The sequence below is a fragment of the Lentzea sp. NPDC004782 genome (assembly GCF_040609115.1).
GTDB lineage: Bacteria > Actinomycetota > Actinomycetes > Mycobacteriales > Pseudonocardiaceae > Lentzea.
The window spans coordinates 1-55,340 of record NZ_JBEXJN010000062.1; the positions used below are offsets into that span (position 1 = coordinate 1).

Consider the following 55,340-nt stretch of genomic DNA (forward strand, 5'->3'; position numbering starts at 1 on the left):
GGCGCCTTCATCCACCTGGGGTGGATGAAGGCGCCCATCATCCACGACGTAAGCGCTCCTACCGGCCACAGAGTCGGCGGGGAGCGGGTGCAACGCCCGCAGCCTGCTCAGGGCAGCAGCGTGTCCGGCGAGATCTGCAGGGCGATGGTGATCAACGAGTGCACCCTCGTGGCGATGACCGCGAGCAGGCCCTGCATCTCCGGCGAGGCGGCGTCCGCGGCGGCCTGGAGGGACTGCAGGTCGGTGTCGACGCGGTCGAGGATCGCCGCGACGTCGGCCTGCCGGGCGTTCAGCGCGGTCGTGATCTCCTCGAGGGGAACTCCGTGGACCTCCAGACGTTGAACCAGGTGAATCCGGTCCACGTCGGCGGGGGAGTAGAGGCGGTAGTTCGACGCGGTGCGCTGCGCCGGGCTGATCAGCCCCAGCGTCGTGTAGTAGTCGACGGTGCGGATGCTGACGCCGGCTCGCGCGGCCAGTTCGCCGATCTTGAGCAACGCTTCAGTCACGTGCACCTCCTCCGGAAACCATACAGTGCTACGTGCTACTGTTGGGACATGCCTGACAAAGCCGACATAGACGGCTGCAGTAGTACGCCGGGGCGAGCCCGGCTGAACGTTCTCACCGCCGTTCCCGCGGGCGCGGCATGTTGATCTTTTCCGGCCTGCTGGCGATCGTGGCCCTGACGCTGGCCACCGGTTATTTCGTGGCCCAGGAGTTCGCCTACATGGCGGTCGACCGGGGTCGTCTGAGGCAGCTGGCCGAGTCCGGTGACAAGGCCGCCGACCGGGCGCTGCTGGTGACGCGGAAGCTGTCCTTCATGCTGTCCGGCGCGCAGTTCGGCATCACGGTGACGGCGCTGCTGGCCGGTTACGTCGCCGAACCGCTGCTGGGCACGGGTCTGGTGAACCTGCTCGGGTTGCCCGCGCCGGTCGGTGTGCCGCTGTCGATGGCCGTGGCGCTGGTCTTCGCGACGGTCGTGCAGATGGTGCTGGGCGAGCTGCTGCCGAAGAACCTCGCGATCGCGAAGCCGGAACCGCTCGCGAAGTGGCTGGCCTCGTCGACACTGGTCTACCTCAAGATCGCCGGCCCGGTGATCCGCCTGTTCGACGCGGCGGCCAACAAGCTGTTGCGCGCCATCGGTATCGAGCCGGTGGAGGAGCTGCCGCAGGGCGCGACGCCGGAGGACCTCCGGCAGATCGTCGGCGACGCGGGGGAGCGGGGCCACCTGGATCCCGAACTGGCGCGGTTGCTCGACCGCGGCCTCGACTTCCGCGAGCTGGTGGCCGAGCAGGCGATGACGCCGCGGGTCAACGTGCACTCGGTGCGGTTCGACGAGCCCGCGTCGCGTGTGGTGGAGCTGCTGGACACCGGTCACTCGCGCTTTCCCGTGGCGGGCCGGGACCTCGACGACCTCCGGGGTGTCGTGGGCCTCGCCGAGGTGCTGACCCTGACCCCGGAACAGCGGCCGGTCACGCCGATCGGCGACATCGCCTCCTCCGCGCTCGTCGTGCCGGCGACGTTGCCGTTGCCGGCGGTGCTGGAACGGCTGCGCGCCGAGCGGCGTCAGCTCGCGTGCGTGCTGGACGAGTTCGGCGGGTTCGCCGGGATCATCTCGCTGGAGGACCTCGCGGAGGAGCTCGTCGGCGAGATCCACGACGAGGACGACCTGGTCGAGGACGCGATCGAACGCGTCGACGACACGAAGTGGCAGGTGCCGGGCCGGATGCGGCTCGACGAGGTCGAGGACGCGACCGGTGTCGCGCTGCCCGGGGACGACGCCTACGACACCGTTTCGGGCCTGGTGCTGCACCGGCTCGGCCGCACCGCCGAGGTGGGCGACGAGGTGGAGGCCGGCGACGTCACGCTGCTCGTCGCCGCGGTGACGCGCAACGTGCCGGACACCGTCGTGCTGACGGCACGGGTGCGGGAGGAGGTCCGATGAGCACCGGAACGTCTCTCGCGATCTCGCTGGTCCTGTTGGCGCTCAACGCCTTCTTCGTCGCCGCGGAGTTCGCGCTGATCGCGGCCAAGCGGCACCGCCTGGAACAGGACGCGGAGAGCTCACGTGCGGCGCGCGCGGCCGTCGCGGGTGTCCGCGAGCTGTCGTTGATGCTCGCGGGTGCCCAGCTCGGCATCACGCTGTGCACGCTGGGACTCGGCGCACTGGCGAAACCGGCGGTGGCGGATGTGTTCGAGCCGCTGCTGAGGCTGACCGGCTTGCCCGACGCGGTGGCGTACGGCATCGCGTTCACGATCAGCCTGGTGCTGGTGGTGTTCCTGCACATGGTGGTCGGCGAGATGGCGCCGAAGTCGTGGGCGATCTCGCACCCCGAACGCTCCGCGCTGCTGCTGGCGCTGCCGTTCCGCGCGTTCGCGCACTCGGTCCGCCGGCTCCTCAGCGGACTGAACCGGACCACGAACGGCCTGCTGCGGTTGATGAAGGTCGAGCCGCAGGACGAGCTGGCGCAGGCGCACCGGCCGGACGACCTGCGGATGCTCGTGCGCCAGTCCGGCGAGCACGGGCTCATCCCGGAGAACCAGCAGCGCCTGCTCACCCGCATGCTGCAGGTCCAGAAGACCACGCTGCGCGAGGTGCTGGTGCCGATCGCGCAGGTCTCGACGATCACCGAGCACACGACCGCCCGGGCGATCGAGCGGCGCAGCCTCCACTGTGGACGGTCCCGCTTCCCGGTCACGAACCTGCGCGGCGAGTTCGTCGGCCTCGTGCACATCCGCGAGGCCATGCGTGCCACCGCAGCGGGAACCGATCCGGCGGCACGGGAACTCATGGGCCCCGTGCTGACGTTGCCCGCCTCGATGCCGGTGGCCGCCGCGGTCACGGCGATGCGCGCCGACCGCGCGCAGCTCGCCCTCGTGTCCGGCGAGGACGGCCGGGTGATCGGCATCGCCGCACTGGAAGACCTGCTCGAAGAGCTCATCGGCGACTTCGACGACGAGACCGACGCACCGCGCGTTGCGGTGCGCCAGAACTAACTCACACCCAGTCCCCGCAGGAGGAGACTTGTTCAAGCGGATGCTCAGCGCGTTCGGTGTCGGCGGACCGTCCGTCGACACCGTGCTGGACTCGCCGCACGCCGTGCCCGGCCAGGTGATCACCGGCCAGGTGCGCATCCAGGGCGGTACCGCGGATGCTGAGATCGGCCAGGTCGTGCTGTCGCTGGTGACGCGCGTCGAGGTGGAGCACGGAGACCACGAGTACGGCGGTGTCTCCGAGTTCTTCCGGATGATCGTGCAGCAGGGTGTGCGCGTCCCGGCGGGCCGGCTCCTCGCGATCCCGTTCCAGCTGTCGATCCCGTGGGAGACCCCGATCACCGCGGTCGGTGGCGGCCAGCTGCCCGGCATGACCGTCGGTGTGCGCACCGAGCTGGTCATCGCCGGCGCTCCGGACAAGGGCGACCTCGACCCCGTCCTGGTGCACCCGCTGCCCTCGCAGGACGCGGTGCTCAACGCCTTCGGGCAGCTCGGTTTCTCGTTCCGCAGGGCGGACGTCGAGGCGGGCCGCCTGCACGGCGTGCCCCAGGAGCTCGGCTTCTACCAGGAGATCGAGTTCTTCCCGCCGGCGCAGTTCGCGGGACAGATCAACGAGGTCGAGCTGACGTTCGTGGCGAACCCGCACGAGCTGTACGTGATCCTGGAGGCCGACAAGCGCGGCGGGATGTTCTCCTCGGGCGGTGACGCGTTCGGGCACTTCCGCGTGTCGCACCAGGAGGCTCCGGTCACCGACTGGGCGTCGGCGATCAACGGCTGGCTCGCGCAGGTCGCCCAGCGCGGCCACGCGGGCTACAACCCGGCGTTCGGCGGCCAGCCGGGCTACGGTCACCACGGCTACGACCAGCACGGCCACCACGGCGGTCACCACCGCAGCGGCCCCGGCGTCGGCGGCATGATCGCCGCGGGCGCGGCCGGTGTGGTCGGCGGCATGGTGCTCGGCGAGGTCGTCGAGGAGTTCTTCGAGGACGACGGCGGAGACTTCGCCTTCGACGAGTGAGGTGACGCGAGGTCCGGCTCGGGGGTCACGTCCTGAGCCGGGCGCTCACCCGGTGCGGAGCGCTTCGTCGGCTTTCGCCCAGTTCGTCCGCAATCTGTCCACATAGGACTTCGCTTGGCCGTTCGGTGCGGCGCCCCGCGTGACCGCGAGCATCGTGCTCGCACCCGCGTTGTACCCGAGCGCCAGCAGCTCCTCACGGGTGTAGGCCTCGGTTTTCGCCCGCGCCAGCTGCGCGGCCAGGTCGTGCACGTGCCAGGCCGCCGCGGCGACGGCGAGGGACGGATCGTCGGGCAGCTCCTGCCAGTCGCGGGAGGCGAAGTCGCGGCCCTGCTTGGCCTCGTCGAACGCGGCCTTGTGCATGTTCGCCACGCCGAACGCCGCGTCCGGGTCCATCTTCTGCCAGGCCCGTTCCAGCGCCGGGTCGTGGGGCTTGTACGACTCGTTGTAGAGGATCGCCATCAGCAGCTGCGGGTTCACCCCTGCGGCCGCGGCGTGTTGCCGGACTTGTGGCGCGTAACGCCGTGGGTCCTGTTTGTCCGGTGCGGCCGATGTCGAGGTGACCGGAGCCGGTGCCGACGTGGTGGTCACCGGTGGAGCCGGGGGCGTCGGACTCGCCGTGCAGGCGCTCAGGGCCGCGGCGGCGAAGAACATCGCGAACAGTCCGGCGCGAGCGGTCATGCCGACGCGGGACCGTCCGGCCGGCGGGGAGCCTGCTCGTCGCGCAGATCGCTGGTCTCGGCCTTGAGGATCTTCACCGAGCGTCCCACGGACCTGGCCATCTCCGGCAGCTTCTTGCTGCCGAAGAGCAGGACCACCACGACGGCGATGATCAACAGCTCGGGTGCACCCAGGTTGCCCATCACGCACTCCTGACGTTCGACGTTCCGGCGCCATCGTACGGAGGCGCCCCGTGTGGTTCGCGTAGCGCCCGCGACTTCCGCGAAGCGACTCTGCCGAACGTGTGACGCGCACCTCAAGCCTTGCCCAACCCGGGGGAAAATGCGTTGGTGCGGCTCGTAACCTCAGGACATGAGGTTACTGCTGTGGTTGACGCTGGTGTGCCTGTGCGCCATCGGCGGCGACCACGTGCTCGCCCTGCTGGCCGCCACCGTGCTCATCGGCTGCGCCAACGACCACCTGGCCGCCCGGCGCGGTGCGCTGCTGCGCCGGTTCACCCGGTCACGCTGACGGCCAGCGGATCTCGTCCCACGGGATCTCGCGGGTGCCGCGGTGCAGCCACCGGGCGAGCCGTTCGAGCAGCCACGGTCCCTGCACGCCGGGGCGTTCGTAGCCGAGCAGGCGGCCGCGCCACCGCGGAGTGACCAGGACCGCGGTCACGCGCGGCACGCCGTCCTGACCGACACGCGCGATCAGGTCGGCGACCCGGCCGAGCTCGCGGCCGGAGCGGTCGTGCACGACCCGGCCGAGGTAGTCACTCGCCAGCATGGTTCGCTCCGGGGATCCGGCCGATGACGTTGTCCCGCAACCACAGCTCCAGGGACGGAGTGTCGAGCAGCTCGTGGCGGACCGACAGCTCGACGGCGCTGCCGACGTTCTTGACCACCTCGTACGGGATCCGCAACGGCTGCGGGTCGCCGGTGGTGTGCAGGCGGCGTGCGACGGCCGCCATCGTGCGCCCGACAACGCCACCGATCCGCAGGCCGAGCGCGTGGTGTCCTATGTGGATCGCGACGACGCGCAGCGCACCGTCGTCGCCCACGGCCAGTTCGAGGTCGTCGACCTTGCCGACCTGGCGGCCGTCGAGGTCGACCACCTGCCGGTCCAGCAGGTGGAACTCGACGCGCAGCGGGTCCGGGGTCATCCGCCCATCCCCGTCACGATCATGAGCGGGATCGCGGCCACCGCGGCCACGAGGATGATCACGAGGTAGGTCACGCCCAGCGCGTTGGTCACCCTGCCGTTGACCTGGTCGCCGAGGTAGTCGCGGTCGTTGGCGACCACCAGGATCGGCAGGTAGGTCAACGGCAGCGCCACGGCGCTGAACACCAGCGAGATCTCCGTGACCGTGACCGGATCGGCGGTCGTCAGCAGGATCGCGACGCCGAGCAGGATGCTGACGAGCACGACCGTGTGGAACCGGGCGGCTTCGCGCGGGCGCACCAGCTTGCCCCACTGCCAGCCGAAGTACTGCGCGATCGTGTACCCGGCCGACAGCCCGGTTTCCAGCGCCGCGCCGAACGTGGCGGCGAAGATGCCGAGGATGACGACCGCGAGACCGAGCTTGCCGAGCGCGACCGCGACCGGCAGCGCGGTCTGGCTGATGCTGTCGACGCGGATCCCGACCGGTTCGAACAGCACCGCCGCACATGCCATGAGCGCCAGCGACAGCAGACCGCCCAACGGGAACCCGACGAACACGTTGAGCCGTGACGTGATGAGGTCGCGCCTTGTCCACTTCTCCTCGACACCGCCGCTGGAGAAGAAGAACACCTCGTAGGGCGTCAACGCGGCGGCGAACAACGAGACGGCGAAGAACCCGTACGTCGCCCAGGTCTCGCCGCCGGGCGGGCTCAGCTCGGTGAGCTGGCGGCCGAGGTCGCCCCACGGTGGGTTCAGGCTGATCAACGCGACCACGAACACCACCAGCGCGAGCCCCGCGAGCCCGAACACGCGCTCCATGATCTCGAACTTGACGCGCCACAACACGACCCACAGCACAAAGGCGGCAATCGGCACCCACAGGAGATAGTGGACACTCGTCGCGAGCTCGACCGCGAGCGCGACGCCGCCGATCTCCGCGCTCAGCGTGAGCAGCGTGACCAGATACGAGCCGATGAGGTTCACCAGGGCGATGCGCGGTCCCAGCCGTTCGCGCACGAGGTCGAACACCGGCCGCCTGCTGACCGCCGCCACCCGCCCGCACATCTCGGCGTAGACGCAGATCCCGATCACGCCGACGACCACGACCCAGGCCAGCCGCATGCCGAACCGCGCCCCGGTCTCGGAGTTCGCCACCAGGTCGCCGATGTCGACGAACCCGCCGATCGCGGTGAGGATGCCGAGCGTGATGGAGAACAGTCGCTTCACGACACACCGCCGAGCGCGTCCGCCAGCCGCCGCAGGTCGTTCGTGGCGGCGGCGAGAGCGTCGTGGTCGTCTCCGGCCGTCGCCACGTCCTTGATCCGGGCGGAGGACTCCGTCAGCAGCGGCAGGACCCGGTTCCGCAGCTCCTGCGAGCCCGGTCCGGGCACGTCCGCGTCGACGAGGTCGCTGATCGCCGTCGACACCTCGTCACGGGCGTCCTCGACGGCGGCGTCGACGAAGAGCGTGGTGACGCGGCCGTGTTGCGCGGCGTCACCGACCTGTGCCGCGGTGAGCACGGCGGAGCGGGCGTCGCGGGCGCTGGTGAGCACCGTCGACCGATATCCGTCCTCTGTGGGCGGCACGAGATCGGCGACCACCGCGGTGATCGCCGCTACCGCCACCAGCCCTGCCACGACCCAGCCACGCACGATCACGCCATACCCGGTGCGGGCGCGCTCAAAACCGGTGAGGTGCGGGGTGCGCCCGCGTCCAGTCGTCCACGTGGAACGGCGACACTCCGTCGACGCCCGCCGTGACGCTCGACGCGTGCGCCACCACCTCCGCCGGCAGCTGCCCGTCCGTCAGCCCGAGCCGGTGCCGGTAGTCCGACGCCAGCGCCGCGGCGACCTCACCGGCGGTCAGCCCGGGGGCGTGGTCGGCCAGTCCGGCGATGGAACTCCGCCGCAGGTCGTAGCCGAGCGCCTCGGACACCTCCGTGAGCACCGCGCGCACCCGGTCCGAGACGACGACCTGCACCACCGTGCTGAACAGGGAACCGGTGGCGGTGACCCGTTGCGCCGAACCCACGACCTTCGCGGTGCCCCCGACGTTGATGCTGTACTCGCCGGGGCAGTACTCGCCGTCCACCTCGCCGACGCGTGCGTCGATGTCACCGAGTGCGCGCAGCACGCGCACGTGGCTCTCGGCGTTCGCGGCGAAGGTGGCGCTGCCCGCGTGCCGGATGTCCGTGGTGCGGTCGAGGTGGTCGATGACGACGGCACCGCTGTCGTAGGCGACCATCCGTCCACCGGGCGACCGGACCACCGGCTCGAACCCCGCCGCACGGGCCACCTCGGTGGCCCCGGCGATGCCGGGCGAGCGGAGGTCCCGGCCGCTGAAGGCGACCGTGGGACCGGACGGCACGTAGACGTGGACCAGCTCCGACCACTCCGCCTCGGGTGCGCGCAGCAGCAGGGCCGGGATCACCAGGTCGGTGACCGCGTCGGTGGTGTTTCCGGAGACCAGCAACCGGTCGAGGTTCCTCGCGTTGGGCACACCGGGATTGTCCGTCACCCCTTCAGCCGCAGCACGGCACCGTTGCCGGACACGTGCAGCGCGGTCTGGTGAGGTGGATGAAGGGCGCCTTCCTCCACCTGGTGTGGATGAAGGCGCCCTTCATCCACGTGACTGCCCCGGAAGGAGGTCACCGCGCCATCACCATGACGTCGTCCATGCCGCCGTTCTCCCGCCACTCCGCGAGCAGAGCGTGGAAAGCGGTCGCACCCTGGGCGAAACCGCGGCGCGGCATGGGTTTGCCCTCGTTGTTGTAGTAGCCGGGCGTGCATTCGAGGTGGAACCGGTAGAGCTCGTCGGAGTTCTGGCCGAGAGCCGACGCCCAGGCCTCCACCGCCTCCGCGCTGGGTTCGACCCACCGGGCACCTCGCTTGCCCGCCTCGGCGACGACGGCCGCGAGGTGGCGCGCCTGCTCGTCCAGGACGTGCGTGAAGTTCACCGAGGAGGCGTTCTGCACCGCTCCCATGACGAGCAGGTTGGGGAAGCCGTCGCTGTAGAAGCCGTGCAGCGTGCGCGGCCCGTTGCTCCAGTGCTGCAACAGGTTCGTGCCGCCACGTCCGTACACGGGCAGCCGGCCGGTCATCATGTCCGACCTGCCCACCTGGAAGCCGGTCGCGAAGATGATGCAGTCCACCTCGTACTCGCGGTCGCCGACCACGATCGCGTGCTCGGTGACGCGTTCGACACCGCCGTGGTCCGCGGTGTCGACGAGAGTCACGTTGGGACGGTTGAAGGTCTGGAGGTACTCGTCGCTGAACGTCGGCCGCTTGCACGCGTAGCGGTACCAGGGCTTGAGCAGCTCGGCGGTGTCCGGGTCCCGCACGATGCTCTCGACGCGGGCACGGACCTGGTTCATCTTGCGGAAGTCGAGGATCTCCTCGGCGCGCTCGCGTTCCTCCGGCGTCAGCGAGTCCTGGGTTCCGCCCGCGGTCAGCTTGCGCAGCAGCCGGGCGCTGTCCGTCCACGCGCCGCCCACCAGGTCCTCGTCGGCCTGGTCGCCGCTCACGATGCCGAGGAAGTTCTCCATCCGCTGCCGCTGCCACCCCGGCCGCAGGGACGCGGCCCACCCGGGATCGGTCGGCCGGTTGCCCCGGTAGTCCACAGTGGAGGGTGTGCGCTGGAAGACGTGCAGGTGCCGCGCGTCGCGGCCGAGGTGCGGCACGACCTGGATCGCCGTGGCACCGGTGCCGACGAGGGCCACGCGCTTGTCGGCGAGCCCGTGCAGGCCGCCGCTCGCGTCGCCGCCGGTGTAGCCGTAGTTCCACCGGCTGGTGTGGAACGTGTGTCCCGCGAAGGTCTCGATGCCGGGGATGCCGGGCAGCTTGGGGCGGTCGAGCGTTCCGTTGGACACCACCACGTACCGCGCCCGCATCTCGTCGCCGCGGTCGGTGGACACGATCCACTCGGCCGCGTCTTCGTCCCAGCGCAGCTCGGTGACCGCGGTCTGGAAGCACGCGTCGCGGTAGAGGTCGAAGTGCCTGCCGATCTCGCGGGCGTGCCGACGGATCTCCTCGCCCGGCGAGTACTTCCACTCCGGGACGCGGCCGAGCTCGTCCAGCAGCGGCAGGTAGACGTACGACTCGATGTCGCAGTGGATTCCGGGGTAGCGGTTCCAGTACCACGTCCCGCCGAAGTCCCCGCCCTTCTCCACCACCCGGATGGACCCGGCGCCCGCCTGCCGCAGCCGTGCGCCGGCGAGCAGACCGCCGAGTCCGCCGCCGATCACGACGACGTCCACCTCGTCGTGCAACGGTTCGCGCGTGAAGCCGGGATCGGCGTGCGGGTCGGCGGCGTAGTAGCCGAACTCGCCCGCGGCGTCGCGGTACTGCGTGGCACCGTCGGGGCGCAGCCGGCGGTCCCGCTCGGCCCGGTACCTGGCGCGCAGCTCGTCGGGGTCGAAGCCGAGGTCTTCCGGAACCGCGTCGGAAACGGACAGCACAGAACAGCCTTTCGTGGAAAGGGGGTGGTCAGACCGCGGACCAGCCGTTGTCGACCGGGAGGACGACGCCGGTGATGTTCGAGGCCGCGTCCGAGGCGAGGAAGACGATGGCGTTCGCCTGCTCCTCGGCTTCGGCGGCGCAGCCGATGTTGGACAGGTAGCGGCCGATGACCTGCGGTCCGTGCCCGGCGGGGTCGGGGGTGACGGAGATGCCGGTCTTCGTCGCGCCGGGAGCGATGGCGTTGGCGCGGACACCGGAGTCGCGGTACATCGCCGCGACCGAGCGCGTCAGTCCGATGAGGCCTGTCTTGGATGCCGTGTAGGCGGCTCCGGCCGCGCTGCCGCGCAGTGCCGCCTCCGAGGCGGTGTAGACGATGGCGCCCTTGCCCTTGGCCAGCAGGTGCGGCAACGCGGCGCGGGTGAGCCGGAACGGCGCGGTCAGGTTGACGGCGATCACGCGCTCCCACTCCGCGTCCGAGACGTCCGCCGCCGCGGTCATCGAGTCCATGATCCCGGCGTTGCACACCAGGACGTCCAGGCCGCCGAACGCGTCCACGGCCGCCGCGACCACCTCGTCGACCACGGCGGGATCGGTCAGGTCGCCCGCCGCGGTCACCGCCGTGCCGCCGGCCGCGGTGATCTCGTCGGCGACGGCCTTGGCGGCGTCGCCGTTGACGTCGGCCACCACCACTTTTGCGCCCGCCTGAGCGAACTGGAGGGCCGCGGCTCTCCCGATTCCCGATCCGGCGCCGGTCACGACGACGCTGCTGCCGTCCAGGTTGCTGTGTGAGGTCATGGACGCACCGTACCAACTTTTTGGCAGACAGTGCCACAATGTCAGCTGAAGACAAAAAGTAGGATGTGGCGAGACCCTGGACGGAGGTGACATGCCCGGCCGCGAGCAGAACGGTGCGTCAGGCAGGACCGGACGACCGCCGTTGACCGAACGGCGCAAGGCGGAGACCCGGCTGGAGGTGGCGCGCGCGGCCGTGCGCCTGTTCCTGGCCAAGGGCATCGCGGACACCTCGGCCGAGGACATCGCGGCGGAGGCGGGCATCTCCGCGCGCACCCTGTGGCGCTACTTCCCGAACAAGGAGAGCTGCGTCATGCCGCTGCTGACCAGGGGAATCGAGCAGACGGCGGCCCAGCTGCGGTCGTGGCGCCACGACCAGGACGTGTCCGACCTCGTCGGCATGCTCACCGCAGGTCACGTCCAGCAGCCGGAGGAGACGGCGGCGATGCTGAACCTGGTCCGGCTGACCCGGACCGAACCCGGTCTGCGCGCGGTCTGGCTGGAGGCGCACCGGGAGGCCGAGCCCGCGTTCGCCGAAGCGCTCGCCCACCGCGCCGGTCTGCCCGAGCCCGACCTCACCACCGCGATCCAGGCGGCCATGATCAACGGCGCGCTGCGGGTGGCCGTGGAGCACTATGCGTGCGACACGGACACGCCGCGGTCCCTCGGGTCGGCGACCGCGGACGCCCTGCTGATCGCCGCGCGCGGCCTCCCGGCTTAGTCCTGGCTCACGGGTTGTGGAAGATGCTGGTGTACGCGCGGTCGAAGCGCCGCGCCGCCAGGTCCGCGCGCGGGATCACCCAGTGGACGGTGGCGCTCTCCCAGCCCTCCACGTCCCACCCGGCGTGCCAGTCGGCCAGCAGCACCCAGTCCGCGGCGGCCTCCGGGACCGGCTCGTCCGACTCCGCCCGCACGGCTTTCACGGCCCACGGCACAGCACCGGCGACGGGGTCGTGGTCGATCGCTTCCTCGTCGGCGTAGCCACCGAGCTGCAGCGTTCCCGCGGCGCCGGGGCTGGGACGGACGCTCTCCCAGACCTCGACCAGGTCCTCGGCGCGCGGATGCTCGCCGGGTAGCTCGACCGACTCGTGGCACGGCAGCGACACCGCGGCCGTCGCCCGCAGCGGCCCCTGCGGGTACGACTCGAACATCGCGTCGGCGTCGGGCCAGTCGAAGTCGTTCCACGCGTGCCGGTCCCGTTCGACGACGGCCGTGCCGGCGGGGACGTACACCACGTCGCCGGTGCCCTCGTAGTCCGTCTCCGGGTAGGCGAAGAACAACAGCCGGCCGTCGGGCGGCAGGGGCAGGTCCGTCGCGCCGGCGGGGAGGGCCGCGAGGTCGATGGAGGCGACGTGGGGGTGGGCGGGGTCCTCGGCGTCGGCCGGCAGCAGGAGCGGCCCGCCGAACTCGCCCACGACCGGTCCGTCCCCGCCTGGCCGGAGCATCGTGCAGGGACGCGCGGCCGTCACCAGCCACCGCTCCACGTCCTCGGCCGGGATGCCCCGCGCGTTCGCTTCGGCGCGGAACCGGTCCCACAGCTCAGAAGTCATGGGCCGAACCGTATCGGCGAGGTGATTGGAGTTGGCCTCCAGGAAGAACCAGCGGCACCGGTCGCCGACGACGTGGGTCCGTACGTCGGGTCCGGTGATCCGCTCAATGCCGCAGACCCGTGGTTCAGTTGCCGTTGAGAGCTTCGGCCGCCTCGGTGATGATCTCGCGCATCGCGCTCTCCGCGGCGGCCGCGTCGCCGGTTCGGACCGCCTGGGCGACGTCGGCGTGCAGCCGGATCGCGACCGGGTTCGGAATGTGCGGCATCAGGCCGTGGTGGGTGCGCGCGATGAGCACCTCGCAGGTCACGCCGGTGAGGGCGGCGAGCATCTCGTTGCCGGAGGCGGCGAGGAGGGTCCGGTGGAACAGCAGGTCGGCCTGCAGGTAGGCCTCCAGGTCGCCGGACTTGCCGTGCACGGCCAGGTCCATCACCGCGCCGGTCAGGACGCCGCACTGTCCGGGGGTGGCGCGGCGGGCGGCCAGGGCGGCGGCCACCGGTTCGACACCGGCGCGCAGCTCGCCCAGGGAGGCCAGCTGCGCCTGGCGGTCCGGGCCGTCGAGTCGCCAGCGGATGACGCGCGGGTCGAGGACGTTCCAGGCGGCGCGGTCGGCGACGGTCACGCCGACGCGGCGACGGGTGGTCAGCATGCCCATGGACTCCAGCACGCGCACGGCCTCGCGGATCACCGAGCGGCCCACCTCGTAGTGCTGGGCCAGCTCCTCGATGCGCAGCACCTCGCCGGGCGGGATCTCGCCCGAGCTGATCCGCGTGCCCAGGTGATCGAGGACTGTCTCGTGCAGACCGCGTTTGAGCTGCTCTTCGGCGACCACGGCTGCGAATCATCCCATGATTGCCCTCGTGCGACCACAGGACCGGCTAAGAGCTGATCAATAAGGACTTGGTCTTGTAAAAAGCAGATTATTAACTCAGGATGTTGCGCACACCGCAGCGCTAGCACCCCAACGGAGGGGCCGTGTCGCAACTCATCGCCGTCATGGGCGTGTCCGGGTCCGGCAAGACGACCGTGGGCGCCGCGCTCGCCCGCAGGCTGCGCGTCCCGTTCGCCGACGCCGACGACTTCCACCCGCAGGCCAACATCGACAAGATGGCCGCGGGCGTCCCGCTCGGCGACGCCGACCGGACGCCATGGCTGGCCGCGGTCGGCGCGTGGCTGGCCACGCACGCCGCGACCGGTGCGGTGATCAGCTGCTCGGCGCTCAAGCGCGACTACCGCGACACGTTGCGCGCCGCCGCGCCCGCCACGCGGTTCCTGCACCTGACCGGCGACCAGGACGTGGTGCGCAGGCGCGTCGCCGGACGCCCCGGGCACTTCATGCCCGTCAGCCTGGTCGCCACCCAGTTCGCCGCGCTCGAACCCCTCGAACCCGGCGAGAACGGCATCGCACTCGACCTGGACCAGCCCGTGGACCGGATCGTCGAGGCGTACCTGTGCACCACCGTGGAGGCACTGTGACCACCGCACTCGCCGGGTTTCGGCGACACCGCCGCCGGCGTGGGCACCCTCGTCGCGCTCGGCGCCATGTTCGGCAAGCTGCTGGCCGACTCCGGTGGCGCCGACACCGTCGTCGACACGATCATCGGCCGCTCCGGCAGGCGTTCGCTGCCGTGGGCCATGGCCGCGGTCGGCGCGCTGATCGGCCTGCCGATGTTCTTCGAGATCGGCCTGGTGCTGATCATGCCGGTGATCCTGCTGGTGTCACGCCGGACCGGGACGTCGTTGATGCGCCTGGGGATTCCGGCGCTGGCCGGCCTGTCCGCGATGCACGGCCTGGTGCCGCCCCACCCCGGTCCGCTGGTCGCGGTCACCGCGCTCAAGGCCGACCTCGGGCTCACCCTCGGCCTGGGCGTGCTGGTCGCCCTGCCGACCGTCGCCATCGCGGGACCGCTGTTCGGCCGGGTCGCCGCGCGCTGGGTCGACGTGCCCGCCCCGGTGCTGTTCGACGCCGAACCGCGCGAGGACGGCGAACGGCCGCGCCCGAGTTTCGCCGTCACGCTCACCACGGTGCTGCTGCCGGTGGTGCTGATGATGGGCAAGGCGCTGGCCGACATCTTCACGGCCAAGGGCAACACGGCGCGGACCGTGCTGGACTTCCTGGGCACACCGCTGATCGCGTTGCTGATCGCGGTGATCGTCGCGATGTTCACCCTCGGCCGCGGCGCGCGGATGGACACCAGGGCCGTGGCCAGGTCCGTCGAGGACGGCCTGCCGCCGATCGCCGGCATCCTGCTCATCGTCGCCGCGGGCGGTGGGTTCAAGCAGACGCTGATCGACACCGGCATCGGCGAGCTGATCGCGGACCGGGTCGCCGGCAGCGGCCTGTCGGTCCTGCTGCTGGCCTGGCTCGTCGCCGTGCTGATCCGGCTCGCGACGGGCTCGGCGACCGTCGCCACCGTCACCGCGTCCGGCATCCTCGCGCCGCTGGTGTCGACCCTGTCGCCCGGTGAGACCTCGTTGCTCGTCCTGGCGATCGGCGCGGGTTCGCTGTTCTTCTCCCACGTCAACGACGCCGGGTTCTGGTTGGTGAAGGGCTACTTCGGGCTCACCGTCGGGCAGAACGTCAAGACGTGGTCGGCCATGGAGACGATCCTGTCCGTGACCGGTCTGGTGTTCACCCTGCTCATCGGCCTGGTGATCTGACGGACCTCACAGCTCGGCGATCGGTACCGGCTTGCCCAGGTGGAACCCCTGCGCCTGGTCGCACCCCAGTGCCCGCAGGATCTCCTGCTGCTCCACGCGTTCCACCCCCTCGGCGATCACGGTCAGGTCGACCGCGTGGGCCATGGCGATGATGCTCGTGACGATCGCTTCGGCCTCGTCGGAGACGCCCAGTCCCGCGATGAAGGAACGGTCGATCTTGAGCGTGTCCAGCGGCAGGGTGAGCAGCTGGGCGAGCGAGGAGTGGCCGGTGCCGAAGTCGTCGATCGCGAGCCGCACCCCCAGGTCGCGCAACGCCGCCAGGGTGCGCGCTGCGAGGTCCGGGTCGCGCATCAGGGCGCTCTCGGTGATCTCCAGGCACAGCGAGCTCGGTGTCAGGCCCGCCTTGTGGGTGGCGTTGCGGACCGCGGACACGAGCCACGGGTCGTCGAGCTGGCGGGCCGACAGGTTCACGGTCAGCTGCAGGTCCGGCGCCCGGGTGGCGATCTCGCGGGTGGCGGTGTGCAGCATGTGCGCGCCGACGATGTTGATCAGGTCGCTCTCCTCGGCGAGCGTGATGAACTCGCCGGGGACGATGTGGCCGTAGCGGGGGTGCGTCCAGCGCAGCAGGCCCTCGACGGCCGTGCGCCGGTCCGTGCGGAGGTCCACGATCGGCTGGTAGGCGAGCCACAGCTGGCCGCCCAGCGGGGCCGTGCGCAGGTCCTGCTCCAGCTGCAGCCGGCGCTGGATGCGTTCGCGCAGCTCGACGTCGAAGAACGCGACGCGGCCCCGGCCCCTGGTCTTGGCCTGGTACATCGCGAGGTCGGCGTCGCGCAGCAGGTCGGCGCCGTCGCGGGGGTCGCCGGGTTCGGCGATCACGATGCCCACGCTCGCGTCGACGTGGAGCTGCCGTCCCCGCACCGGGATCGGCCGGGTGAGCTCGGCGCGGATGTGGTCGGCGAGCGCCGTCGCCTCCTCCGCGTCGGCCACTCCGTAGGCGATGACGGTGAACTCGTCGCCGCCGAGCCTGCCGACGACGTCGCCGCGGCGGGTGCTGCGGCTCAGCCGTGAGCCGACGACCCGCAGCACCTCGTCGCCGGTGCTGTGGCCCAGCGAGTCGTTGATGACCTTGAACTTGTCCAGGTCGATGAACAGCACCGCGGTGAGGCCCGACCGGTGCGCCCGCGCGGCCGGGCTGAGCCGGTTGATGGTCACCGTGCGGTTGCACAGGCCCGTCAGCGCGTCGTGCGTCGCGTCGTGCTCCAAACGGCTGTCGATCATGCGCCGCTCGGTGATGTCGGTGAACGACACGACCGTCGCCGACGGCAGCTTCCCGTCCGAGGTGAGCGCGCGGGCGCTCAACGACAGCCAGACCCGGCTGCCGTCCGGCCGGCGCGCGCCGACGATCCGCCCGTGCTGCGGCCGGCCGGTGGTCCTGGTGATCGCCGACGGGAACTGCCCGGGCGGCACCGGCTGGCCTGCCTCGTCGTGCAGCTGCGCCACCGACGTCGGCTTGCCGATCACGTCCCGTGCGCGCACGCCGAGGATCCGCTCGGCCGCCGGGTTGACGGACTCGATGAGGCCCGTGGTGCCGACGACGAGCACACCCTCCTCGATCGCGGCGACCACCGCGGTGAAGTGGTGCTCGGCCCGCCTGCGCGCGGTCTCGTCCGCGCAGATCAGCACGTACCCGCCGGCCATCGGGGCGACCGACACCCGCACCACCAGCGCTTCGCCGTCGGACCTGCGGTGCTCCGCCTGCACCACGCCACCCGCCTCCAGCGCCGCCGCCGGGTCCAGCGGCGCCCCCACGACCCGGCCGATGGGCTGCCCGATCGCCTCGGCCGCGCGGCGGCGGTAGATGTGCTCGGCGCTGGGGTTCCAGCTCGTCACGACACCGTCGGACGTGGTCGCGATGAGCGCGTCGCTGACGTGCGCGACGAGCGCCGCCTGGTACGACAGCGCCGCCGCGGACGCCTTCTGCTCCGTGACGTCCCGCATGATCACCTGGAACGCCGGTCTGCCTTCCCACGTCGTGCGCACCGAGACCGACTCGATGTCGGTGGTGCCGCCGTCGAACCGGACCAGCACGGCGTCCGCCGGGTCGCTCGTCGCGCCCGGCTCGGTCAGTTTCGCGATCCGCTGCAGCATGTCCTGCTGCGAGTCCGGGTGGACGAAGTCGGTGATCGGCCGGCCGAGGAGCTCCGCGTCGGAACCGGCGCGCACGAACTGGACCGCCGCCGGGTTCGCGTACACCAGCCGACCGGCCTCGTGCACCACGATCGCGTCGGGTGAGAGCTCGACCAGCAGCCGGTAGCGGTCGGCGAGATCCGCCAGCTCCTGCTGCTGCGCGTGCCGGCGCGTCACGTCCGCGACGACGCCGACGAGCGCCGGTGCGGAACCGCGGGTCGAGACGCGGGCGCTGAACTGCAGCCAGCGCAGACCGGACGGGGTCTGCAGCGGCTGCTCCAGCTCGAAGTCCTGCCACGTGGCCGTCGCCCTGGCGGCCACGGTCAGCGGCGCGGTCAGCTCGGCCAGCCGTGCGCGCACGGCGTCGGCGTCCGCACCGGGCAGGCCGATCACCGCGTCGAGGCCCGGCATCCAGCCGAGCCGGTCCGTGCCGAGGTCCAGCCACCACACCACGGCGGCGCCGACCGCGAGCACGAGGTCGGCCACCACGTCGTGGTCGAACTCGGCGTCGCCGATCAGTCCGCTCACGTCGCGGCCCCCAGAACCGACGTTTCCTCGTATTCGCGGTGGCGTTGCCATCGTGAATACCTACTACACACTGGACCAGAGCCGCATCCGTCTGGCGTGAACATGGTGTGCCGTTATATCCCGTGGCCGAGTCCGCCGGGTGATCAGGGGCCCGCTTCGATGTCCATTGTGGACGGATCTTTTCTCCGCTGGGGGGTGGTTGAGCCGGTTACGCTGAGGGCGAGGTGTCGGCCCTCGGTGTGGGGGAGCTGGATATGGTCGGGCGGGGTGTGGGTATCTGCGGAATCGGCGTGGTGAGCGCGTACGGGTGGCGCCGCGAGTCGCTCTGGGAGGGGCTGGTGAGCGGCAAGCCCGCCGCCGTCGTCGTTCCCGAGCTGGGCAGCTTCCCCGGTGACACCGTCTGGGCGGCCTGTGTCGGGGAGGGCGGTGATCCGGCGGACGGGCCCAGCAGGTTCGCGCGGGCGATGCGCGCCGCCGCGAGAGAAGCCATCGAGGACGCGGGCACCCGCGGCTGGCAACCCGGCCGCCGGGTCGGTCTTCTGCACGCGGTCGTGCTGGGCGAAGTGGACCTGTGGCGCGACTTCTACGTCACTCGCGGCGGAAAGCTGCCGGTGCACGACTACCTCGCGCTGATGCCGTCCACACCGATGTCGACGTTCATGCAGGAATACGGTTTCCACGGCCCCGCGATGAACGTTTCGGCGATGTGCGCGTCCGGCAACGCCGGTCTGATCACCGCGAAGGCGTGGCTGGACGCGGGAATCGTCGACGACGTCGTGTTCGTCGCGACGGATCTCTCCCTCACCCTGGAGAACGTGGCCCACTTCGTCCGGCTCGGCGTCGCGGTCGTCGACGCCGAGCCGCTCGACGCGTGCCGCCCGTTCCAGCAGGGCAGCAGGGGTTTCGTGATGGGGGAGGCGTCGGTGGCGTTCGTCCTTTCGCGCCGCGCGAGGAATCCGTACGCCGTCACGCTCGGCGGCGCGATGTCGCACGACGCCTACCACGTGACGTCGATCGACCCGCGGCTCGACCACATCACGGCGTGCTTCGCCGACGCGCTGGACAACGCCGCGGTGAGCGCCGCCGACGTGCGCTACTTCAACGCACACGGCCCCGGAACCGCGCAGTGCGACGCCGCCGAGGCCGCCGTCCTGGAGCAGCTGTTCGGTCCGGAGACCTCGATCTACTCGGTGAAGCCGCTGACCGGCCACTGCCAGGGCGCGGCGTCGGCGATCGAGGTCGCGGTGACCGCGATGGCCTACGACCGCGGCGTGATCCCGGCGCCACCGGTCGTCGCGTCCGGACATCCGGGACTGCTGGACGGGCTCACCCCGGTCGGCGACGGCGTGACGATCAAGTCGTCGCTCGGCATGGGCGGCCACAACTCGGCGGTCGTGCTGGCACCACCGGCCTGACCCGGGCTACCACGGGAACGCGGCCTTGAGAGCAGCCGAGATCGGTGCGAGGTCGGTGGCGAGAAGATCGAGCTCGGCGGGGCTCAACGCGCGGTACGGCGCCTCCGCGAGCCGGTCGGTGAGCTCCTCGACCCGTTCCTTCGCGGCCCGGCCGTCGGCGGTGAGCCAGCCGTCGGCCCCGATCAGGCCTCGGGCGCGCATGCCGTCGACGACCGCGTTCAGCTGCGCGGCGGGCAGGTGGTGGACCCGGCCGAACTCGTGCGCGGGCATGCCGACGGACAGCGCGTGCAGCACGTGGGCCTCCGTCCCGCCGATGCCCTCGGCCATCAACGCGACGGTGTGCCCGTCGCCGCGGTGCTCGCGGAGCAGGGTCGCCGCGTGCCACAACCGCGCCACGGGCTCCTGCGGGACCGGAACCGCGCGGAGGGCGGCGAAGAGAGCGCGTCCCTCGACCGGCGCACTGGTCGCGGCCCGCAGCAGGAGCTCGCCGGCACGGGCGACGGCGGGGTCGTCGGCGAGCGCGCCGAGAATCCGCCGCATCCCCGCGACGCAACCCCGTTCGCGGGCTTCCAGGGCCGCCTCGGGCGTGGTCAGGTCCCAGATCCGCGGCAGGTGACGCGCCACCTCGCCGGGCGCGAAGTTGTAGAAGACCGCGTGGACCACCTCGGCCGGCACCGTCGGCCCGAACGGCGCGGCCCGGCCGGCGAAGTAGGCGTCCCACGCGTTGCGCAGGCCGAGCGCCATCAGCGCCTGGTCGGACTCGTTGGCGATGAACGGCACCATGCCGATGGGCTCGACGAGGTCGAACATGCGGCGGGCGACGGGCTGTGGGTGCGACATCTCTTCCCCTGTGGTCATGGCCCTCGGTGCGGGCCGCTCACCTGTTCCACGAACGGCGCGGACCGGATCCGACATCACTCCGCAGTGAGTTTTCGGACGCAGGCCGGCCCGGAGCTGTTCTCGCTATCGTGATCATGATGAAGTGGGGGGAGCACAACGTGACGCGGTCGGCCGGTCATGGGGCCGTGGCAGCGGAGCTGGCCCGGTGCGGTGATCGTGAACTGAGCGATCTCCTGGACGCGGCCGAGCCGTTGGGGTCCGGCATCGGCGGCCCGACGGCGTTGCTCGACGTGGGCGGGACTCCGGTCTTCGTCAAGCGGCTGCCGCTGACCGACTGGGAACGGCAGCCGTCCCACGTCGGGTCCACGGCCAACCTCTTCGAGCTGCCGGTCTTCTGCCACTACGGCGTCGGCGTCATCGGCGGGCCGGGTTTCGGCGCGTGGCGGGAGCTGGCCGTGCACGCCATGACGACGGACTGGGTGCTCAAGGGCGAGTTCGAAGGTTTCCCGCTGATGTACCACTGGCGGGTGCTGCCGCATTCCGGGCAGTCGCTGCCGGAGGAGCTGGCCGATGTGGACAGGGCGGTCGCCTACTGGGGTGGCAGCGGGGAGGTCCGTCGGCGGATCGAGGCTTTGAGCGCGGCAACGGCCTGCATCGCGTTGTTCCTGGAGTACGTCCCGTGGAACCTGCACGACTGGCTCGGGGCTCAGGTCGAGACCGGTGGTGAGGCGCTCGCCGGTGCCTGTGCCGCGGTCGAGACGCAGCTGGCGGCCGGGATCTCGTTCATGAACTCCCGCGGTCTGCTGCACTTCGACGCCCACTTCGAGAACATCCTGACCGATGGCGGGCGGCTGTACTTCGGAGACTACGGGCTGGCGATCTCCTCGCGGTTCGACCTCTCGGCCGAGGAGGCGGAGTTCTTCGCCGGGCATTCGAGCTACGACCGGCGCTACACCGCCACGCATCTGGTGATGTGGCTCGTCACGGCCCTGTACGGCTACTCGCGCGACGATCGGAACGCGTTCATCCGCGCCTGTGCGGCAGGGGAGAGGCCGGCGGACGTGCCGGAGGTGGTCGCCGAGATCCTCGTCCGGCACGCTCCCGTCGCCGAGACGATGATCGACTTCTACCGGCGTTTCCGGGAGTCGAGCCGCCTGGCCACCTACCCCGGTTGACGGCGGCTGCCAGCGGCTGACAGCGGGCTGTGCGCGTGCTGCCAGCGGACGGGCGCATGGTTCTCCCGACACAGGGAGGAACGATGTCGCTGGCGATCAGGGCTGAAGGCCTGGTCAAGCACTACGGGGAGACGAAAGCCCTGGACGGGGTGGACCTCGAGGTGCCGGAGGGGAAGGTCGTGGGCGTGCTCGGGCCGAACGGCGCGGGCAAGACCACGGCGGTGCGGGTGCTGGCGACGCTGTTGCGCCCGGACGCGGGACACGCCACGGTCGGGGGACATGACGTGGTGAAGAACCCGAGGGCCGTGCGGTCGTTGATCGGGCTGACCGGGCAGTACGCGAGCGTGGACGAGGACCTGTCGGGGACGGAGAACCTCGTGCTGCTCGCCCGGTTGCTCGACTTCAGCCGCACGGGGGCGCGGGCCAGGGCGGCCGAGCTGCTGGAGCAGTTCGAGCTGACCGACGCCGCGGGGCGAGCCGCCAAGACGTACTCAGGGGGTATGCGCCGGCGGCTCGACCTCGCGGCTAGCCTGGTCGGCAACCCGTCCGTGCTGTACCTGGACGAGCCGACCACCGGGCTGGACCCGCACGCCCGCAACGAGGTGTGGGCCGTGGTCCGCAAGCTCGTCGCGAACGGCGTGACGGTGCTGCTCACGACGCAGTACCTGGAGGAAGCCGACCAGCTCGCGGACACGATCACGGTGTTCGACCACGGCCGGGTGGTGGCCGAGGGACGGCCGGACGAGCTGAAGCGGCGCGTGGGCGGGCAGACGCTGCAGGTGCGGCCGACGTCGTTGCGCGATCTCGACGCGGTGCAACGGATTCTCGGCGACCTCACCGGCGTGCGGCCCAACCGGGACGACGACACCGGCCTGCTGACGGCGCCGGTCAACGACCCGGTGCTGCTGTCCACGCTGGTCCGCAAGCTCGACGAGGCCGGGATCACCGCGGACGAGCTGGCGTTGCGCCTGCCGTCGCTGGACGAGGTGTTCCTGTCGCTGACCGGCAAGCGCGAGCCCGAGGGGAGCCTGGCATGACCGCCATCGCGTTCGACAGGGGTGTGCGGCACGGGCTCTCGCTCGGCTGGCGCGGCATCCTGAAGATCCGCAAGAACCCGGAGCAGCTCGCGGACGTGACGATCGCGCCGATCGTGTTCCTGGTGATGTTCACGTACCTCTTCGGCGGTGCGCTGGCCGGCAGCACCGACAGCTACCTGCAGATGCTCGTGCCGGGGATCATGGTGATGAACATCCTGCAGGCCAGCATGACCGCGGGCGTGCAGCTCAACACCGACGTGTCCAAGGGCGTGTTCGACCGGTTCCGCGCCATGCCGATCGCCCGGTCGGCACCGTTGATCGGGGCGGTGCTCGCGGACATCGTGCGGTACGTGGTGTGCATCGTGGTGCTGCTCGTCGTCGCCACGATCATGGGTTTCCGGGTGCAGACCGGCCCGGTGGAGCTGCTGGTCGCGGCCGGCCTGACGATCGTGTTCGGGCTGTGCTTCTGCTGGGCGTCGGTGTTCGTGGGCATGCTGCTCAAGACGCCGCAGGCCGTGCAGGGCATCATGTTCGTGCTGATCATGCCGTTGACGTTCGGCAGCAACGTGTTCGTCGGCACCTCGACGATGCCGGGCTGGCTCAAGGCCTGGGCGGACATCAGCCCGGTCACGCTGATGGCGGACGCGCTGCGCGGGCTGCTCAACGGCGGTCCGATCGCGGGGCCGCTCACCGGCTCGCTGGTCTGGATGGTCGCGGCGGTCGCGGTGTTCTTCCCGCTGGCCACCTGGGCCTACCGCAAGCGGGTCTGAGCACGGCGGGGCGGGCGTCAGCCGCCGCTGACGCCCGCCTCCGCGCGGATCTCCCGCACCGCCTCGGCCTTCGTGAGCGCGAGGGGTTCCGGTTCACCGATCTCGGCGACCAACCGGCGCACGTCCGGGTCGCCGAGATCGAGTCGTCCGCGGATCCTCCGCGCGAGGGCGAGCATCCGTGCGGCCACGTCGTCGCGGCCCTGCCGGTGCCGCACGATGGCCAGCAACTCGGTGACCGACGCCAGGTCCGGCATGTCGCCGCGGCCCGACGTCGTCTCGATCGCGATCGCCACACCGGCTTCAGCCTCGTCCGGTCTGCCCTCCGCGACGGCTATGCGGGCGTCGACGTTCGCCGACCACTCCCTGACGAACGGGGCGAGCGTGGTCGAGGTGACGGCGGACTGCTTCAACCGGATGCTCTGGGCGCGTGCCTCCGCCAGCCGCCCGGACCGCAGCCAGATCTCGGCTTTCGCGTAGCCGATCATGATGGACAGCTGGTCGTTGCCGAGGTGGTTGGTGTACTTCTCGGCCTCGGCGACTTCTCGCGCCGCGGACTCGTGGTCGCCGAACCGGGCGTACTCGACGGCGAGCCGCCATCGTTGCTGCACCGCGTCGTCGGCGGACCTCAGCTCCTGCGCCGCCGCGAGACCCTTCAGGTACAGCGCGATGGCGCCCTCGTTGTCGCCGGTCTGGGAGACGAACGCGGCTTTCATGCCGAGCGTCATCGCCGAACCCCACCGGTCGCCGACGGCCGTGAACTGGTCGTACGCCCGGTCACGGGCCGCCTCGGCGGCGTCGAGATCGCCTTCGTCGACCAGGATGAAGCTCAACGCCCAGTCCGCGGCCGCCCGCGCCCACGCGTCGTCGCTCGCCGCCGCGCGCTCCACCTCCCGGCGGGCGAGCTCGGGGTTCTGGCTGAGGAACGCGAGCATCGGCAAGGCGATCGCCAGCGACGGGTACTTGCTCGTGGCGCCGGTGCGCACGCAGTCCTCGATGACGGTCGCGGCCAGCTCCGTCTCCGGCAGGTTGGGGATGGCGGTCATGATGAGCTGCATCGCCCGGAACGTGGCGGACAGGTCCTCGGGCAACGGCAGCTCGTCGCCGAGGGCGAGGACCTCGCGCACCGACAGCTGCGCGCGTTCGTTGTCGCCCTTGACCAACCAGTACCAGAAGGCGCCACCGAGCAGGTCGGCGGCGAGCTCCACGTCGCGGTCGTCGACCGCCCCGCGCAACGCGGCGACGATGTTGTCCTGCTCGGCCTCGAACATCGTGATCGCCTCGAGCTGGCGGGCGGTGCGGGTGAGCGGCTCCCACGTCACGGTCAGGTCCCGGTAGTACCGCCGGAACCGGCCGAGGATCTCGGTCTTCTCCCCGGACGCGTCGAGCTGCTCCGCCGCGAACACCCGGATCGTCTCCAGCATCCGGTACCGCGGCTCGCCTTCGAACTCGAAAACGTCCACAATGGACTTCTCGACCAGTGACGTGAGCACGTACAGCGCGTCGTCGTGGCAGACCTGCTCGATCGCGGCCAGGTCGGCGCCCGCCGGGAACACCGACAGCCGGCGGGCGAGCTGCCGTTCCTGCCCGGTCAGCAGGTCCCAGCTCCACTCGACGACCGCGCGCAGCGTCCGCTGGCGGGGCAGCGCCGTGCGGCTGCCCGACGTGAGCAGCCGGAACCTGTCGTCCAGCCGCTGGGTGATCTGCCGGATCGTCATGGACCGCAACCGCGCGGCCGCGAGCTCCAGCGCGAGCGGCATGCCGTCGAGCCGGCGGCAGATCTGCCTCACGCCGTCCACAGTGGACTCGTCCAGCTCGAACCCCGGCCGCACCGCCGCGGCCCGGTCCAGGAACAGCCGCACCGCGCCGAACCCGGCGACGTCGGCCTGCCCGTCGGGCACCGCGAGCGGCCCGACCGGGCACAGCGACTCGCCGTCGGTCGCGAGCGGCTCCCGGCTGGTCGCGACGATGCGCAGGTTCGGCACCCGCCGCAGCAGGTCGGCGGCGAACTCGGCGGCCGCGGTGATCAGGTGCTCGCAGTTGTCCAGCACCAGCAACGACTCGCCCGCGCCCAGCACCTCGGCGATCCGGTCCATGCCCTCCGCCCGCCGCCGCAACGGTTCCCCGACGAACGTCACGTCGAACGCGCTGAGCACCGCGCCGGCGAGGTCCTCCTGGGCGCGCACACCGGCCAGCGCGGCGAACCAGACGCGTCCCTTGGCGTGCAACGGATGCCGTGCCGCGGTCTCGGTGGCGAGCCGCGTCTTGCCCGCACCGCCCGGACCGACCAGCGTCACGAGCCGGGCCTGGCCGAGCTGCGCGGTGATCTGGGCGAGCTCCTCGTCGCGCCCCACGAAGCTGGTGAGCCGCACGGGCAACCGGTCGACCGCGGCCCGCGGCTTCAGCTCGCCGCGCAACGCGGCGAGGTGCACGTCCTGCAACTCCTGAGACGGGTCGACGCCCAGCTCGTCCGCGAGCCGTCCGCGAACCTCCTCGTAGACCCGCAACGCGTCGGACTGCCTGCCCTGCGCGCACAACGCCCGCATCAGCAGCCCGGCCGTCCGCTCCCGCAAGGGGTGCTTCTCGTGCATCGCGGTCAACGCGGCGACGTCGAGGTCCCCGGTCGCGAACCGCTCCTCCTCCGCGGCCAGCCGGGCTTCGTCGAGCCGCACGACCGCCGCCGCGGCGAACGGCGCCTCGCGCACGTCGGCCAGCGCGTCACCCCGCCACAACGCGAGCGCCTCGTCCAGCCTACCGTCCGCGCGCAGCCGGTCGAACCGGAAGACGTCGACGTCCTCCCGCGCTACCGCGAGCCGGTACCCGCCCGGCTCCAGCGTGACGTCCGGACACACCTTGCGCAGCCGTGACACGAGCGACTGCAGGGCGTTCGAGGCGTCCGCGGGCGGCTGCTCACCCCACAGGTCGTCGATCAGCGTCGTCGTCGGCACCGGCCGGCCGGGGTCGAGCGCGAGCCGGGCCAGGAGCATGCGGACGCGGGCCCCACCGATGTCGACCGGTGTGCCGTCGTCGGCCTCGACCGTCGTCGGTCCCAGCAATGCCACGCGCACACATCAAGCTTTCCAGATCACCCGCGGCGAGCAGGACCGAACGTGCGCGTCACCGCGTCCTCGCTGGTCAGCGAGGTGAGATCATGGTCTCATGGAGAAGTACTGGGGGACCGCCGAGGCAGCCTGGCGGTGGGTGCTAGATCAGATCCGTTACGACGACGCGGTGTGGATCCCGCGATCTGTTGGCGGTGAACTGGACCAGGAAAATCGCGACAGCATGTACTCGGGCGTCGGCGGCCTGGCGTACGCGCTCGCCGAGATCAGCCTGAGCCGGGAGTGGACCGCCGAGGAGCAGCGCCTGGCGGACCTCGTCGCCGAGCAGGTCCGCGCGGGCATCGGCACGTCCGTCGACCACACGTTCTTCTGCGGCCTGGTCAGCGCGATCGGTGTGCTGACCGTGCTGGACGCCCCGGGTGCCGAGGCCGCGGTCACGAGGCTCCTCGACCTGTCCACTTCGGACGGATGGGCGCTGGAGTGGTTCGGTCCGCCGCGCTACCTGGAGGGCGCGCGCTGCCACGACCTCACGCTCGGTTCGGCGGGTGTGCTGCTGGGCGCGGTGTGGGCGCATCGGCACGGTGTCGCGGGAGCGGACGAGCTCGCCAAGGTGGCGGCCGAGGCCGTGCTGGCGGAACGGGAAGAGGCGCCCGCCGGGCTCAACTGGCGTCAGGTGCCGGCGCGCTCGTGCGTCGTGCAGCGGGAGACACCGAACTTCTCGCACGGCCTGGCGGGCATCGCGACCGCGCTGGCCCTGGCCGGTGCCGAGTTCGCGCGCCCCGACCTCGCCGAGGCGGCCGCCGCGGGTGCCGAACACCTCGTGGCGCTCGGTGACACGAGCGACGGCGGCTTCCGGGCGCCGCTGCGCATTCCGGCGTTGGAGGACATGGAGCCGTTCAGCTACGGCTGGTGCCACGGGCCGACCGGTACCTCGTTGCTGTGGCCCGCGCTGAAAAGGGCTGGTGTCACCGAGGTGGCGGGCGTGCCGGTCATGGACTGGCACGCCCGGTGCCTGCACAGCGTTCGCGTCTCCGGCCTGCCCGAACGCCGCTATCCCGGCTTCTGGGACAACGACGGCCGCTGCTGCGGCACCGCGGGAGTGGGCGACCGGCTGCTCGACGCCGGTGAGCACACGGAGTTCGCACTGCACCTCGCGGACGTGGTGGTGGAACGGGCGATCCCGGACGGCTCCGGCGTCTGCTGGCGGTTCGTCGAGCACCGCAACCCCGAGCCGCTGCTGCCCGCCGGCGTCGGCTGGATGGCGGGCGCGGCGGGCATCGCCGGCTTCCTGTTCCACGCGGCCCGCTTCGCCCAAGGCGACACAACCTCGGTGCCACGCCTCGACACCTGGTGGGCGCTCTAGACGGCGTTCATCGAATCAGCCTCAGGCGGGGTGCCAGCCCAGTTCCGGGCCCAGTTTGGTGGCCAGGTCGGTGAGGATCTGCACGTAGTCCTCGTGCTCGAAGCTGAACGGCAGCGCGAACGCCACCTCGTCGACCTCGGAGAAGGCGAGGTGCGCGTACAGCTGCTCGGCGATCTCCGCGGACGTGCCGATCAGGTCGCGGGCGAACATGAACCGGCGCGGCCCCACCGGGGTGGCGGTGCGGGCCGTGCGCCGGTCCACGTAGTCCTGGTACTTCGCGCGCTGCTGCGGCGTGGCCGAGTCGGTCGGGATCACCACGAGCCCCTGCGACACCCGCCCGCCGCCGTGCTCGCGGAACGCGCGGATGTGCGAGAGCTGGATCTCGGCGAAGGTCTCCGACTCCTCGGCCTGGACCACGTTGCTGCACAGCAGGTTCAGTCCGTGCTCACCCGCCCACCGCGCCGACCGCAGGCTGCCGCCGCCGTACCACATCCGTTCGGCGAGCCCCGCCGAGTGCGGCTGCACGCGGTCCGAGAACACCTCGATGCCCCTGGTGCCGCTGAAGTCCGTGACCTTCTCGCCGCGCACGAAGTCCAGCAGCCGCCGCACCCGGTCGTAGCTGAAGTTCTCGACGTCAGCGGTTTCCGGGTACAGCGCGTGCTTGACGTCGTCGTAGTACATCGGCGGCCCGACGCTCACACCGGGGTTGAGCCGGCCGCCGGACAGCACGTCGACGGTCGCCAGGTCCTCGGCGAGCCGCAGCGGGTTCTCCCAGCCCAGCGGGATCACGGCCGTGCCGAGGCTGATCCGGCTGGTGCGCTGGGAGGCCGCGGCGAGGACCGCGACCGGCGAGGAGATGCCGAACTGCAGGTGCCGGTGCCGCACCCACGCGCTGTCGAACCCGAGCTGCTCGCCCAGCTCGATGATCTCCAGCGTGGACCGGTGCCCGGCCGCCGGGTCGTGCTCGTCGAACAACCCGATGGTGAGAAAACCCAGCTTCCGCAACGGTTCTGACTTCCGCGGCACCACACGCCTCCTCGATCAGCCTCCTGCCGAGGCCAGTCGGCTTGCCAGAGGCCCTGTCGGGCAGTCACGTGGATGAAGGGCGCCTTCCTCCACCTGGTGTGGAGGAAGGGCGCCTTCCTCCACACCAGGTGGAGGAAGGCGCCCTTCATCCACCTCGCCAGACGGCGAGTTGCGAGCACGACTTCCGGCCTCCTGCCGATGCTAGTCGCGGCTCAGCTGAGGTCCACATGCTGGAACGTGACGGCGAACGTCGCCTTCCGCGCGTACAGCCGAGTCGATGCCGTCGAACCGCGGCACGGCGGGTTCATCCGGCCAGTCGGAGGGCAGGTCGAACACCAGCCGGTGGTCGCCCGTCGGGTTCTCCGACGGCACGAACGGCGGCTCGACCGGAAACGGGTAGACCACGTTGGTGTACGCGGGGGAGCCGTGGCCCTGCAGCTGCCAGTGGCCCGGCACGGTGATCGTGTCCCAGCCGCTGTCGTCGAAGTCGTCGCGCTCCGCGCCGAGCGGTGCCGAGGCGTGCGGCGACAGCCGGAAGCGCCAGATCCCGTCGAGCGACAGGGACGCGGCGTCGGAGGTGAAGAAGGCACGCGGTGGCAGCGCACCGGTGCCCGGACCGAAGTCCTCGACGTACGACAGCAAGGTCACCCTCCGACAGGCCCGTGAGCGTTCCCGTGAACGTTCACGGGATGCCGCAAGAGTGGGTCGGAACGAACGGGAGTGTCAACCCCCGAGTACTGGAACCGCAGGTCAGGCGGACTCGCGCAGCAGCAGCGCCGCCTGGACCACCAGCTCGTCACCCGCCAGCGGTTCATCACCGGCCAGCAGCCGCGCCGCCTGCTCGACCGCGAGCGCGCCGATCCGGCGGGTGTCGAGCGCGACGGTGGTCAGCTCCGGATCGACCACGGTGCCGAGCTGCAGCCCGTCGAACCCGATCACGGCCAGCTCCCGGCCGAGCCGGCGCGCTGCGCGCAGGGCACCGATCGCGATGGCGTCGTTGAACGTGAAGACCGCCGTCAGGTCCGGGCGCTGGTCGAGGAGCTCGGCCAGCGCCTCGGCGCCGCCGTTCACCGACTGCGCGGCGCCCGTGATGGCGTCCGGGGCGAGTCCGTGCGCCGCCATCGCGTCGCGGAACCAGCGGTACCGGTCGCTCCGGCCGGTGGGGAGCGACTGGTCGAGCATGCCGATGCGGCGGTGACCGGTGGCGACGAGGTGGTCGACGGCCGCGCGGACGCCGCCGGCGCCCTCGATCCGGATGGAGCTGAACCTCGGCGAGTGGTGTTCGCGGCCGATCAGCACCACCGGCATGCCGCGCGTGTGCCGGTCCAGCTCGGTCTCCGGGAGGCCGAGGTAACCGACCACGGCGTCGACCTGCGAGCCGATGACCTCCAGCGTGCCGCGTTCCTCCGCGAGGCTGGCGGCAGTCTCGTACACGACGACGTGCCAGCCGCGGGCGCGTGCCGCCTCCAGCGCGGCGGCGGCGACCTCGGTGAAGAACGGGTTGAGCAGGTCGGGGATGACCAGGCCGATCGACGTGGTGTCTGGCCGCACGAGGCCGCGGGCGAAGCGGCTCGGCCGGTAGCCCAGCTCGCGGGCGGCGTCGAGCACGCGCTGCTTGGTCTCGCCGTCGATCTCGCCCTTGTCGTTGAGCGCGCGCGACACCGTCTGCCGCGACACCCCGGCGGCGCTCGCCACGTCGTTGATCGTGATCTTCTGGCTCATCCCCTGGGAGTATGCAGGGCGTCGAGCACCGCGGTGATCGCGGCGCGCGAATCCCGCCGCACCGCCGCCGTGATCCTCCTGGTCACCGGCAGCTCCTTCGTGACCACGTCGAACCTCGCGTCGACGGCCAGCGCGGGCAGCACCGCGACCGCCAGACCGGCCTCGACGTGCTTGAGCGTCAGCACGTAGTTGCTGAACCGGGCGACGACCCTCGGCTCGAACCCCGCCTGCCGGCACAGCCGCGTGGCCAGGTTCGCCATGTACGAGCCGGGCACGTCGAACGCCCACAGCTCGTCCGCGCAGGCCGCGAGGTCGGTTTTCGGCCGGCCGGGCGGGCTGAGCAGCACGATCGGGTCCTCCGCGAGCGGCACGACGTCGATGTCGGGCGGCACCGGCAGCTCCACGAAGTCGGTCGTCGTGATGATCACGTCGACCTCGCCCGCGAGCAGCGCGGGCATGCTGGCGTGCGGTTCCAGCTCGACGAGCTCCACCTGCAGGCGCGGGTGGTCCAGGCGCGCGATCGCGGGCACGGCCAGGGCGTGGATCGCGCTCTGGAACGCGCCCAGCCGGACCTGTCCGGACGGCTCGTCGCCCAGACCGCGCAGCTCGGCCTCCACGGCGTCCATCTGGTCGAGGATCGACCGCGCCCGCCGCGCCAGGATCAGCCCGGCCGACGTGAGCCGGACGCGTCGCCCGGTCCGTTCGATCAGCTGCGTGCGCGTCTCGCTCTCCAGCACCGCGAGCTGCTGCGACACGCTCGACGCGCTCAGGTTCGCGGCCTGGGCCACCGCCCGCACCGTGCCCAGCGCGTCGAGCTGGCTGAGCAGGCGCAGGCGCCACGGGTTCAGCGTCATGCTGTGCAGTATTTCCGAACAGGGAGCGCGGAAATGTGAGATGGACCTGATGCTCGGCGGGTCCTAGCTTCGGCTGCATGGACACCTTCTGGGACGACGTCGACCGCCACCTGGTCCGCTACGGCGGCACGTTCACCCGCGCGATCATCGACAGCGCGTCGGGGAGCTTCCTGTTCACCGAGGACGGCCGGCGCGTCCTGGACTTCACCTCCGGCCAGATGAGCGCGATCCTCGGCCACTCGCACCCTCGCATCGTCGAGACCGTGCGGCGCCAGATCGCGAACCTGGACCACCTGTTCAGCGGCATGCTCAGCCGCCCGGTCGTCGACCTCGCCAGGAGGCTGGCCGCGACGCTCCCGCCGTCGCTGTCGAAGGTGCAGCTGCTCACCACCGGCGCCGAGTCGAACGAGGCCGCGCTGCGCATGGCCAAGCTGGTGACCGGCGGGCACGAGGTGGTGTCGTTCGCCCGCTCGTGGCACGGCATGACGGCGGCCGCCGCGGCCGCGACCTACAGCGCCGGGCGCAAGGGCTACGGCCCGGCCACCCCCGGCAACTTCGCGATCCCGGCGCCGTCCGGTGACTGGCAGGCGCAGCTGGACCTGGCGTTCGACCTGATCGACGCGCAGTCCGTGGGGTCGCTGGCCGCGTGCATCGTCGAGCCGATCCTCAGCTCCGGCGGGATTCTGGAGCCACCGCCGGGCTACTTCGCGGCCCTGTCGGCCAAGTGCCGCGAACGCGGGATGCTGCTGATCCTGGACGAGGCGCAGACCGGGCTGTGCCGCACGGGCACCTGGTACGCGTTCGAACGCGACGGTGTGGTGCCGGACATCCTGACGCTGTCGAAGACCCTGGGCGCCGGACTCCCGCTGGCCGCGGTGATCACCTCCGCCGAGATCGAGGAGGAGGCGCATCGGAGGAACTACCTGTTCTTCACCACGCACGTGTCGGACCCGCTGGTCGCCGCCGTCGGCAACACCGTGCTGGACGTGCTGGTCGAGGAACGGCTCGACGAGCGGGCCGCGAAGCTCGGCACGTTCCTGCGCACCGGGTTGGACGACATCGCCGCACGACACTCGCTGGTGTCGGACGTGCGCGGGCGCGGTCTGCTGGTGGGGCTGGAGATCGCCGACGAGTCGCTGAGCGCACCGATCACGCGGAAGTGCCTGGAGCTCGGGCTGCACATGAACATCGTGCAGATTCCGGGCATGGGCGGGGTGTTCCGGATCGCGCCGCCGCTGACGGCGTCCGAGGAGGAGCTCGCGCTGGGACTGAGCATCCTCGACGAGGCGATCGGCGCCGCCTGAGCAACACGCGGTGGCGGCCCACCTGGCGTTCGTGCAGGCCGGGGTCGGCCGAACGGCCGAGGCCGACGCTGGTTGCCGGCCGAACGACCATGATCCCTCAGCCCAGGGGCTGATCCGGCGCCACCCCTCCACCAGTAGGCTCGTCCACATCGCGCGTCTGGGGGACGCTGGGGGACGAGGGGTTCTGTTGTGCTGCATCGACTTCGCTTTACCATGCCTGTCGACCTGCGCCGGATCTGGGCTGTGGTCGTGGCGGGGGTGCTGGTCTGGACCTGTGTGAAAGGTTTCGGCGACGGCCTGATCGACCTGCGGGTCTACCTCGCGGGCGGGGACGCGTGGTGGTCGGGAACCGATCTCTACGGCGGAGAGTTCAAGGCCCCTTTCGGGCTGCCGTTCACCTACCCGCCGTTCGCGGCGATGCTCTTCAGCGGACTGTCTCCGCTGCCGGTGCCACTCGTCGCGGTCCTGTTCACCGCCGCCGGGATCGCGCTGTTCACGGCCGCGTGCCACGTGGCGGCGCTCAGGAGCTCCGTGCCGTGGGCGGGTTTCGGCGTGGCGGCCGGGTGCCTGCTGCTCGAACCGCTGCGCGGCGGCCTCGACCTCGGCCAGATCAACATGGTGCTGATCGGTCTCGTCGCCGCCGACTGCCTGCTGCCGCGCACACCGTGGCCGCGGGGTGTGCTGATCGGCCTCGCCGCCGCGATCAAGCTGACCCCGGCGATCTTCGTGCTGTTCTTCCTGGCCCGCAGGCGCTGGCGGCCCGCCCTGACCGCGGTCGGCACGTTCGCCGCCGCCGGTCTGCTGGGCTGGGTGCTCGCACCGGAGCAGTCCAGGCAGTTCTGGTTCACCGCGATGCTCGACCCCGGCCGCGTAGGCGGGCTCGCCTTCAGCGGCAACCAGTCGTTGCGCGGCCTGCTGTTCCGGCTCGGCGCGTCCGAGCACGTGTGGATGGCGCTCTGCCTGGTCGTGCTGGCGGTCACCGTGTTCGCGCTGCCACGGCTGCGCGACGACCTCACCGCGGTGCTGGCCGTGGCCGCCGCGGGACTGCTGATCTCACCGGTGTCCTGGTCGCACCACTGGGTGTGGATCGCGCCCGCGCTGCTGGTGCTCCGGGGCTGGGTGCGGATCGCGGCCGTGGCGGTGTTCGCGGTCGGACCGCACCGGCTGCTGCCCACGTCGGACGACCGGGAGCTCGCGTGGACTTGGTGGCAGCACCTGATCGGCAACGCCTACGTGTGGCTGGCGCTCGCGTTCCTGGGCTGGTGCGCGGTCCAGGCCACGCGTCATCGCTCGCCGGCCAGCGGCGATGTCCGCGACCCCGACGGCTACTTGGTGGCCGGCGCGGGCAGCTTGCCGAGCAACGCGCGGGCCTTCCGCAGGATGTCGGCCTCCTCGTGACCGAACTCCGACAGGTAGTGGCGCAGCGCGTGCCGCAGGAGGACGAGCTCCTCGTCGGTCAGCTCCAGGGTGGTGGTGCCCATGCGTCCATGTTAGGCCTGATCAGGGGGCGACGCGGCCCGGAGACCGTGCCATCACCGGGTTGCCGTCGTCGATGATTGGGGTTCCTTCCTCCACCTGGCGTGGAGGAAGGAACCCCAATCGACAGCGAAGGCGAGCGTCGGAACCCTCGGTTTCGGACAGGAATTCTGATCAGCTGCTCAGTGGGCGAACTGGAACCAGTTCACGTTCGCCAGGTCGCCGCCCGTGCCGCCGGTCGCCACCAGGTACAGCCGGTGTACCCCGGTGGCCCCGGACGCGGCGGCCGTGCGGCTCGTCCACGTCTGCCACCCGCCGGTGCTCGCCGCGGACACCGTGGCGACGAGCGGGCCGGTAGGGCTGTCGAGCCGGTACTGCAGCGTGCCGCCCGCGGTCGAGCCGGACGCGATCCGCGTGGTCACCGAAGCCGGTGGGGTGGCACCGAAGTCGACGTCCGCGTAGGCCACGTAATCGCCGGGCGACAGATAACCGACGTTCTGGCCGCAGCCGGAGTCGGTGCAACGCTCGACCTGGGTGCCGCGCTGCTCGTCGTAGTAGGAGGCGCCGATCATCGCGTAGGCGTTCTGCGTGGCCGGGAACTGTGCGCCGAAGCCGTACGGGAACAGCGGTGTCTTGCCGTCGCCGACGTTGATCGGCTGTTGGCTCGCGCTCTGCATCCACGTGAACGGCAGCGTGCCGGTCGGGCGGTAGTCGCCGAACAGGACGTCCGCGACGCCGTTGCCCTCGGTGCCCGGCAGCCACGCCGCGACCAGGGCGTGCCACTGGGGTAGCTGGGCCGCGATGTCCAGCGGGCGCCCGGACACGAGCACCACGACGACCGGGACGCCCGACGCGCGCAGGGTGTTCAGCGTCGCCAGGTCCTCGCTGTCCAGGCCCATCGAACCAGGCCGGTCGCCCTCGCCCTCGGCGTACGGGGTTTCGCCGATGACGGCGATCGCGGCCTGGTAGCTGCCGTCGATGCCGGTGCCGTTGCGGTTGTACGTCACCGTGGTGGACGACGACACCGCCGCACGGATGCCTTGCAGCACCGTGGTTCCCGGTGTGACGGGGCCGCTGCCGCCCTGCCACGAGCCGGTCCAGCCGCCGCTCTGGTAGCCGATGTTGTCGGCGCTCTTGCCCGCAACGAACAGCTTGCCGGCGGTCTTGGGCAACGGCAGCACGCCGTTCTGGTTCTTCAGCAGCACCTGCGACTTGCGCACGGCTTCGCGGGCGAGGGCGCGGTGGGCGGCGTTGCCGACGGACGGGGTGTAGGAGCGGTCGGTCAGCGGTTTCTCGAACAGGCCGAGCTCGAACTTCTTGGTGAGGATGCGGCGGTTGGCGTCGTCGATGCGCGACATCGGCACGCGACCGGCCTGCACCTCGGCCTTGAGCAGCGTGATGAACGACCGCCACTCGGTCGGCACCATGATCATGTCCAGGCCGGCGTTGATCGCGGTGCGGACCTCGTCGGCGGTGAAGCCGGGCTGTCCGTCGATCTGGTCGATGCCGTTCCAGTCCGACACCACGAGACCGCTGAAGCCGAGCTCGGTCTTCAGCACGTCGGTGATCAGGTACTTGTTGGCGTGCGTCTTGACGCCGTTCCAGCTGCTGTAGGTGATCATCACCGACCCGACGCCGCGCGCGACGGCCTCGCGGAACGGCGGCAGGTGGACCGCTCGCAGCTCGGCCTCGCTGATCTGCGTGTTGCCCTGGTCGTCGCCGTCGGTCGTGCCGCCGTCACCGATGTAGTGCTTGGCGGTGGCCAGCACCGAACCGGGGTCGGAGAGCTTGGTGCCCTGCAGACCGGTGATCAGCGTGGTCATCGACGTCGCGTTCTCCGGCGTCTCGCCGAACGACTCGTAGGTGCGGCCCCAGCGGTCGTTGCGCGCGACGCACAGGCACGGCGCGAAGTCCCAGTCGATGCCGGTGCCCGAGACCTCCTCGGCGGTCGCGCGGCCGATCCGTTGCACCAGAGCGGGGTCGTGGGTCGCGCCGAGGCCGATGTTGTGCGGGAAGATCGTGGCGCCGGTGACGTTGTTGTGGCCGTGCACGGCGTCCACGCCGTAGATCATCGGGATGCCCAGCGGCGTGGCGAGTGCGGCGCGCTGGAAGTTGTCGTACATGTCCGCCCACGACGTGGCGTTGTTCGGTGAGGGCGCGGAACCGCCGCCGGACAGCAGCGAGCCGATCCGGTAGGTGGTGAGGTCGGCGGCGGAAACCGCTTTCCGTTCGGCCTGCGTCATCTGCCCGATCTTCTCGTCGAGCGACATCCGGCCGAGCAGATCGGCGACCCGCACGGGGATCGGCTGGCTCGGGTCCCGGTAGACCGGGTCGGCGGCGCCGGCGGTACCGGCGGGGACTGCTGCGGCCGTGAACAGGAGCACGGCCGCCAGAAGCCTTCTCATGGAACGTGACCTCCATGGGGTGAGGTCCTGTTCGCCTTGCGGCGCAACAGGTTCCGTCAGCGTATCCGGGGCCTGCAAAGTGGTGCAGACCAAAGGGGGACCGGGCATCGTTCCGGTCCCCCTTCCGGCTTCTCAGCGGCACCAGGACTGGACGGTCCCGGCGAAGTCCGGGAACTCGGCCCGTGCCGCGGCCAGGACCTCGGCGGGCGTGCGGGGCTCGACACCGGAGTGCTCCTCCGCCACGGCGCGCAGCTCGTCGTGCCCGACACCGCTCTCGGTCCCGAACTCGACGGCCTCCTGCGGCCCGACCCCACCGGCCAGCAACCACAGGAACTCGCCCAGGCTCGTGGCCACGACACCGGCCTCGCCCTCGGACCCGAAGAACGCCACCGGCTGCGCGACGAGCGGCTGCCCCGGCCGTACCAGCCAGCTGGCCACCAGCCCGCCGGTCCCGTCCTGCCCGAACACCCGGAACGCGGCGCCGTCGAGCTCGGAGTTGCCGGTCCACGCCCTGATCCAGTCGGTCGTCTCCTCGGCGGAGCCGAACTCGTCGCAGGGCTCGTAGTCGATGTTGCCCGGCGCCGGTTCCCCGGACTTCTCGTCGTAGTCCCAGGGGAACTCGACGCCGCTCAACGCGACCAGTGCGGCGGGAAACGTCCGGTCGTCGGTGATCTCCACGCGCGCACGCTACAGACGCACCTCAGGCCGCGATCCGCGCCCTCGTGGCCACGACCGGGCTGCGCATCGCGACACCCAGCATCAGTACGCACAGCCCGTAGACACCGACGCCGAACGCGATCCCGGCGGTGGCCGCCAGCCCGACCAGCAGCGCGGTCCACACCCCGGTCACCAGCGGCACGTACCGGCGCCAGCCCCGCCACACCCCGGCCCGCAGCGTGGTCACGCCGGTCATCAGGAACCCGGCGGCGGTCAGCAGCGTGCCCAGCCCGAAGACCGCCCCGACCACCGACGGACCGGTGGCGGACAACGGTTCCGCGCGGAACGGGATCGACGCCAGCTCGGCGGCGAGCAGCACCGCGGTCCCGGCGACGGCCAGCCCACCACCGGCACGGGCGGCCCTGCCGGTGCCGGCGGCCCCGCTGCGGGCGAACCCGAGCACGCCGACCAGCACCAGCACGTGGAACACCGCGTAGGCGAGGCAGACGAGGACGAAGGTGCCGGCGGACCACGGGTAGCTCCACATCGTGTCCGGCACGGACGGCTGGACGGCCAGCACCAGCGCGGCGGACGCGACGGTCGCGGTGCCTCCCGCGATTGCACTCAACGCGTACATGGCGGCCTCTCTTTCGGAACTGTCGGAGTTGGTGCCGGGAAGCGTGCTGCGCGGGGGAGGCCGGTGGCATCGGCGTGAGCACGGAACCGAATGCAGTGCTGGCACTGTGGTCGGCCCCCTGAACTGCTGTCACGATGACCCGGTGCCGATGCTCGTGTTCGCACTGACCGTGATCGTGGAACTGGGTGCGATCGCCCTCTCGTGGGGCCTCGAACCCCACTACGACACGGTCATGTACGCGATCTACGCGGTCGTCATGGCCGGTGCGGGCGCCCTGATCGCCCGGCGCAGCGTGATCGGCCCGCTGTTCCTGGGGTTCGCGCTGCTCAACGCGGTGGCGTCCGACCTCGCCCAGGGCTGGGCGCTGCGCGGCCTGCCCGGCGGCCACGTCGCGGAGTGGATCAGCGTGGTGAGCTGGCTGCCCAGCGGCTACGGCTGGATCCTCACGTTCGTGCTGTTCCCGGACGGCAAGGCCGGCCGGTGGCGCCCGGTGGTGTGGGCGGGCACGGCCGGGCTCGTGCTGGCCGTCGCCGGGTGGGGCCTCAACCCGGACACCGGCCGCAGTTTCCGCGACGGCCGCAACCCGCTGGCGGTCGAGAGCCTGCCGGCCGGTGCCTTGCTCGCGGTCGGCATGACGCTCTTCCTGGGTGCGCTCGCCGCGTCGGTCGTCGCGCTCGTGGTCCGGTTCCGGCGTTCGGCCGGCCTGCGCCGCCAGCAGTTGAAGTGGTTCGTGTTCGCGGCCGCGCTGGCCGGTGCCGGGCTGCCGCTGTCGTTCGCGCTCTGGTACGTCACGCCCGCCGCGGGCGTCATCGCCGCGGTGGCGTTGACGGGGCTCGTCGTGGCCGCGTGCCTGGCCGTCCTGCGATACCGGCTGTTCGACGTGGACGTCGTGATCAGCCGCACGATCAGCTACGGCCTGCTGACCGTGCTCCTCGTCGCCGCCTACGCGGTGACGGTCGTCGTGGTCGGCACGGCGTTCGGGCGTGGTTCGCCGTGGGCCACGGCGGCGGCGACACTCGTGGCGGCGCTGGCGTTCCGGCCGTTGCGGGAACGGGTGCAGGACGTCGTCGACCGGCGGTTCAACCGGGCCCGCTACGACGCCCGGCGGCGGATGACGGACTTCCTGGAGGCGCTGCGGGCGGGGAAGGCCGAGCCGGAGGACGTCGTGCGGGTGCTGCGCGAGGTGCTGGCGGACCCGGAGCTCGACCTGCTCGTGTACCTGCCGGAGAGCCACGAACACGTCGACCTCGACGGCGTGAGACGGCCTGACGTGACGGGATCACGAGTCGTGGTCGAGCGGGACGGACGGCCCGTCGGCGTGGTCGTGCACACGACACCCCAGGCCGCTCTGGTGCGCGAGGTCGTGGAGGCGGGCGGGCTGGCCGTCGAGATCGCCAGGCTGCGCGTCGAGCTGCGCAGGCAGCTCGGCGAGGTGCGGGCCTCCAGGGCGCGCATCGTCGCCGCCGGGGACGCCGAGCGCCGCCGCGTCCAGCGCGACCTGCACGACGGCGCCCAGCAACGGCTGGTCGCGATCGGGCTCGCGCTGCGGCACGCCCAGCACCAGCTCACCACCGCCACACCCGAGCAGGCCGGCCGCACGATCGACGACGCCGTGTCGGAGGTCGCCGTCGCCATTCAGGAGCTGCGCGATCTTGCCCACGGCCTGCAGCTCGACGGCGGGCTGCGGCCCGCGTTCGACGACCTGGCCCGCCGCTCCCCGCTGCCCGTCGAGGTGCACGCCCCGGCGGAGCGGTTCGCCGAGAACGTCGAGGCGGCCGCCTACTTCGTGGGTTGCGAGGCGCTGACCAACGCGGTCAAGCACGCACGGGCCACCACGGTCGCGCTCACGGTCACCCACAGCGCCGGCAACCTCGTGGTGACCGTGACCGACGACGGGATCGGCGGCGCCGCGCCGTCCGCGGGCAGCGGGCTCACCGGACTGGCCGACCGCGTGGCCGCGCTGGGCGGCAGGCTGCGCGTCGACAGCGAACCGGGTTCCGGTACGACGGTCATCGCGGAGGTGCCGTGCGAGTCGTGATCGCCGAAGACCAGGCGTTGCTGCGCGACGGCCTGGCCCGCCTGTTCGCCGACAGCGGCCACGAGGTCGTCGTCACCCTCGGCGACGCCACCGGGCTCGCGTCCGCGGTGTCCGCCTTCTCACCCGACCTCGTCGTCGTCGACATCCGCATGCCGCCGACGTTCACCGACGAGGGCGCCCGCGCGGCACGTGAGCTCAAGAAGACGCATCCCGGCCTCGGCGTGCTGGTGCTGTCGCAGCACGTCGAGACGACCCACGTGGCGGAGCTGATCACCGAGGGCGGCTTCGGCTACCTGCTCAAGGACCGCGTGCTGGACGTCGCCGACTTCCTCGCCGCCGCCGAGAGGGTCGCCCGCGGCGGTTCGGCGCTCGACCCGCACGTGGTCGCGGGCCTGCTGCGGCGCGACTCGGACGGCCCGCTCGCCACGCTCTCCGAACGCGAGCGGACCGTGCTCGAACTGATGGCGCAGGGCCTCACCAACACCGGTATCGCGAAACGGTTGCAGCTCAGCGAACGCACCGTCGAGGCGCACGTGCGGCACCTGCTGCTCAAGCTCGACCTACCGTCCGATGAGGACGGTCACCGCCGCGTGCTCGCCGTTCTGGTGCACCTCAACGCCAAGACGTGACCGTTTCCGTCAGAGCGGGGCCGGTGCGTCGTTGCCGGACCGCGGCGCGGATGACCCACGCGGCACCCGCCCACCCGGCGAGCACCGCCGCCCAGCTCGGCTCCCAGTCCGGGCGGCCGAGCCGCAACGCCCAGCTCAGCCCGAAGAGCACCAGCACGACGACGATCCCGAGGTCACGCCGCGGCGAGCGGACGGCCGGCTCGGTGAAGATCCGGTCCAGCCAGTCCGCCGACACGACCGCGATGCCCAGCAGCAGCCCGGCGGTGATGAGGTGCCAGGCGAGCGCGGGGGAGAACCCGGTGAGCAGGTGCAACAGGTCGAGCGCGGCCGCGGCGGTGAGCAGGGCGAGCGGCAGTACGACCAGACGGCGCGGCATGTCGTTGTTCCCTTCACTGCAGAACGTGAAGCGGAGGTACCCACGACAGCGGGTGACTAGTCCCCGTGCGGGTCGGTGGCGTTGAGCACCGCCACCACCTGGTCGTAGTCGCCGCGCGCTTCGGCGTGGCGCAGGAACTTCACCCGCTCGACCTGGATCTCCCGCACGTCCGGCTGCGTCTCGATGATCTCCACGACCTCGGCGACGTACTCGTCGAGCGGCATGGCGTGGTCGTTGTCCGCCTGGCCGGGCAGCAGATCGGTCCGCACCGACGGCGGTTCCAGCTCGACGACCCGCACCGACGTGTCGGCCAGCTGCAGGCGCAGCGACTCGCTGAGCATGTGCATCGCGGCCTTGGAGGCGTTGTAGCTGGGCGTCACCTTCAGCGGCGCGAAGGCCAGACCGGAGGAGACGGTCATGATCGTGGCGTCCGGCCGCGTCTGGAGGTGCTCGACGAACGCGGCGATCAGCCGGATCGGGCCGAGCACGTTGGTCGTCACGATGTTCTCGGCCGACCGCAGGAACGTCTCGGGGCGGTGCCAGTCCTCGATCCGCATGACGCCGGCCATGGTGATCAGCACGTTCACCGACGGGAAGCGGGCGAGCACGTCCTTCGCCGCGGCCTGGACGCTCTCGGCGTCGGCGGTGTCGATCCGGACGGTCTCGACACCGGGGTGCTCGGCGGCGATCTTGTCGAGCAGCTCGGTGCGCCGCCCGCCGACGATCACGGTGTTGCCGCGCTCCCGCAGGGCGAGAGCGAGCGCCAGGCCGATGCCGCTGGTGGCGCCGGGGATGAAGACGGTGTTTCCGCTGATGTCCATGCACCGAGCTTCCGGCAGCGCGGGATCGGGCGGCAGAGAGCGCTCATCGGGGGATCGGCGATCCCTGGTTGGCGCGCGGAACACCTCCATACTGGACGGGTGGACCGTGTCGAGCTCGCCTCCTTCCTGCGCCGCCGCCGCGAAGAGCTCAGGCCGGAGGACGTCGGCCTGCCCGCGGGCGCGCGCCGGAAGGCACCGGGGTTGCGGCGTGAGGAGGTCGCGTCGCTCGCCGCGATGTCCACGGACTACTACACGCGCCTGGAGCAGCAACGCGGCCCGCAGCCGAGCGAGCAGATGCTCGCCTCACTGGCCCGCGCGCTCAGGCTGACCGATGACGAGCGCGACTACCTGTTCCTCGTCGCCGGCCGCAACGCCCCCTCGCCGCAGGTCACCGGCACGCACGTGGCGCCGGCGTTGCAACGGGTGCTCGACCGGCTCGACGACACGCCCGCGCTGATCCTGTCCAGCCTCGGCGAGGTGCTGGTGCAGAACCGGTTCGCCGAGGCGTTGTACGGCGACTCCTCCCGCTTCACCGGCCTCGCCCGCAGCGGGATCTACCGCTGGTTCACCGACCCCGGGGAACGGCTGATCTACCCCGAGCACGACCGCGACCGGCAGAGCCGAGCCCAGGTCGCGAACCTGCGCGCCGCGTACGCCGCGATGGGACCCAGGTCGCGGGCGGGCGAGCTGGTTCGCGTGCTGCACGGGGAAAGCAGCGAGTTCACCGCGATCTGGGAGCGGCACGAGGTCGCGAAGCGGTTCGAGGACCACAAGGTGCTCATCCACCCGCAGCTCGGCGAGATCGAGGTGGACTGCCAGGCGTTGTTCACCGAGGACCAGTCGCAGGCGCTGCTGGTCCTCACCGCGCCACCGCGCACCGAGTCGTTCGACAAGATCCAGCTGCTCGGCGTGCTGGGCACGGAGAAGTTCGTCAGCCCAGACGCAGGATCGTCTCCTCGATCTCGGCTTTCCTAGCCGACGCATAGCCGGTGTCCGTGCCGACGACCTCGAACCCCGCCCTGGTGAGCACCTTCAACGACCCGGTGTTGTCGCTGGCGACACGAGCGTGCAACGGCCGGGCGGTCACGCGTTCGAGCAGCAGCTGCACCGCCCGGCCGGCGATGCCCCGACCCCACACCGCGCGGTCGATCCAGTACGTGATCTCGAGGTCGCCCTCCATCTCGAAGCTCGCGATGGTGCCGACCATCCGGCCGTCGGCCAGGATCGCCAGGTTCGTGGTGTCCGGCCGAGCCCGCACCTTGCGCATGTGCGCGTCGAACGCCTCGCGGTCGTCGGGGTCCTCCGCGGTGAACGCGGCCATCCACACCGATTCCGGGTCGCGCATGAACTCGAACAACGCGTCCAGATCAGCGTCTTCGAGCTCTCGCAGGGTCACTTCGCTCATCACGTGGACAGTAGTCGTGTGACCTGGCTCACTTCTCGGCCCAGTTTCTGTGACCTGAGGTGAGACTGCCCGGTCTCCCAAGGCACACGGAAGTCGTCGGCGATGGTGAGGGTGTTGGACGTGACTGGTCGGGAGTGGCTGGGCCATTTGGACCTGGAGCAGGTGATCGCCGCGCAGGCCGGTGATCGCGAGGCGCTCGACGCGGTCGTCACGGCTTCGCTACCGCTGGTCTACAACGTCGTCGGGAGAGCCCTGTCCGCTGACGCCGACGTCGACGACGTCGTGCAGGACGCCATGTTCCGCGTCATCCGCGGCATCGGGTCGTTACGTGAGCCCGAGCGGTTCCGCTCGTGGCTGGTCGCGGTGACGATCAACCAGATCCGCGAGCACCACCGCCGGCGGGACCTGGCCCCCGCGCCGCTGGAGGAGTACGACCGGGCGGATCCGGGCGCCGAGTTCGTCGAGGTGGCGTTGTCGAGGCTGCACTTCGCCCAGCAACGACGGGAGGTCGACGAGGCCGCCCGATGGCTGGACCCGGCCGACCGCGAGCTGCTGGCGCTGTGGACGCTGGAACGCGTCGGGCAGCTGACCCGCGCCGAGGTGACCGACGCGCTCGACCTCGGCGCCCACGCGGTGACCGTGCGGCTGAGCCGGTTGAAGGGGCGCCTGGAGACGGTCCGGCACCTGGTGCGGGCGTTGTCGGCCGAGCCGCGGTGCCCGGCGCTGGCGCAGGCGGTGCAGGGGTGGTCCGGACAGCCCAGCCCGTTGTGGCGCAAGCGGCTGCTGCGGCACGTCGACGAGTGCGGGCAGTGCCGGCGCGGGGTCGACGACGCGATGCCGGTCGAACGGATCCTGACCGGTGCCGCGCTGCTCACCGTGCCCGCGGGATACCTGCCGCGGTTGCTGGAGAACCTCGACGAACCGGCGCTCGAACCCGTCGTGCACGCCGCTCACCTCGCCGAGGCGTCCGGCCCGGTCGCGCGGCTGACGGGTTTCGCCTCCACCAAGCCGGTCCTGGCCGTGGCGGGCGCGGCGGCGGTGTGCGCACTGGTCGGCGTGGTGGGCGCGGTGGTCCTGTTCCCCTCGGACCCGCCCGCTGCCGTGGCGATCCCGAACACCCCGCCACCCACGACGTTCACCTCGTCGTCCGTCACGGAATCGTCCACGACCAGCACAACCACCACCCCAACCACGACTACCACCACTACGACGACCACGACCCAGGCTCCGGAGCCCGTGCGCGTAGCCACACCGGAAGAACGCGTGCTCGCGATGATCAACGACGCCAGGGCGGCGCAGGGCCTGCCCGCGCTGACCGTGGACCCGGCGCTGGTCACCGCCGCCGACCGGCACACGAAGGCGATGATGAGCAACGGCTGCGGGCTGTCGCACCAGTGCGACGGCGAGAGCGGCCTGGGGGAGCGCGACACGGCGGCGGGCGTCAGGTGGAGCACGGTCGGCGAGAATGTCGGCATGGGCGGTCCGGTGAAGGACACCGTCGACGCGATCTCCAAGATGGCCCTCAACCTGACCCGGGGCATGCTCGACGAGAAGCCGCCGAACGACGGTCACCGCAGGAACATCCTGAGCAAGTCCTTCACGCGCGTCGGCATCGTCGTGGTCCGCGACGCCAGGGGAACTGTGTGGATGACGCACGACTTCGCGGGTTGACCGACTCAGGGCTGGAAAAGATCATCCTCTGGTAGTACGCGGGAACGCGACCCCAGTCGGACGCGTGACGATCTGTCCGGAAAGCACTGTCTCCTCCGTGCAGATGCCGTCGACTCTCGCGTACCGCAAGCTCGCACCGCTCACCGCCGGAACCCCGGACCTGCTGCGCTGGACGGGTTTCGGCGGTGCGGCGCTGCTGACCGCGGGAGCGTGGGCGGCCAGAGCGGTGCCGTTCGCGCTCGCCCTGGCCGTCACGGGCGCCGGGCTGGTGGTCCTGGCCTGGGCGCTGCTCGGCCGCGCCACCCCGGACGCGTCGTGGCTGCGCCGGACGCTGGCCTGGTGGTGCGCGCCGCTGCTGGTGGCGCCACCGCTGTTCAGCGCCGACGTGTTCAGCTACCTCGCCCAGGGAGAGGTGGCGGCCCGCGGGCTCGACCCGAACGTCGTGAGCCCGGCGGCAGGCGCGAGCGCGGAGGCCGTGGCACGGGTCGGGGTCTACTGGCGGGACACGCCGTCGCCGTACGGGCCGTTGTTCAGCACGGTCGAACGCGCGATCACCACCCTCACCGGCGGTGACCCGGTCGCGGGCGTCCTGCTGCACCGGCTGGTCGCGGTGCTGGGGTTGCTGCTGGTCGTGTGGGCGGTGCCGCGGCTCGCCGGGACGTCCGCGCGGATGGCGTTGTGGCTGGGCGTGCTGAACCCGTTGGTGCTGTGGCATCTCGTCGGCGGCATGCACAACGACGCGTTGATGCTCGGCCTCATGCTGTCCGGCACCGTGATCGCGTTGCAGGCCCTCCCGGACCTGAGGTGGTGGCAGTTCGCCGCCGGTGTCGTGCTGGTCGGCCTGGGAGCGCAGGTCAAGCTGCCCGCTCTGGTCGCGCTCGCCGTGCTCGGAACCGCCCTCGCCCGTCGGCTGGGCGGTGGCTGGGTCCGGTTCGTCACCGCCGGTCTGGGCATGGTCGCGGCCGCCGTCGCGTTGTCGGTCGTGACGTCGCTGGCCGGAGGAGCCGGGTTCGGCTGGGTGCAGGCGCTGGGGACGCCGTCGAAGGTGAACAGCTGGATGGCCCCGACGAACTGGCCGGGTTATCTGGCGGGTGCGGTGTTCGGCCCGGAAATCGGGCAAGCGATGATTTCCTCGGCACGGATCGCGGGGCTCGTGCTGATCCTGTGCGGGATCGCGGTGGTGCTGCGGCGCCAGCTGCGCGGCGGGGTCTCCGAGGTGACGGCGCTGGGAATGATGATGAGCCTGATCGTGGTGCTGGGCCCGGTGATCCAGCCTTGGTACCTGCTGTGGGCCGTGCTGCCGTTGGCGGCGTGCCTGCCCGCGGGTCCGTGGCGTACGCGCGTGGCCGTGCTGGTTGGTGTGTTCGCCCTGCTGGTGCCGCCGCTCGCGGGCAACTTCTCCGGACGCGTGCCGGAACTGGTCGCGGCCTACGCGCTCGGGCTCGCCCTGGTCGGTGGGGCCGCCTTCTTCCTGCGCCGGGTGCCCGTTGCGCAGAGCTGACCTCGCCCGCTACGGCGCCGCGGTCCTGGCCGGTGCCGCCCTCGCGTTGAGCTTCCCGCCACGCACGCTCTGGTGGCTCGCGGTACCGGCGTTCGCCGTGCTGTGGCTCGCACTTCGGCGGACGGGGGCACGCCGCGCGGCCGGCCTGGGCCTGGTGTTCGGGCTGACGTTCTTCCTGCCCCACTTGCTGTGGATCGAGCACTTCCTGGGTGACGACTTCGGCCCGTGGCCGTGGCTCGCCCTGTCGGCGCTCATGGCGCTGTTCGTGTGCGGTGTCTGCGCGCTCGTCCCGCTGGTCTCGCGGCTGCCCGCGGCGCCGGTGTGGGCGGCTCTGCTGTTCGTGCTGCAGGAAACCGCGCGCGGCCTGATCCCGTTCAACGGCTTCCCGTGGGGCCGGGTGGCGTTCGGTCAAGTGGACGGTCCTTTTGGACAGCTGGCGGTGGTCGGCGGCGCTCCGCTGGTGACGTTCGCGGTCGTCGTGACCGGTTTCGGCCTGGCGCACTGGCTGCCGCGTCCGCGGGCCGCCTGGGCGGTGCCGCCGTTCGCCCTCGCGCTCGCGGCCGGCCCGCTGATCTCCGTCGAGGCCCAGAACGGTCAGCGGACCATCGCGGTCGTCCAGGGCAATGCCCCCGACCTCGGACTGGGTCTGCTCGGCGCCTCGGACACGTTGCGCGCCAACCACCTGCGCAAGACCGCCGAGCTGGGGGCGTTGATCCACGGCGGCTCGATCCCGAAGCCGGACCTGGTGGTGTGGCCGGAAAGCGCGACCAGGACCCGCGACCGCGACCCGGTGATCGACCGCGCGGTCGACTCGCTGGGCGTGCCCGTGCTGGTCGGTGCCCTGCGCAACGGCCAGAACCAGGTCGTCGCCTGGCATCCCGGCACCGGACCGGGGCAGTCGTACGCCAAGCAGGAGCTCGTCCCGTTCTCCGAGCACATCCCGCTGCGCCCGCTGGCCCGCCTGGTCACCCCGTTCGCCGACCAGCAGGACATGCGGCCGGGCAGCGAGCCTGGAGTGCTGGACGTCGCGGGCGCCCGTGTCGGCGTCGGCATCTGCTACGAGGTCGCCTACGACCGCGTGCTGCGCGAGAGTGTCGCGGCCGGCGCCCAGGTCCTCGTGGTGCCGACCAACAACGCCTGGTTCGGCCGCGGCGAGATGACCTACCAGCAGCTCGCCATGGCCCGCCTGCGCGCCATCGAACACGGCCGCGCCGTCGTCGTCGCGGCGATCAGCGGCGTGAGCGCCGTCGTGCGCCCGGACGGCAGCGTCGTGCGGTCGACCGGGATGTTCACCGACGACCTGATGGTCGACTCTGTGCCGTTGCGATCGGACATCACGTTCGCCACGAGGTTCGGTGACGTGGTCCACGTGCTGCTCACCGCAGGGGCGTTCGGAGCGTGTCTGGTTGCTTTGTGGACGCGACGGCGAGCACGGTCGGCACCGGAGTCCCTCCCTCGCTGAACCGCGCCGGCGTCAGACCGGCGTCGAGGAACGCGTTCAGCAGGGCGGGCAACGGCCAGTGCGAGGCGCCGACCTTGTCCCGCAGACCCCGGTCGGTCCACGACTCCGTCGTCCAGTGACCGTCGAGATAGCCGGGACGGACCACCACCGCGGAGGGATCCGGCGTGGCGCAGCATCCCGGCGGACAGGCCGACGCCGACGGGTGTCCACCCCGGCTCGCGGACGGTCGCGGCGTGCACCCCGGTGCCGCGGTCCGCGATCTCGTCGTAGGCCGCCACCACACCAGTGGACATCCGTGGCGGCCGGAGCCGCCACGGATCCCGCGCCCGGCGAACGTCAGCCGGTGCCGAGCAACGCCGATCCCAGCACCGTTCTCTGGTGCAGCACCGACAACCCCTGCCTCTCCGTGGTCAGCAGCCCGGCCTCCCGCAGCACCGTCGTGTGACGGCTGACCGCGGAAGGCGAAGCCCCGAGCCGTTCGGCCAGCTCGGTGGTCGTCGCTCCGGTGCCCACCGCAGCCAGCACCGCCGAGCGCGTGGTCCCCAGCAACGCGGCGAGCGCGCCAAGCTGGCGCCGTCCACTCGCGAGCTGCCACTGCCAGGTCCAGTCGTGGTGCACCGGGTACACCACGGTCGGCGGCAGTCCCGGATCGGCGAACGCCACCGGGGTCCGGCGGCAGAAGTACGACGGCACCAGCCGCAACCCGCGCCCGTTCAGGTGCAGATCGCGGTCGCAGGCGTACTGGACCTCCAGCACCGGCGGCCGCCAGTTCATCAACGGCCACATGCCGTGCAGCAGGCTCTCGACCGAACCGTCCCTGCTGCGGTGCGTCCGATCGGTCTCGATCGCCTCCTCGATCAGGTCGCTGTACGGCTCGATCACCGCGGCGTGGTACCGCGCGAGGGCCCCGGTGAGCTCCGCGAGCGCGCCGTCGCAGCCCTCCGCCAGCGGACGGGTCCAGCCCGGCGTCGGGCTGACCGCGGCGAGCAGCCTGAACTCCTCGCGCAGCCGTTGCCGCGGCGTGGCCCGGATGGCGGCCAGCGCCGCACCGAGACCGTCCGCGCCTTCCGGCGGTGTCAGGAAGTCCGGGAAGTACGGGCCCAACGGCGACAGCACGGACAGCAGCCGCACCCCCGAACGGACCACCTGCCGGTCGCGACAGCGCCGGACGTCACGCAGCCAGGGCTCCAGCAGAACCCCGCTGTTCCCTTCGGTCAGCCGCAGCCGGCTGAACACCATCTCCCAGAGCGGATCCACCCTTTCTGCTATCTGCGTACGCTCCAGATCACCGGTGGAAAAATGGATGCGCAACACAGCAACCTCCCCAGGCCAGGTCACCGTGGGAAACATTACCTGCCGTGTCACTCCGCCGAATTCCGCAACGAGAACCGGGCGCGAGGCCATTGCCCCGCGCCCGGTTGGAGTGGTCGACGGGTCAGCCGCAGCGCCCGTTGGTCCACTGGTGCGACCGCACCTGGTACGTGCCGGCCAGATCGCCCTTCTGCCCCTGCCTGGTACAGCCGATCCGGTCGTTGTAGCCGGTGTTGCGGTAGAAGACGACGCCGGTCAACGACGAGGACGTGCCGCGGTTGTAGACGGACTTGACCTCCTTGGTCGTCGCCCAGGAGCACTTGACGGTGCCGCTGGTCCAGTCCGGGTCGGCCACGTCCCACATGCAGCGGCCGCCGGTGCCGCCGAAGCCGTTCCAGAAGCAGACGTTGCCGGTGTTGCAGTCCCAGGCGGCCAGCGCCTGACCCGTCTCGGTGTCGTAGGCCGCGCCCACCGCGCCCACCGCGGCCGCCGCCGGGGCGACCGGAGCGGCCTGCGCGCTCGGAGCCGCGACCCCGACGACCATGAGCAACGCGACCGGAACCAACGCCAGGAAAACACGCCGAACGAACCTCAAAGGATTCCTCCCTCACCCTGTGAATGAATTCGGCCGACGTCACCCTAAGCGGGGAGAGGAAGTCTGGAAAAGCTATTGCGTCGTGCCGCAAAACCTCATTTCACGACCGTCGGGTGTACCTGTGTTTCACGCCGGCGGGGAAGTACTCGGGATCGCCGGCGGGCCGCAGCACCACCTCGGGCAGTTGCCGTTCCGCCGGGACGTAGTGCGCGAACTCGCTGTTGAGCCGCACGAGCTGGTCCCTGATCGACTCCGCGACGGCCCGTGCGTCGGCGGTTCGTCCCGGCGCGGTCTCCACGGTGATCCGCAGCGTCCGGTCGCGGTCGGCGTCCTCGACCGACTCGATCACGAACTTCCCGGTCACCGCGTCACTGACACCCGGCTGTTCGAGCCCGACGGTCACGTTTTCCGGGTACACGTTCGCGCCGAAGAACGACACGGTGAACAGCGACCGTCCGAAAAGGAACACGAACGGCAGCTCCGGTCCGGGCGGAGGAGTGAAGCCGTGCTCGGCGCAGAACGCCAGCAGCTCGTCGTGCGTGAAAACACCGCCCTCGTCGGCGATCCGGTACCGGATCAGCGGAATCCCGCCGTCCGCGGTGAACACCAGCGTCCCGTCGTGCACCTCGAAGAACCGGCTGGCCGGGTCGTACTGCACGAGCGTGGGCAGCCGCGAGTCGCCGAACACCTCACGCGCGAGGTCGGGCCTGAGGGCGAAGAACCGCCGGATGCCCACCGACAGCGCGGTCTCGTTGCCCAGCACCCCGGAGTCCGCTGTGCCGTAAAGGGAAGCGACGTCGCGCACGGGATCGGCGATGCCCGCCCGTTGTGACACCAGGTCCCGCCACTGCTCGCTGAACACCTCACCGGCCAGCACCAGCTTGATCCGGTGCGCCGCCCAGTCCACGCCGGGGGAGTCGATGACGTCCTTGAGGAACGGCGGATAGCCGAGCAGCACGACCTGCTCGAAGTGCGGCGCGAGCTCCGGCAGCACCCGCAGGATCTCGGCCTTGTTGTTGCCCGGCGCCACGACCGTGATCGGGCACCCCTTGGCCGCCAGATGCCGGACGCAGGCCTGCGTGAACAACCCGCCGACCCACGTGCCCAGCGGGAAGCACACCACGGCCAGCGTCGACCGTTCATCGGCGCCGAACCCGTCCACCAGCACCTGTTCGAACCGCCGCGCCACGTGCAGCTCGTCCTCCAGCGCCCGCGGCCAGACCGTCGGCCGGCCGCTCGACCCGGACGACACCGCGATCATGTCGCAGCCCGCCAGCGTCCCGTTCCGGCACAGTTCGGGCAGCGGGTACCGCTCGTGGTAGCTCGGTTTGTCGAGCAACGGCAACCGCTGGAAGTCCGCGAAGGTCTCGATGGTCGCGGGCTCGATCCCGTTCTCCCGCAACAACTTCCGGTACGCGGGCACGGTCGCGGCCGTGTGCCGGAAGAGGTCGAGCACCCAGCTCCGCGACCGTGGCGGGGCAGGGGCGAAGAAGTCGTCGAACGCCGCGCGCACCCGGTTCTGCCGATCACCGTCCATCGGCCGAGCCTATCCCAGCGTTCATAATCTCTATAACTTCAGTGTAGACTGAAACTTATCTTCTGCGTAGGCTCTGGGAAGTGCGCATCCTCTTCTCGTGCCGACCGGCCTACGGACACCTGTTCCCCTTGATGCCGCTCGCCCGAGCGGCGAGGGACGCGGGCCACGACGTCGTCTTCTCGACCGGCCCGAGCTTCGTCGGCAAGGTGCGTGACCTGGGCTTCGAAGCGCACCCGGCAGGTGTCTCCATCGGGGAGGCCGAGGCGGAGGCCCGCAGGCGGCACGGGGACGCCGACGTCGTGACGATGCTGATCGCGATGTTCGCCGACGTGCTGCCGCGGGCGACGGTCGCGGACCTGGCGCCGTTGCTGCCGCGGCTCCGGCCGGACCTGGTGGTCTACGAACAGAGCGACGTCGGCGCCGCGAAGGCCGCGCGGGAGGCCGGTGTCCCGTTCGTGTCGCACGTGATCGGCAGGTCGATGCCGTCCGCGATCCTGGAGATGGCGGCCGCGGAGATGGCGTGGATGTGGGACGGTGACGAACCCGCGGACCTGATGCTGGGCGACACCGCGATCGACATCTGGCCGGACGCCGTGCGCGATCCGGAGGTCGCCAAGCTGCCGCGGGTGATCAGGCAGCGGCCGGTGCCGTTCGACCTGGACGTGCCGATGCCGGAGCTGACGTCCGGGAAGCCGCTGGTCTACCTGACGCTCGGCACGGTGGCGTTCGGTGCCGCGGACGTGCTGCGGGCCGCGGTCGACGGCCTCGCGCGCCTGCCGGTCGAGGTGCTGGTCGCGGTCGGACCAGGCGACCCGGCGCTGCTCGGCGAGGTGCCGGCGAACGTGCGGGTCGCGGGGTTCGTCCCGCAGGCCGAGGTGCTGCGGCGGGCGGAGCTGGTCGTGCACCACGGCGGAACCGGCACGGTGCTCGGGACGCTGGCGGCCGGCCTGCCGCAGCTGGTCCTGCCGCAGGGTGCGGACCAGTTCGTGAACGCGGACGCGCTGACCGAGGCGGGCGCGGCGAAGAAGCTGCTGGGGGAGGAGATCACCGCGGACGCCGTCGCCGAGGCCGCGGGCCTGCTGCTCGACGACCCGGCGGTGCGGGACGTCGCGGTGAAGGTGGCGGGGGAGATCGCTCGGCTGCCGGCACCCGCCGAGGTCGTCGGCCGGCTCACCGCACTGGCGCGGGAGTCGGCTTGACGTCCGCTCGGGCCTCCAGGTGGTCGGGCAGTGAAGCGCGGTAGATCGGCATCGCGGCGGCCGTGGTCACGATCGCGACGGCGACGAGGATCGCGAACATCTCCGGCGTCACCAGCCCGTACGCCAGGCCGATGTTGATGAAGATGAGGATCATCAGGCCGCGCGCGTTCATCAGGCCGCCGACGGCCGAGGCGTAGCGCCAGGAGTAGCCCTGCGCACGGACGACGAGGCCGCAGCCGAGGTACTTGCCGGCGAACGCGGCGAGCATGATCACGGCGAGCGGGAACCACAGCCGCCCGCCCGCGCCGAAGCCGGAGACCTGGGTGTTGAGGCCGCTGAACGCGAAGAACACGGGCAGCAGCAGGATCGAGTTGAGGTCGGTGAGCTTGGTTTCGAGCTCGTGGCGCACGACGGCCGACTTGGGCATCGCGAGGCCGGTGATGAAGCCGCCGAACACCGAGAAGACGCCGATGTAGTCGGTGAACCAACCGGCCAGCAGCACCACGAGCAGGATGACGGCCGTCAGGTCGCGGCTGAGTTTGCCGTCGCGTTCGGCGCGTTCGCCGAGCTTGGCGAGCCACTTGCGGCCGACGGTGAGCATGAGGCCCGCGAAGATCGCCGCGCCGATGATCGTGCGGAGGGCGCCGGACGCGCTGCCGGAGGCGCCGACGGCGATGATCAGTGCGAGGAACGCCCAGGCCACGGCGTCGTCGATGGCCGCGGCGACGAGGGTGAGTCCGCCGATCGGGGTGTTGGCGATGCCGCGTTCCTGCAGGATCCGGGCGAGCATGGGGAACGCGGTGATCGACAGGGCGCCGCCGACGAACAGCGTGAACACCCACAGGCTCGCCCCCTTGGGGCTGAGCGAGTCGAAGAAGATCACCGCGGTGCCGGCGCCGAGCAGGAACGTCGGCACGATGCCGGACACGGCGAGCACGGAGGCCTTGCGCGCGTTGGGCCCGGTGGTCAGGCCGTGGTCCAAAGAGGACCCGACGAGGAACATGTAGAACGTCAGGCCGATCGTGCTCAGCACGTACAGGGTGCTTTTGACGTCGGCGGGGAAGAGCTGGGCCTGCACGCCGGGTGCCACGGCGCCGAGCAGGGCGGGTCCGAGCAGCACGCCGGCGACCATCTCGCCGACGACCCTGGGCTGCCTGACGAGCATGGCGAGCCGCCCGCACACGGTGGTCGCCGCGAGCACCACCGCCAGTGCGGCGAAGACCTGCAACGCGAAGTGGATCTGGTTCACCGGGACCTCCTGGGGTCAGTGCCGGGCCGGGCAACCCTGCGTGTCGAAGTAGCGCTTCGCCGGTTTCAGGCGGTGGGCGTGCAGGACCATGACCGTGCCGAGGACGAGCTGGACGACGCTGCGCCAGACGTCCTCCCAGCGGTCCCGTATGCGCATCCGGGTGAGCTGCCGGTGGGGGACGGAGCCGTCGCGGACGAGCAGGCACGGGCCGCGGTTGGGCAGCGATCGGGTGTGGGACGCGGAGGAGTGCAGTGTGACGCGGCGCAGCACTTCTCTCGTGGCCGCGCGCATGATGATCGGGGCGAGTCGCCAGGCCGGGCAGGGGCGGTTGGTGGCCACGCCGAACGGGATGTGGTGTTCGCGGCGGGTGGCGGTGTGCTCCCAGCGGCCGGGGTCGAACTCGTCCGGGTTGGCGTAGCCGGTCGCGTGGTAGGCGGGGTAGTCGAAGCACAGCACGGAACCCGCGGGGAACGTCGTGTGCTCGTCCAGCTGGATGTCGGCGGTGGTGATGCGGTGCGCGATGCCGAACAACGGGTAGAGCCGGAAGGTCTCGTCGAGCACGTGGGCGAAGTACCTGTCGTCGCCGATCCGTTTCGCGACGTCGGGGTGCTGGGCGAGCGCGAGCAGCAGGTGCGCCATCGCCTCGGACATCTGCACGACGGCGGTGTTGAAGTACGTGCCCTGCAGGTAGTGCACCTGCTCGGGCTCGGACAGGGTCCGCGGCAGCGGGTGCCGGACGTCGGCGAGCCGTCCCGCCAGGTACCGGGTGAGGCGGGCGCGGCGGGCGGGGTGGCGCAGTCCGGTGCACTTCAACGAGGTCACGACGTCGTCGGCGTGCGCGACGATCAGGTCACGTGCCGCGCGGGGGCACGGTTCGCCGAACACCAGCTCGTAGAAGTACTCGGCCCACACCGGCATCATCAGGTCGCGCAACCGGACCCGCGTCACCGGTCCGGTGAGCACCTCGTCGAGCACGTGCCGGGTGCACCGGGTCGCCGCGTCGAACAGCTCATCGCCAGGCCCTGCGAGGAATCCACGCGTCGTGCGGGCGACGTCGTCGTAGCGCGGCCCGGCTTCCAGGTGTTCCTGGTGGACTTCGGGGCCGGGGGAGAGCCAGTACCAGAACAGGTCCGACAGCCCGGCGCCCTTGCTGCGGCCGTTCGCGGCCGGGTGGCCGTAGAGCTCCTCGAACCGGTCGGGGCCGACCTGGTCGTTGGGGACGGTGATCGCGTTGTCGCCGTTGACCTTCTCGAACACCTTGGCGCGCAACGCGACCACCAGCCCGCTCAGCACCGGACCACCACCATGTCGCGGCTGAGCCGGCCTCCGCACAGCGCGAGGACGTGCGTGAACTCGTCGTGCAGCACGTCGAGCACCCGGCGCACCCCGGCCGACCCGTCGGCGGCGAGTCCCCAGAGCACCGGCCTGCCGATCCCGACGGCCGATGCCCCCAGCGCGATGGCCAGTGCGATGTCGCCTCCGCTTCGGACACCGCCGTCCAGCACGACCGGCACCCGTCCGGCGACCGCGTCGGCCACCGCGGGCAACGCGTCCAGCGCCGCCGGCACGACGTCGAGCTGGCGGCCGCCGTGGTTGGACACGAAGATCCCCGTGCCGAGCCCGGCCGCGAGCTCCGCGTCGGCCGGGTGCAGGATTCCCTTGAGCCACACCGGAAGCGACGTCGTCGGGGGGGTCCGCAACACGTCCGCCCACGAGAACGCCCCCCACAACAACATTAGCAGGGCCGGCGTTGCCCGCACGTACCGCAAGATAAGCGCCCCCCGGCCCGCGGGCCGGGGGAGGG

The 55,340-nt window shown here is 71.3% G+C and carries 52 protein-coding genes and 2 pseudogenes; 21 read left to right on the plus strand and 33 right to left on the minus strand.

The window, feature by feature from the left end:
- Positions 1 to 107: 107 nt before the first annotated feature.
- Positions 108 to 506, minus strand: coding sequence for a MerR family transcriptional regulator (locus tag ABZV40_RS38215; RefSeq protein ID WP_355453444.1), 399 nt, complete (start codon positions 504 to 506; stop codon positions 108 to 110).
- Between the two features lie 137 nt (positions 507 to 643).
- Between ABZV40_RS38215 and ABZV40_RS38220 the strand changes: the two genes are divergently transcribed.
- From ABZV40_RS38220 to ABZV40_RS38230, 3 genes are read left to right on the plus strand one after another with little or no spacing between them, the layout of a single operon-like run.
- Entirely contained in the window at positions 644 to 1,942 is a 1,299-nt protein-coding gene (locus tag ABZV40_RS38220; RefSeq protein ID WP_355453447.1) for a hemolysin family protein, read from the plus strand.
- On the plus strand, positions 1,939 to 2,994 hold the full coding sequence (locus tag ABZV40_RS38225; protein ID WP_355453450.1) for a hemolysin family protein: 1,056 nt from the start codon (positions 1,939 to 1,941) through the stop codon (positions 2,992 to 2,994). The genes ABZV40_RS38220 and ABZV40_RS38225 overlap by 4 nt, the downstream gene beginning before the upstream one ends.
- Positions 2,995 to 3,022: 28 nt before the next feature.
- Complete coding sequence (locus ABZV40_RS38230) at positions 3,023 to 4,009, plus strand: sporulation protein (protein ID WP_355453453.1); 987 nt, start codon at positions 3,023 to 3,025, stop codon at positions 4,007 to 4,009.
- 45 nt (positions 4,010 to 4,054) lie between these two features.
- On the opposite strand, the gene ABZV40_RS38235 is transcribed toward ABZV40_RS38230, so the two are convergent.
- Entirely contained in the window at positions 4,055 to 4,687 is a 633-nt protein-coding gene (locus ABZV40_RS38235; RefSeq protein WP_355453456.1) for a transglycosylase SLT domain-containing protein, read from the minus strand.
- The gene (gene tatA, locus ABZV40_RS38240; protein WP_355453459.1) at positions 4,684 to 4,869 is read right to left on the minus strand and encodes a Sec-independent protein translocase subunit TatA; all 186 of its coding nucleotides are present in this window, start codon (positions 4,867 to 4,869) and stop codon (positions 4,684 to 4,686) included. Before tatA ends, ABZV40_RS38235 begins: the two co-directional genes overlap by 4 nt.
- 169 nt (positions 4,870 to 5,038) lie before the next feature.
- Between tatA and ABZV40_RS38245 the strand changes: the two genes are divergently transcribed.
- Positions 5,039 to 5,197 carry a hypothetical protein gene (locus ABZV40_RS38245; protein ID WP_355453462.1) on the plus strand — a complete coding sequence of 53 codons (159 nt, stop codon included), beginning with the start codon at positions 5,039 to 5,041 and terminating at the stop codon, positions 5,195 to 5,197.
- On the opposite strand, the gene ABZV40_RS38250 is transcribed toward ABZV40_RS38245, so the two are convergent.
- The 7 genes from ABZV40_RS38250 to ABZV40_RS38280 form a co-directional block, all read right to left on the minus strand.
- Positions 5,189 to 5,455 (minus strand): PRC-barrel domain containing protein, encoded by a 267-nt coding sequence (locus ABZV40_RS38250; protein WP_355453465.1) that lies wholly within the window; start codon positions 5,453 to 5,455, stop codon positions 5,189 to 5,191. The genes ABZV40_RS38245 and ABZV40_RS38250 overlap by 9 nt on opposite strands.
- The gene (locus tag ABZV40_RS38255; protein ID WP_355453467.1) at positions 5,442 to 5,831 is read right to left on the minus strand and encodes a hypothetical protein; all 390 of its coding nucleotides are present in this window, start codon (positions 5,829 to 5,831) and stop codon (positions 5,442 to 5,444) included. Before ABZV40_RS38255 ends, ABZV40_RS38250 begins: the two co-directional genes overlap by 14 nt.
- Complete coding sequence (locus ABZV40_RS38260; protein ID WP_355453470.1) at positions 5,828 to 7,057, minus strand: divalent metal cation transporter; 1,230 nt, start codon at positions 7,055 to 7,057, stop codon at positions 5,828 to 5,830. Before ABZV40_RS38260 ends, ABZV40_RS38255 begins: the two co-directional genes overlap by 4 nt.
- Complete coding sequence (locus tag ABZV40_RS38265) at positions 7,054 to 7,482, minus strand: hypothetical protein (protein WP_355453473.1); 429 nt, start codon at positions 7,480 to 7,482, stop codon at positions 7,054 to 7,056. Before ABZV40_RS38265 ends, ABZV40_RS38260 begins: the two co-directional genes overlap by 4 nt.
- Positions 7,483 to 7,510: 28 nt before the next feature.
- Positions 7,511 to 8,329 carry a hypothetical protein gene (locus ABZV40_RS38270; RefSeq protein WP_355453476.1) on the minus strand — a complete coding sequence of 273 codons (819 nt, stop codon included), beginning with the start codon at positions 8,327 to 8,329 and terminating at the stop codon, positions 7,511 to 7,513.
- A 148-nt stretch (positions 8,330 to 8,477) separates the two neighbouring features.
- Complete coding sequence (locus ABZV40_RS38275; protein ID WP_355453479.1) at positions 8,478 to 10,286, minus strand: NAD(P)/FAD-dependent oxidoreductase; 1,809 nt, start codon at positions 10,284 to 10,286, stop codon at positions 8,478 to 8,480.
- Positions 10,287 to 10,314: 28 nt separating this feature from the next.
- Positions 10,315 to 11,082, minus strand: coding sequence for an SDR family NAD(P)-dependent oxidoreductase (locus ABZV40_RS38280; protein WP_355453482.1), 768 nt, complete (start codon positions 11,080 to 11,082; stop codon positions 10,315 to 10,317).
- 91 nt (positions 11,083 to 11,173) lie between these two features.
- On the opposite strand from ABZV40_RS38280, the gene ABZV40_RS38285 reads away from it, so the two are divergent.
- Positions 11,174 to 11,800 (plus strand): helix-turn-helix domain-containing protein, encoded by a 627-nt coding sequence (locus ABZV40_RS38285; RefSeq protein WP_355453485.1) that lies wholly within the window; start codon positions 11,174 to 11,176, stop codon positions 11,798 to 11,800.
- A gap of 7 nt (positions 11,801 to 11,807) precedes the next feature.
- On the opposite strand, the gene ABZV40_RS38290 is transcribed toward ABZV40_RS38285, so the two are convergent.
- Together ABZV40_RS38290 and ABZV40_RS38295 are read right to left on the minus strand one after the other, a co-directional pair.
- A complete protein-coding gene (locus ABZV40_RS38290; RefSeq protein ID WP_355453488.1) occupies positions 11,808 to 12,629 on the minus strand; it encodes a DUF1963 domain-containing protein in 822 nt (273 codons plus the stop codon).
- A gap of 124 nt (positions 12,630 to 12,753) precedes the next feature.
- Positions 12,754 to 13,458: an FCD domain-containing protein gene (locus ABZV40_RS38295; protein WP_355453491.1), complete on the minus strand. Its 705-nt coding sequence runs from the start codon at positions 13,456 to 13,458 to the stop codon at positions 12,754 to 12,756.
- A 143-nt stretch (positions 13,459 to 13,601) separates the two neighbouring features.
- Here ABZV40_RS38295 and ABZV40_RS38300 point away from each other — a divergent pair, with 143 nt between their 5' ends.
- A complete protein-coding gene (locus ABZV40_RS38300; protein WP_355453494.1) occupies positions 13,602 to 14,102 on the plus strand; it encodes a gluconokinase in 501 nt (166 codons plus the stop codon).
- A gap of 9 nt (positions 14,103 to 14,111) precedes the next feature.
- Positions 14,112 to 15,287: pseudogene (locus ABZV40_RS38305) on the plus strand (gluconate:H+ symporter); the annotation flags it as partial.
- A 6-nt stretch (positions 15,288 to 15,293) separates the two neighbouring features.
- Here the strand turns inward: ABZV40_RS38305 and ABZV40_RS38310 are convergent.
- Positions 15,294 to 18,002, minus strand: a complete 2,709-nt coding sequence (locus tag ABZV40_RS38310) for an EAL domain-containing protein (protein WP_355453497.1) — start codon at positions 18,000 to 18,002, stop codon at positions 15,294 to 15,296.
- Between the two features lie 254 nt (positions 18,003 to 18,256).
- On the opposite strand from ABZV40_RS38310, the gene ABZV40_RS38315 reads away from it, so the two are divergent.
- The gene (locus ABZV40_RS38315; RefSeq protein ID WP_355453585.1) at positions 18,257 to 19,417 is read left to right on the plus strand and encodes a beta-ketoacyl synthase N-terminal-like domain-containing protein; all 1,161 of its coding nucleotides are present in this window, start codon (positions 18,257 to 18,259) and stop codon (positions 19,415 to 19,417) included.
- Between the two features lie 6 nt (positions 19,418 to 19,423).
- Here the strand turns inward: ABZV40_RS38315 and ABZV40_RS38320 are convergent, their stop codons facing one another.
- Positions 19,424 to 20,257, minus strand: coding sequence for a MarR family transcriptional regulator (locus ABZV40_RS38320; protein ID WP_355453500.1), 834 nt, complete (start codon positions 20,255 to 20,257; stop codon positions 19,424 to 19,426).
- A 137-nt stretch (positions 20,258 to 20,394) separates the two neighbouring features.
- On the opposite strand from ABZV40_RS38320, the gene ABZV40_RS38325 reads away from it, so the two are divergent.
- From ABZV40_RS38325 to ABZV40_RS38335, 3 genes are all read left to right on the plus strand, one after another.
- Positions 20,395 to 21,432 (plus strand): hypothetical protein, encoded by a 1,038-nt coding sequence (locus tag ABZV40_RS38325; protein ID WP_355453503.1) that lies wholly within the window; start codon positions 20,395 to 20,397, stop codon positions 21,430 to 21,432.
- An 83-nt stretch (positions 21,433 to 21,515) separates the two neighbouring features.
- Complete coding sequence (locus ABZV40_RS38330) at positions 21,516 to 22,469, plus strand: ATP-binding cassette domain-containing protein (protein ID WP_355453506.1); 954 nt, start codon at positions 21,516 to 21,518, stop codon at positions 22,467 to 22,469.
- On the plus strand, positions 22,466 to 23,239 hold the full coding sequence (locus ABZV40_RS38335; RefSeq protein WP_355453509.1) for an ABC transporter permease: 774 nt from the start codon (positions 22,466 to 22,468) through the stop codon (positions 23,237 to 23,239). The genes ABZV40_RS38330 and ABZV40_RS38335 overlap by 4 nt, the downstream gene beginning before the upstream one ends.
- Before the next feature lie 17 nt (positions 23,240 to 23,256).
- Here the strand turns inward: ABZV40_RS38335 and ABZV40_RS38340 are convergent, their stop codons facing one another.
- A complete protein-coding gene (locus ABZV40_RS38340; RefSeq protein WP_355453512.1) occupies positions 23,257 to 26,298 on the minus strand; it encodes a BTAD domain-containing putative transcriptional regulator in 3,042 nt (1,013 codons plus the stop codon).
- 97 nt (positions 26,299 to 26,395) lie between these two features.
- Between ABZV40_RS38340 and ABZV40_RS38345 the strand changes: the two genes are divergently transcribed.
- Positions 26,396 to 27,661, plus strand: a complete 1,266-nt coding sequence (locus tag ABZV40_RS38345) for a lanthionine synthetase LanC family protein (RefSeq protein WP_355453515.1) — start codon at positions 26,396 to 26,398, stop codon at positions 27,659 to 27,661.
- 21 nt (positions 27,662 to 27,682) lie between these two features.
- Here ABZV40_RS38345 and ABZV40_RS38350 read toward each other — a convergent pair whose 3' ends face one another.
- From ABZV40_RS38350 to ABZV40_RS38365, 4 genes are all read right to left on the minus strand, one after another.
- The gene (locus ABZV40_RS38350) at positions 27,683 to 28,687 is read right to left on the minus strand and encodes an LLM class flavin-dependent oxidoreductase (RefSeq protein WP_355453518.1); all 1,005 of its coding nucleotides are present in this window, start codon (positions 28,685 to 28,687) and stop codon (positions 27,683 to 27,685) included.
- Positions 28,688 to 28,888: 201 nt separating this feature from the next.
- The gene (locus ABZV40_RS38355) at positions 28,889 to 29,335 is read right to left on the minus strand and encodes a sugar-binding domain-containing protein (RefSeq protein ID WP_355453521.1); all 447 of its coding nucleotides are present in this window, start codon (positions 29,333 to 29,335) and stop codon (positions 28,889 to 28,891) included.
- Positions 29,336 to 29,437: 102 nt separating this feature from the next.
- On the minus strand, positions 29,438 to 30,409 hold the full coding sequence (locus ABZV40_RS38360; protein WP_355453524.1) for a LacI family DNA-binding transcriptional regulator: 972 nt from the start codon (positions 30,407 to 30,409) through the stop codon (positions 29,438 to 29,440).
- Complete coding sequence (locus tag ABZV40_RS38365) at positions 30,406 to 31,263, minus strand: LysR substrate-binding domain-containing protein (RefSeq protein WP_355453527.1); 858 nt, start codon at positions 31,261 to 31,263, stop codon at positions 30,406 to 30,408. Before ABZV40_RS38365 ends, ABZV40_RS38360 begins: the two co-directional genes overlap by 4 nt.
- A gap of 77 nt (positions 31,264 to 31,340) precedes the next feature.
- Between ABZV40_RS38365 and ABZV40_RS38370 the strand changes: the two genes are divergently transcribed.
- Positions 31,341 to 32,567: an aspartate aminotransferase family protein gene (locus ABZV40_RS38370; RefSeq protein ID WP_355453530.1), complete on the plus strand. Its 1,227-nt coding sequence runs from the start codon at positions 31,341 to 31,343 to the stop codon at positions 32,565 to 32,567.
- A 213-nt stretch (positions 32,568 to 32,780) separates the two neighbouring features.
- Positions 32,781 to 33,965 (plus strand): glycosyltransferase 87 family protein, encoded by a 1,185-nt coding sequence (locus ABZV40_RS38375; protein ID WP_355453532.1) that lies wholly within the window; start codon positions 32,781 to 32,783, stop codon positions 33,963 to 33,965.
- Here the strand turns inward: ABZV40_RS38375 and ABZV40_RS38380 are convergent.
- From ABZV40_RS38380 to ABZV40_RS38400, 5 genes and pseudogenes are all read right to left on the minus strand, one after another.
- Positions 33,893 to 34,048, minus strand: a complete 156-nt coding sequence (locus ABZV40_RS38380; protein WP_355453535.1) for a hypothetical protein — start codon at positions 34,046 to 34,048, stop codon at positions 33,893 to 33,895. The genes ABZV40_RS38375 and ABZV40_RS38380 overlap by 73 nt on opposite strands.
- A 177-nt stretch (positions 34,049 to 34,225) precedes the next feature.
- Positions 34,226 to 34,615, minus strand: coding sequence for a carbohydrate-binding protein (locus ABZV40_RS38385; RefSeq protein WP_355453588.1), 390 nt, complete (start codon positions 34,613 to 34,615; stop codon positions 34,226 to 34,228).
- A 24-nt stretch (positions 34,616 to 34,639) separates the two neighbouring features.
- Positions 34,640 to 36,448: pseudogene (locus ABZV40_RS38390) on the minus strand (glycoside hydrolase family 3 N-terminal domain-containing protein); the annotation flags it as partial.
- 132 nt (positions 36,449 to 36,580) lie between these two features.
- A complete protein-coding gene (locus ABZV40_RS38395; RefSeq protein WP_355453538.1) occupies positions 36,581 to 37,126 on the minus strand; it encodes an SMI1/KNR4 family protein in 546 nt (181 codons plus the stop codon).
- Between the two features lie 22 nt (positions 37,127 to 37,148).
- On the minus strand, positions 37,149 to 37,742 hold the full coding sequence (locus tag ABZV40_RS38400; protein ID WP_355453541.1) for a hypothetical protein: 594 nt from the start codon (positions 37,740 to 37,742) through the stop codon (positions 37,149 to 37,151).
- A gap of 148 nt (positions 37,743 to 37,890) precedes the next feature.
- Between ABZV40_RS38400 and ABZV40_RS38405 the strand changes: the two genes are divergently transcribed.
- Together ABZV40_RS38405 and ABZV40_RS38410 are read left to right on the plus strand one after the other, a co-directional pair.
- Positions 37,891 to 39,780 carry a histidine kinase gene (locus ABZV40_RS38405; protein ID WP_355453591.1) on the plus strand — a complete coding sequence of 630 codons (1,890 nt, stop codon included), beginning with the start codon at positions 37,891 to 37,893 and terminating at the stop codon, positions 39,778 to 39,780.
- On the plus strand, positions 39,768 to 40,409 hold the full coding sequence (locus tag ABZV40_RS38410) for a response regulator transcription factor (RefSeq protein ID WP_355453544.1): 642 nt from the start codon (positions 39,768 to 39,770) through the stop codon (positions 40,407 to 40,409). The genes ABZV40_RS38405 and ABZV40_RS38410 overlap by 13 nt, the downstream gene beginning before the upstream one ends.
- Here ABZV40_RS38410 and ABZV40_RS38415 read toward each other — a convergent pair.
- A complete protein-coding gene (locus tag ABZV40_RS38415) occupies positions 40,393 to 40,785 on the minus strand; it encodes a hypothetical protein (RefSeq protein ID WP_355453547.1) in 393 nt (130 codons plus the stop codon). The genes ABZV40_RS38410 and ABZV40_RS38415 overlap by 17 nt on opposite strands.
- A 56-nt stretch (positions 40,786 to 40,841) precedes the next feature.
- Positions 40,842 to 41,606, minus strand: coding sequence for an SDR family NAD(P)-dependent oxidoreductase (locus tag ABZV40_RS38420; protein WP_355453550.1), 765 nt, complete (start codon positions 41,604 to 41,606; stop codon positions 40,842 to 40,844).
- 99 nt (positions 41,607 to 41,705) lie between these two features.
- On the opposite strand from ABZV40_RS38420, the gene ABZV40_RS38425 reads away from it, so the two are divergent.
- The gene (locus ABZV40_RS38425) at positions 41,706 to 42,581 is read left to right on the plus strand and encodes a helix-turn-helix transcriptional regulator (RefSeq protein ID WP_355453553.1); all 876 of its coding nucleotides are present in this window, start codon (positions 41,706 to 41,708) and stop codon (positions 42,579 to 42,581) included.
- On the opposite strand, the gene ABZV40_RS38430 is transcribed toward ABZV40_RS38425, so the two are convergent.
- Positions 42,538 to 43,011, minus strand: coding sequence for a GNAT family N-acetyltransferase (locus tag ABZV40_RS38430; protein ID WP_355453556.1), 474 nt, complete (start codon positions 43,009 to 43,011; stop codon positions 42,538 to 42,540). The genes ABZV40_RS38425 and ABZV40_RS38430 overlap by 44 nt on opposite strands.
- A 120-nt stretch (positions 43,012 to 43,131) precedes the next feature.
- Between ABZV40_RS38430 and ABZV40_RS38435 the strand changes: the two genes are divergently transcribed.
- The 3 genes from ABZV40_RS38435 (at position 43,132) to lnt (ending at position 47,645) form a co-directional block, all read left to right on the plus strand.
- Positions 43,132 to 44,682, plus strand: coding sequence for a sigma-70 family RNA polymerase sigma factor (locus tag ABZV40_RS38435; RefSeq protein WP_355453559.1), 1,551 nt, complete (start codon positions 43,132 to 43,134; stop codon positions 44,680 to 44,682).
- A gap of 103 nt (positions 44,683 to 44,785) precedes the next feature.
- Complete coding sequence (mptB, locus tag ABZV40_RS38440) at positions 44,786 to 46,183, plus strand: polyprenol phosphomannose-dependent alpha 1,6 mannosyltransferase MptB (protein ID WP_355453594.1); 1,398 nt, start codon at positions 44,786 to 44,788, stop codon at positions 46,181 to 46,183.
- Positions 46,170 to 47,645 (plus strand): apolipoprotein N-acyltransferase, encoded by a 1,476-nt coding sequence (gene lnt, locus ABZV40_RS38445; RefSeq protein WP_355453562.1) that lies wholly within the window; start codon positions 46,170 to 46,172, stop codon positions 47,643 to 47,645. The genes mptB and lnt overlap by 14 nt, the downstream gene beginning before the upstream one ends.
- A 336-nt stretch (positions 47,646 to 47,981) precedes the next feature.
- Here lnt and ABZV40_RS38450 read toward each other — a convergent pair whose 3' ends face one another.
- From ABZV40_RS38450 to ABZV40_RS38460, 3 genes are all read right to left on the minus strand, one after another.
- Complete coding sequence (locus ABZV40_RS38450) at positions 47,982 to 48,902, minus strand: helix-turn-helix domain-containing protein (protein WP_355453565.1); 921 nt, start codon at positions 48,900 to 48,902, stop codon at positions 47,982 to 47,984.
- A 178-nt stretch (positions 48,903 to 49,080) separates the two neighbouring features.
- The gene (locus ABZV40_RS38455; protein ID WP_355453567.1) at positions 49,081 to 49,551 is read right to left on the minus strand and encodes a peptidase inhibitor family I36 protein; all 471 of its coding nucleotides are present in this window, start codon (positions 49,549 to 49,551) and stop codon (positions 49,081 to 49,083) included.
- A gap of 100 nt (positions 49,552 to 49,651) precedes the next feature.
- Positions 49,652 to 51,088 carry a phenylacetate--CoA ligase family protein gene (locus ABZV40_RS38460; RefSeq protein WP_355453570.1) on the minus strand — a complete coding sequence of 479 codons (1,437 nt, stop codon included), beginning with the start codon at positions 51,086 to 51,088 and terminating at the stop codon, positions 49,652 to 49,654.
- 80 nt (positions 51,089 to 51,168) lie between these two features.
- Between ABZV40_RS38460 and ABZV40_RS38465 the strand changes: the two genes are divergently transcribed.
- Positions 51,169 to 52,287, plus strand: coding sequence for a glycosyltransferase (locus ABZV40_RS38465; protein WP_355453573.1), 1,119 nt, complete (start codon positions 51,169 to 51,171; stop codon positions 52,285 to 52,287).
- Here ABZV40_RS38465 and ABZV40_RS38470 read toward each other — a convergent pair.
- Genes ABZV40_RS38470 through ABZV40_RS38480 form a run of 3 tightly spaced genes read right to left on the minus strand, consistent with a single transcriptional unit; the run spans position 52,259 to position 55,272 of the window.
- Positions 52,259 to 53,536 (minus strand): cation:proton antiporter, encoded by a 1,278-nt coding sequence (locus ABZV40_RS38470; RefSeq protein WP_355453576.1) that lies wholly within the window; start codon positions 53,534 to 53,536, stop codon positions 52,259 to 52,261. The genes ABZV40_RS38465 and ABZV40_RS38470 overlap by 29 nt on opposite strands.
- 15 nt (positions 53,537 to 53,551) lie before the next feature.
- Complete coding sequence (locus ABZV40_RS38475) at positions 53,552 to 54,829, minus strand: cytochrome P450 (protein WP_355453579.1); 1,278 nt, start codon at positions 54,827 to 54,829, stop codon at positions 53,552 to 53,554.
- On the minus strand, positions 54,823 to 55,272 hold the full coding sequence (locus ABZV40_RS38480; protein WP_355453582.1) for an alpha-hydroxy-acid oxidizing protein: 450 nt from the start codon (positions 55,270 to 55,272) through the stop codon (positions 54,823 to 54,825). The genes ABZV40_RS38475 and ABZV40_RS38480 overlap by 7 nt, the downstream gene beginning before the upstream one ends.
- Positions 55,273 to 55,340: the final 68 nt, after the last annotated feature.

Excerpts from the sequence above, each read along its gene's own strand:
- ABZV40_RS38220 (WP_355453447.1), top strand. The coding sequence starts at position 644 with ATGTTGATCTTTTCCGGCCTGCTGGCGATCGTGGCCCTGACGCTGGCC.
- ABZV40_RS38225 (WP_355453450.1), top strand. The coding sequence starts at position 1,939 with ATGAGCACCGGAACGTCTCTCGCGATCTCGCTGGTCCTGTTGGCGCTC.
- ABZV40_RS38235 (WP_355453456.1), bottom strand. The coding sequence starts at position 4,687 with ATGACCGCTCGCGCCGGACTGTTCGCGATGTTCTTCGCCGCCGCGGCC.
- tatA (WP_355453459.1), bottom strand. The coding sequence starts at position 4,869 with ATGGGCAACCTGGGTGCACCCGAGCTGTTGATCATCGCCGTCGTGGTG.
- ABZV40_RS38245 (WP_355453462.1), top strand. The coding sequence starts at position 5,039 with ATGAGGTTACTGCTGTGGTTGACGCTGGTGTGCCTGTGCGCCATCGGC.
- ABZV40_RS38250 (WP_355453465.1), bottom strand. The coding sequence starts at position 5,455 with ATGCTGGCGAGTGACTACCTCGGCCGGGTCGTGCACGACCGCTCCGGC.
- ABZV40_RS38255 (WP_355453467.1), bottom strand. The coding sequence starts at position 5,831 with ATGACCCCGGACCCGCTGCGCGTCGAGTTCCACCTGCTGGACCGGCAG.
- ABZV40_RS38280 (WP_355453482.1), bottom strand. The coding sequence starts at position 11,082 with ATGACCTCACACAGCAACCTGGACGGCAGCAGCGTCGTCGTGACCGGC.
- ABZV40_RS38285 (WP_355453485.1), top strand. The coding sequence starts at position 11,174 with ATGCCCGGCCGCGAGCAGAACGGTGCGTCAGGCAGGACCGGACGACCG.
- ABZV40_RS38290 (WP_355453488.1), bottom strand. The coding sequence starts at position 12,629 with ATGACTTCTGAGCTGTGGGACCGGTTCCGCGCCGAAGCGAACGCGCGG.
- ABZV40_RS38315 (WP_355453585.1), top strand. The coding sequence starts at position 18,257 with ATGGTCGGGCGGGGTGTGGGTATCTGCGGAATCGGCGTGGTGAGCGCG.
- ABZV40_RS38320 (WP_355453500.1), bottom strand. The coding sequence starts at position 20,257 with ATGTCGCACCCACAGCCCGTCGCCCGCCGCATGTTCGACCTCGTCGAG.
- ABZV40_RS38325 (WP_355453503.1), top strand. The coding sequence starts at position 20,395 with ATGAAGTGGGGGGAGCACAACGTGACGCGGTCGGCCGGTCATGGGGCC.
- ABZV40_RS38330 (WP_355453506.1), top strand. The coding sequence starts at position 21,516 with ATGTCGCTGGCGATCAGGGCTGAAGGCCTGGTCAAGCACTACGGGGAG.
- ABZV40_RS38335 (WP_355453509.1), top strand. The coding sequence starts at position 22,466 with ATGACCGCCATCGCGTTCGACAGGGGTGTGCGGCACGGGCTCTCGCTC.
- ABZV40_RS38345 (WP_355453515.1), top strand. The coding sequence starts at position 26,396 with ATGGAGAAGTACTGGGGGACCGCCGAGGCAGCCTGGCGGTGGGTGCTA.
- ABZV40_RS38360 (WP_355453524.1), bottom strand. The coding sequence starts at position 30,409 with ATGAGCCAGAAGATCACGATCAACGACGTGGCGAGCGCCGCCGGGGTG.
- ABZV40_RS38365 (WP_355453527.1), bottom strand. The coding sequence starts at position 31,263 with ATGACGCTGAACCCGTGGCGCCTGCGCCTGCTCAGCCAGCTCGACGCG.
- ABZV40_RS38370 (WP_355453530.1), top strand. The coding sequence starts at position 31,341 with ATGGACACCTTCTGGGACGACGTCGACCGCCACCTGGTCCGCTACGGC.
- ABZV40_RS38375 (WP_355453532.1), top strand. The coding sequence starts at position 32,781 with ATGCCTGTCGACCTGCGCCGGATCTGGGCTGTGGTCGTGGCGGGGGTG.
- ABZV40_RS38380 (WP_355453535.1), bottom strand. The coding sequence starts at position 34,048 with ATGGGCACCACCACCCTGGAGCTGACCGACGAGGAGCTCGTCCTCCTG.
- ABZV40_RS38385 (WP_355453588.1), bottom strand. The coding sequence starts at position 34,615 with ATGATCGGCGCCTCCTACTACGACGAGCAGCGCGGCACCCAGGTCGAG.
- ABZV40_RS38400 (WP_355453541.1), bottom strand. The coding sequence starts at position 37,742 with ATGTACGCGTTGAGTGCAATCGCGGGAGGCACCGCGACCGTCGCGTCC.
- ABZV40_RS38405 (WP_355453591.1), top strand. The coding sequence starts at position 37,891 with ATGCTCGTGTTCGCACTGACCGTGATCGTGGAACTGGGTGCGATCGCC.
- ABZV40_RS38415 (WP_355453547.1), bottom strand. The coding sequence starts at position 40,785 with ATGCCGCGCCGTCTGGTCGTACTGCCGCTCGCCCTGCTCACCGCCGCG.
- ABZV40_RS38420 (WP_355453550.1), bottom strand. The coding sequence starts at position 41,606 with ATGGACATCAGCGGAAACACCGTCTTCATCCCCGGCGCCACCAGCGGC.
- ABZV40_RS38430 (WP_355453556.1), bottom strand. The coding sequence starts at position 43,011 with ATGAGCGAAGTGACCCTGCGAGAGCTCGAAGACGCTGATCTGGACGCG.
- mptB (WP_355453594.1), top strand. The coding sequence starts at position 44,786 with ATGCCGTCGACTCTCGCGTACCGCAAGCTCGCACCGCTCACCGCCGGA.
- ABZV40_RS38460 (WP_355453570.1), bottom strand. The coding sequence starts at position 51,088 with ATGGACGGTGATCGGCAGAACCGGGTGCGCGCGGCGTTCGACGACTTC.
- ABZV40_RS38480 (WP_355453582.1), bottom strand. The coding sequence starts at position 55,272 with ATGTTGTTGTGGGGGGCGTTCTCGTGGGCGGACGTGTTGCGGACCCCC.